The following is a 56311-nucleotide window of genomic DNA, read 5'->3' as shown; positions in this document are numbered from 1 at the left end:
GACATTGCGCTCGGCGTTGGCGGCTTGCCGCGCGGCCGGGTGGTTGAAATTTACGGCCCTGAGTCGTCGGGCAAGACCACGCTGACGCTGCAAGTGATTGCCGAGATGCAGAAAATCGGCGGCACCTGTGCCTTTGTCGATGCCGAGCATGCGCTGGACATCCAGTACGCGCAAAAGCTCGGCGTCAATCTGCAGGAACTGCTGATCTCGCAACCCGACACCGGCGAGCAGGCGCTTGAAATCGTCGATTCGCTGACCCGCTCCGGTGCAGTTGACCTGATCGTCATCGACTCGGTGGCGGCGCTCACGCCCAAGGCCGAGCTGGAAGGCGAAATGGGCGACTCGCTGCCCGGCCTGCAGGCGCGACTGATGAGCCAGGCGCTGCGCAAGCTGACCGCCACCATCAAGAAGGCCAACTGCATGGTGATTTTCATCAACCAGATCCGCATGAAAATCGGCGTGATGTTTGGCAGCCCCGAAACCACCACCGGCGGCAATGCGCTGAAGTTCTACGCTTCGGTGCGGCTGGACATTCGCCGCATCGGCTCGATCAAGAAGGGCGACGAGGTCATCGGCAACGAAACCCGCGTCAAGGTGGTGAAAAACAAGGTGGCTTCGCCGTTCAAGATGGCCGAGTTCGATATTTTGTATGGCGAGGGCATCAGCCGGCTGGGTGAAGTGCTTGACCTGGGCGTGGCCAACCATGTGGTTGAAAAAGCCGGTGCCTGGTACGCCTACAACGGCGAAAAAATCGGTCAGGGCCGCGACAACTCGCGTGAATTTCTGCGTGAAAACCCGACGCTGGCCATCGAGATCGAAAACAAGGTGCGCGAAGCGCTGGGCATTCCGCTGATTCAGCCCGCGCAAGGCAGCGCCGAGCCTGAAAAGGCTGCCAAGCCCGAGAAAGCCGAAAAGGCAGAAAAGCCTGCGAAGGTGGCTGCCGACAAAGCGCCGTTGGCGCCTTTGCCACCGGCCGCGCCGATCGAGTCTTGAGCCGTATTTTTATGCCAAATCAGGCTTTTGCGCAGTCTGAACGGTCGCAAGCAGCTATTGAAAGCATAGCTGCTCTGCGCGGCGCACTACCGGCCTGCGCGGGAGCCGCCCCATGAGCCAAGCCAAACCCGCCGCCCGTGCGGGCTTTGGCCTGTCGCTCAAGGGCCGCGCCCTGCGTTACCTGGCCGGCCGCGAGCATTCGCGCGCCGAGCTGGAACGCAAGCTGAAAGACCACGAGGAAACGCCCGGCCAGCTGGCGCAGGTGCTTGATGACCTTCAAGCGAAAGATTTCATCAGCGAGGCGCGGGTTGTTGAATCGGTGATCAACCGCCGCGCCAGCCGCTTTGGCGCGGCGCGTATCAAGTACGAGCTGCTGAACAAAGGGTTGGGCGCCGAAGCGGTGGCCGCAGCTGTGGCGCAGCTCAAGGAGGGCGAGCCGGAGCGGGTGCAGCAGGTCTGGCAGCGCAAGTTTGGCGTGCCTGCCCTTGACGCTGCCGGCCAGGCCCGCCAGATGCGGTTTTTGCTGACACGCGGATTCTCGGCCGATGCAGTGCGCCGCGTGCTTCGCAACGCGGCCAGCGCTGCCGGGGAAGACGGCGCGGAGTCACCCATTGATTGAGCAGCAGTCCTGGCAGCGCTGGCTGAAACAGCCTGCTGACATCACCAGTCTCGACAAGCCGACAACTTGACAAGCCTCTTTCTGACAATTCAGTCTGGCGCTTCAGGGCACATTGGAGTGCCGGGAAGACGCAGCAGTGATTAATAAAAACACTGTGCCGACCGGCGCTGTATCCAGCAAAGTCTGGCTGCAGCTTACTAATAACAGTCCAGCCTAAGGAGCTACCCATGAGCGATAGCAATCCCCGCAACGAAGACATCATCACCGGCGCACCCGGCTCTCACCCCCTCGGCACAGGTGTCGGCGCATCTGGCGGCGCTGTGACGGGCGCTGCTATTGGCACCATGGTCGCAGGCCCGGTGGGTACTGTGATTGGCGGTGCCATTGGTGCCATTGCCGGAGGCTTGGCTGGCAAGAGTGTTGCTGAAAACGCAAATCCTACCGAAGGCGGCGCGCCTGAAGAGCATGCCGTCGGCACCACCGTGGGTGCTTCGGGCGGCGCCCTTGCAGGCGCTTCGGTGGGTGCCATTGGCGGCCCTATCGGCATGGCCGCTGGCGCAGCCATTGGCGCGGCAGCTGGCGGCATGGCGGGTCGCGGTGCCGCTGAAGTGGTCAACCCTGACCCAACCGACCGACTGACCGATCACAACCTGGCCTCTGGCGTTGGAGCTGGCGGCGGCGCACTGGCCGGTGCTGCTGCAGGTGCTGTTGCCGGGCCGGTTGGAATGGTCGCCGGTGCCGCAATTGGTGCCGTTGCGGGTCACAAGGCTGGCGAGGGCGTGGGCGAAGTTGCCAATCCAAAGAGGGGCGATGACCTGCAGGAGCACCACCTTGCTTCAGGTGCAGGCACTGGCGGCGGCGCACTGGCAGGTGCGGCTGTAGGCTCAATTGCAGGGCCGGTAGGTGCCATCGTAGGTGCGGCAGTGGGTGCCGGTGCAGGTCACATGGCCGGCAAGGGCACAGGAGAAGCCGTTAATTCCAAGCGCCACGATGAAGTGGGCGATCACAACCTGGGCACCGGCGTGGGTGCCGGAACCGGCGCAGCCACGGATGCCATGGTGGGCGCTGTCGGCGGCCCGGTCGGCATGGCCGTAGGCGCTGCTGTAGGCGGCCTGGCTGGTGCTGCTGCTGGCAAAGGCGTTGCCAGCGCCGTCAATCCGGTTGCTGAAGATGATTACTGGCGTACGGCTTACAGCACGCGCCCCGGCTACGTGCAAGGCTACGGCTACGACGAAGATTATTCGCCCGCTTACCGCCTGGGCTACGAAAGCCGCGCTCGTCATGCAGGCAAGAGCTACGAAGAGGCTCAAACCATGCTGCAAAGCGACTGGGAACAGCATCGCGGTGCCTCCCGCCTGACGTGGGATCAGGCCAGCCAGGCTACGCGCGATGCATGGCAGCGTGTGTGATTGCACTTGACACCCAAGAAGCAAGCGCAAGACACAACGCCTGACGACAAGCGCTGGCACAGTCCAGCGTAAGCCGGCAGGGGTTTTGTAGTCACCTCAAAGAAGAAACCGCCTCATGGGCGGTTTCTTCGTTTGGGGCATTACTCCTTCAGTGGCTGGATGAAAAAGTGTTCGCTAGCCAGGATTTGCTACTGAATCAATAGCTGCCTGCGCAGGTGGGGTCTGCGCAAGGTGCCTTTTTGACAATGAAAGCTCGTTTGGCTGGCTGCAAAGCCAATGCGCTCGGGCAGACGCGGCTTAAAGCTCCAGCATGAGCTTGAGGTTTTGCACTGCTGCACCCGATGCGCCCTTGCCCAAATTGTCCAGCCGCGCCACCAGCACGGCATGGCGGTAGCTGTCGTTGCCAAACACGCGCAATTCCATTTTGTTGGTGTCCTTGAGCGCCAGCGCATCGAGCTTGCCCGATTCGGGCGCGGCTTCCACGGTGACCCATTCGCTGCCCGCATAGTGGCTGGCCAGCACGTCATGCAGGCACGCAGCGCTTGGCTGGTCGGGCAACAAGTCCAGGTGCAGCGGCAACTGCACCAGCATGCCCTGGATGAAATTGCCCACTGACGGAATGAACACTGGCCGGCGGCGCATGCCGGTGTACTGCATGATTTCGGGCAGGTGCTTGTGTTCCAGGCTCAGCCCGTACAGCTCAAACGCCGGCGCGGTGCCGGCTTCATAGGCCTCGATCATCTGGCGACCGCCGCCTGAATAACCGCTGATGGACGGCAGGCTCAGAGGAAAGTCGGCTGGCATCAGGCCTGCATCAACCAGTGGACGAATCAGCGCAATCGCGCCGGTGGCGTAACAACCGGGGTTGGCCACGCGGTCAGCTGCGATGACGGCTTCGCGCTGGCCGGCCCTCAGTTCGGGAAACCCGAACACCCAGCCCGGCGCCGTGCGGTGCGCGGTCGAAGCGTCGATGATCTTGGGCTTTTTGCCGGGCAGCGAGTCGATCATGGCGACCGATTCGCGCGCCGCGTCGTCGTGCAGGCACAAGATCACTAGGTCAACCTGCGCCATCAGGTCGCGCTTGGCGGCGGGGTCTTTGCGCAACTCGGGCGCAATACTGACCAGCTCAATGTGCGGCATGGCTTGCAGCCGTTCACGAATTTGCAGTCCGGTGGTGCCGGCTTCGCCGTCGATAAAAATTTTTGGCATAAATACTTTCAGCTAAAAACCACTGTTTTGCAGGGTCATTATTTCGGGTTCGGGTTCAGTTTCGCGCGCTTGTGTGTGTAAGAACCACATAAGTTTGGTGCGTCGCAGCATGATACAGTTCTGCCTTGCTGCCTGCAGTAAACGCTAACATGCTGGTTTTGCGCCGATATGGCCTGTTTTTTACTTTCCAACAGCCTTGTCCAGCTTCTGTTGCACCCCTCTTCTTACTGAATCCTGAAGGTTTTTCATGAAAATTCACGAGTACCAAGGCAAGGAAATCTTGCGCAATTTTGGTGTACCAGTGCCGCGCGGCATTCCTGCGTTCACGGTGCAAGAGGCGGTGGAAGCCGCACAAAAGCTCGGCGGCCCGGTGTGGGTGGTCAAGGCGCAAATCCACGCTGGTGGACGCGGCAAGGGCGGCGGCGTGAAAGTCGCCAAGACGATTGAAGACGTCAAGCGCATCGCTGGCGAAATTCTGGGCATGCAACTGGTTACGCACCAGACCGGCCCCGAAGGCCAGAAGGTTCGCCGCCTGTACATCGAAGACGGCGCTGACATCCAGAAGGAATACTACGTTTCCCTGGTGACTGACCGCGCCACGCAAAAAATCGCCTTCATCGCATCGAGCGAAGGCGGCATGGACATCGAGGAAGTGGCGCATTCCACCCCCGAGAAAATCATCACCGAGTTCATCGATCCGCTGACCGGTCTGGACGCCGAGCAAGCCACGAAGATCGCCAACGGCATTGGCCTGCCTGCAGAATGCACCGCCCAGGCCGTGGACATCTTCCAGAAGCTCTACAAGTGCTACATGGACACCGACGCATCGCTGGTCGAGATCAACCCGCTGAACCGCAACAGCAAGAACGAGTTGATGGCGCTGGACGCCAAGTTCAACTTTGACCCGAACGCATTGTTCCGCCACGCGGACATCGTGGCTTATCGCGATCTGGACGAAGAAGACCCGGCTGAAGTCGAAGCCAGCAAATTTGACCTGGCCTATATCAGCCTGGACGGCAACATCGGCTGCCTGGTCAACGGCGCCGGCCTGGCCATGGCGACCATGGACACCATCAAGCTGTTCGGCGGCGAGCCGGCCAACTTTTTGGACGTGGGCGGCGGCGCGACGGCTGAAAAAGTCACCGAAGCCTTCAAGATCATGCTGAAAAACCCTGAAGTCAAGGGCATTCTGGTCAACATCTTCGGCGGCATCATGAAGTGCGACACGATTGCCGACGGCATCATTGCCGCCTGCAAGGCCGTGAACCTGAACGTGCCGCTGGTTGTGCGCATGAAGGGCACCAACGAAGACCTGGGCAAGAAAATGCTGGCCGACTCCGGTTTGCCGATCATTGCCGCAGACACCATGGCCGACGCCGCCACCAAAATCGTCGAAGCTGTATCGAAATAATTTTGCGGGACAGACCGCAGACTGCGCAGCAGGCCAGCACTGTCCCCCACTGAACAGGTAACCCCATGTCGATCTACATCAACAAAAACACCAAAGTCATCACGCAGGGCATTACCGGCAAGACCGGTCAATTCCACACCCGCATGTGCCGCGACTACGCCAATGGCCGCGAAGCCTTTGTGGCGGGCGTGAACCCCAAGCGGGCAGGCGAAGACTTCGAAGGCATCCCGATTTTTGCCAACGTGAGCGAAGCGGCCAATGCCACTGGCGCGACCGTGTCGGTGATCTACGTGCCGCCTGCCGGCGCTGCGGCTGCCATCTGGGAAGCCGTTGAAGCCAACCTCGACCTGGCCATCTGCATCACCGAAGGCATCCCGGTCAAGGACATGCTCGAAGTGCGCAACCGCATGAAGGCCAAGGAAGCCGCTGGCGGCAAGCGCACGCTGCTGCTCGGCCCCAACTGCCCCGGCCTGATCACGCCTGACGAGATCAAGATCGGCATCATGCCCGGCCACATCCACCGCGCCGGCCGCATCGGCGTCGTGAGCCGCTCCGGCACGCTGACCTACGAAGCCGTGGCGCAACTGACCGAAATCGGTCTGGGCCAGTCCACCGCCGTCGGCATTGGCGGCGACCCGATCAATGGCCTGAAGCACATCGACGTGATGCGCGCCTTCAATGAAGACCCGGACACCGACGCCGTCATCATGATTGGCGAAATCGGCGGCCCGGACGAAGCCGAAGCCGCTGAATGGTGCAAGCTCAACATGAAAAAACCCATCGTCGGCTTCATCGCCGGCGTGACGGCTCCGGCCGGCAAGCGCATGGGCCATGCGGGTGCCTTGATTTCTGGCGGCGCCGACACGGCTGATGCCAAGCTGGCCATCATGGAAGCCTGCGGCTTCACCATCACGCGCAATCCGTCAGAAATGGCAAAACTGCTCAAAGCCCTGCTGTAAACGGGCGCGTACAACCGCATGGCGCGCCGAAAACTGGCGCTTACTGCGGTTAGCCACAATAGAAAGACCGGTTGTCATCGTTGACAATCGGTTTTTTCATTTCTGAAGAGGTTTCCATGGAAGAGTTCATGACGGCGAGCTTCTGGCTGGCGGTCGGCCAGATCATCATGATTGACATCCTGCTGGGTGGCGACAACGCAGTGGTGATTGCATTGGCCTGCCGAAACCTGCCGGACAAGCTGCGCACCCGAGGCATTATTTATGGCACTGCAGGCGCCATCATCCTGCGCGTGATCCTGATTGCCTTTGCGCTGGCCTTGCTCGCCATTCCCTACCTCAAGATTGTCGGGGCCGTTTTGCTGCTCTGGATTGGCGTGAAGCTGTTGCAGCCTGAAGCGGAAGACGATCACAACGTCAGCTCAAGCGACAAGCTCTGGGCGGCCGTCAAGACCGTGATCATTGCCGACCTGGTCATGAGTGTCGATAACGTCCTGGCGATCGCCGGCGCTGCGCAGGGCGCGCACCAGGATCACCAGTTGGCGCTGGTTATTTTTGGCCTGCTGGTGAGTATTCCCATCATCGTCGCCGGCAGTCAGCTGGTGCTCAAGCTGATGGCGCGGTTTCCGGTCGTTATTACGTTGGGCGCCATGCTGCTGGGCTGGATTGCCGGCCAGATGGCTTACTCCGATCCGGCCATCAAGCCTTACCTGCCAGAGGCCGATTTTTGGGGTTATGTGGTGGCCGCCGCTGGTGCGCTGCTGGTGCTGGCCATTGGCAAATTCATGCAGTCGCGTCAAAAGCCCGCCGCTGCAGCCTGAGGTATGCCTTTCGGCCTGATCCGTGCAGTGCTTGCGCTGCCGGGTCAGGCCGTATTTATTCGCATCAGCGCACTCTGAAAGTCGTGCAATAGTTGCTTGTTCCGTATGACGGGGGCTGATAATCTCCACCTTCAATCCGGCTTGATGCAGTTGACTTTCAAGCCGGAGAGTTCGGAAAAACCAGAGCTGTCCCGGCGCAAATTTTGCCCCGGCAGCCAGATGTCAGACCCCCAGCACGACCATGATGATGTACGAAATTTGCGCTCAAACAGACCGGGGGCGCGTACGCCGGAACAATGAAGACGCCTTGGTGTTTGATGCGCAAACCGGCGTGTGCTTGCTGGCCGACGGCATGGGTGGCTACAAGGCGGGCGAGGTTGCCAGCACGATGGCCGTCACCTTCATCAACCTTGAACTGGGGCGCTGGCTGTTGCAAAGTCCCCAAGCCCAGTTCGGCGAAATCCGCCGGATGCTGGAAATCTGTGTCGAAAACGCCAACCATTCAATTTTCAGCGCCGCTTGGGCCAACCCCGACTATGAAGGCATGGGCACCACGCTGGTGGTCGGTATTTTTCAGGAAGATCGGCTGATACTTGGCCACATTGGCGACTCGCGCTGCTACCGTTTGCGCGACCAGTCGCTCGTCCAGATCACCAAAGACCATTCGCTGCTGCAAGAGCAGGTGGACGCCGGCTTGTTGACGCCCGAGCAGGCCTTGATATCCCCCAACAAGAACCTGATCACGCGCGCCCTGGGGATTGAAGATGTGGTGCAGCCTGAAATCAACGAGCATCCGGTGAAACCGGGCGATCTGTATCTGATGTGTTCAGACGGGCTGTCGGACATGATCAAGCATGGAGCCATCGCCGCGATTCTGGCCGGCACGCACACCCTCCCGCAAAAAGCCGCTCAACTGGTGGCTGCTGCAAACCAGGCCGGCGGGCACGATAATATTTCAGTCCTGCTGGTACAAGCGCTGGATGACACAGACAAGCGCGGGCTGCTGTCCAGAATGCCTGGAAACTAGCACACCCACCCCATCAAGATTCACAACAGGATTCAGCCATGCCGAAAATGATCATCTCCCTGGACGGCGTCGTCCTCCGGGAAGTCCAGTTGACAAAAGACCGTGTCACCCTGGGCCGCAGGCCCTACAACGACATCGTCATTGACCATCTGGGCGTGAGTGGTGAGCACGCCCTTGTGCAGGTATTGGGCAGCGAAACCTTTATTGAAGACTTGAACAGCACCAACGGCACCTATATCAATGGCAAGACCGTCAAAAAGCAGCTGCTGAAAAACAGCGACGTGATCGAAATTGGCAAATACCGCATCCAGTACGTCGATGAAGCTGGCGCGGTGGGCTCTTTACTCTCCGTGACGCCGGGCGCGAGCGCCCTCAATGCCGCCATCAAGGTCATCTCAGGGCCGGCTGCCGGTCGGGAAATGGCCCTGGTCAAACCCGTGACGACCATTGGCAAGCCCGGCGTAGCCATTGCCACCATCACCAGAAACCCGGAAGGCTTTGTCGTTGCGCATCTCGACGGTGCCAGCCGGCCTGTCCTTAACGGTGTCTTGCTGGGCATTGTGCCCATGACGCTGACAAACGGCGACATCATCGAGCTGGCGGGCACGCAGATGCAGTTCGTCCAGCACTGAGAAGCGCTGCGGTGCATCCAGCGTTCTTTTTCCTGTCCACAAGGGGCACCGGAGCCACCCCGTGAAGATACGTGTCCTTGGATGCTCCGGGTCGATTGCCAGGAGCTGCCGCACCACGTCTTTTTTGCTCGACCATGACTTGCTGGTCGACGCCGGAACTGGCGTGGGCGACCTCACGCTGGATGAAATGGCTGCGGTTGACCATGTGCTTCTTACCCATTCGCATCTGGATCATATTGCCGCGCTGCCGCTGATGGTGGACGCTGCTGCGTCATCGCGTCATGGCAAGCCGCTGCAGGTTCATGCCCTGCAAGCCACAATTGACGCCCTGAAAACGCATATCTTCAACAACGTCATCTGGCCCGATTTTTCACAAATTCCAACGCCCTCAGCGCCATTCATCAATTTTCACCCGCTGGAGATTGGCCAGACCCTCTTGCTGGCCGGCAAGCGCGTAGAGGTGCTGCCCGCCGTGCATACCGTGCCGGCGGTCGGCTACGCCGTGACAACCGGTCAGGGCTACTGGGTTTTTACCGGCGACACCGAGCGCAACCCCGCCTTGTGGGCGCGGCTGAACCAGATGGACGTTGCCATGCTGGTGATTGAAACCACTTTCAGCAACTGCCAGGAAAAGCTTGCAAAACGCAGCCTGCATCTATGCCCCGAATCGCTGGTGGCTGAACTGGGCTGCATTGAGCCTGGCAAGAACTACCCTGTCTACATCACCCATACCAAGCCTGCCGAGACGCAGCGCATCATGGACGAAATACAGCGACAGCTACCCGTCAGCCCGGCTGCGATGCGGGCAGTGAACGCCATTGAATGGCTGAGTGCCGGGCAGGAGTTTGAGTTTTGACGGCAGCCAACCCCAGCGACACCCTTGCCTACGACCGGCAGATCGAAGTTTTTGAAGAACTCAAGCTGGCGCCGCAAGACCGTAGCCCTGAATTCGAGGCGCTTTATTTCCGCCAACTCCCACACCCGACGCGCAGGAAATCAAGGCGTTCGTGCGCAAATACGCCGAAGAACTGCGCCACACCGACGCCTGGAAAGCCGACCCCGGCGGCGAGGCGCAAAGGCTGCTCGACGACTGGCGCAGGCAATTCGGCCAGCAAAGCCAGTTCACGCTGTACCGGGCGGTCGGTTGCGACAAAATGTGGCCAGTCGGGCTACAAAGGCCGCATCGGCCTGCACGCGCTGATGGTGGCTGACGACGAACTCAAAAAACTGATTCAGCAACGCGCCCGCGTGGCCGAATTGTTTTCAAGCGCCGTGAACAGCGGCATGCGCACGCTGAAGAGGGACGGTAGGGGAAAAGTGCTGATGGGCCTGACCGATCTGAAAATGGTGCGGTCGGTTTGCATCAAGTGACAAAAATGTCGGTGCTGCTTTTGGGTTGTGACAAGGAAGGTAACTTGGTTGCTTCAGATGTGACGAAAAACACTTTTTTCAGCCCTGAAAACAACTTTGAAAAGTTGGCACACAACCTGCAATAATTCATGGCAAGTTTTTTCCAACCAAGGAGTTTTCTCATGAAGCGTTCTATGCAAATGGCTCAAAAGGGTTTCACCCTGATCGAATTGATGATCGTTGTGGCGATTATCGGTATTTTGGCTGCTGTGGCTTTGCCGGCTTACCAGGATTACACTGTCCGCGCACGCGTGACGGAAGGTCTTTCTCTTTCAAGTTCGGCCAAAACAGCAGTTTCTGAAAATGCTGCTAACGGCAATGGTTTGTATGCCGGTTGGACGGCTCCTACCGCTACTCCTAACGTTGCCAGCATTGCAATAGCTCCAACAACTGGTGTTATTTCTATTGCGTATACAAGTCGTGCTGGTGGAACTACTAGTGCAGATACCGTAACCTTAGTTCCTAAGTCAGGTGGAACTGCACTTGCAGGGGTCGCTGGTACTGCACCTACGACTACTACGCCAGGTTCAGGCGGTACGTCTACAGTTCCATTGGGTGGCTCTATTGAGTGGACATGCGGCGGTGCAGGTACTAACTTATTGCAGAAATTCTTGCCAGCTAGCTGCCGGGGCAATACTACAGGTACCTAATTACACCAGTAGATTTTAAATTCTTGAAAAAGCAGGCATAAGCCTGCTTTTTTTTGGCTTAGACATTTTAGTGTCATTTTGTCTAAATTCGCTTGAGCTAAAACAGTCGCATTGTTGTGCAGCAAAAAAACTTTATTCACTATTTTTCTCAAACACCACTGGTAGTTCTTTTCGTGGGTTTAGTTATTGCAGCAACCCCATTGTTGCCATTACAAAATCTAACAGGTACTGGATACTACGACGGGCAACGAATTCTCTTAACTATATGTCTATGCGTAAGCGTTATAACCATGTCGCTTCGAATGTGGAAGGCTAAAATATATTTTTCACGTTTAATGCTGGTACTACCAGTTACTAAACTGGTTCTTTGGATACTTGCCATCTTTATAGGCTTGGGGTTTTTGTCCAGTCTGAGAGCTTATTCAGTGAAATTTGCTCTGTATGAGTGGTCAACTACGATACTGCTGGTGGTATTGACATCAACAATTGCAGCTGAAGTGGCACAAAATCGCGCGGTTGCCTTGAAGACTCTGGTTGTGCTTGGCACAATCGGTTGCAGCCTCTATGTTTTCAATACGTTGGTCGCTTATATCTCAATGCTTTCTTTAGGTATACAAGCTCATCCCAACGACTTGATTATCGGTTTCGATAACTATCGGTTTTTTAATCATATTCAAACGGTGAGCCTGCCCTTGTTGGCACTACTGGCATTGCGTTCTGGCTCGATTTCATCTGATCTTTATCGATATAGATATGGCCTGCGGATACTGATAAGCTGTTGGTGGATGCTTCTATTTGTTACGGGTGGACGTGGAACTTTTTTAGGGCTATTTGTTGGAATTTTTATAGCTTTATTTTTATTCCGTCACCATGCAATTAAATGGTGCTGCCACATGTTGATTGGAGCTATGGTTGGCTTAGCGGCCAGTTGGGTACTGTATACGTGCGTGCCATTATTTTTAGGCTTGCAGCCATTTGGTCTTTTGGGAAACGTAGCTACGCGCACGGTAGAAAATGTTGACAGCTCGCGCATGCCGCTATGGCGTTTAGCAATAGAAATGACAATGGCTCAGCCTTGGTTGGGTGCCGGACCTCTGCACTTTGCGCATGTAGGCCGCTTTCAACAAATTGCAGCACATCCACACAACTGGATACTTCAGATTGCTAGTGAATGGGGCATTCCAGCACTGATTTGTTTCAGTGGATTGATTTTTTTGGGCTTACGGCACTTGATTAGGGTGTCCCGCTTGCCCAACGCAAACAGAGCTGATTGCCTAACTATTCTGGTTGCGTTGCTAGCTACTGGCATAGCAATTGTTGTTGATGGATTGGTTTCAGGATTGCTTGTAACGCCCTCTAGTCAACTATGGATTGCGCTTTATGTTGGTTTTTCCTGGGGATGGACAGAGGGTTTTAATAGATCTATTACTGCTAGTGTGAAACCTAAAATTATTAGTAGTTTGACATTCGGATTTGTTACAGGTTTTTTAGTTTTGCTTTTGGCTTTAGTGGCATATGGACTGTGGCCCGCAGTTCTTAATTTGCCGAACTACGAGAAAGGTAATGATCAATATCAGACCAATCGGTCGGATGGACATTTAAGTCCCCGAATTTGGCGTCACGGGTTCTTTTGAATAGAAGTAGTTTTGTGTTTGTATTGAGAAAAAATTGATACATTTACGTATCTTTGCTGCATCAAAGGTAGCAGTGCTCCATCTAGCAAGTAGCATTGCGATAGCGGTACTGGTTGCTGCGATTATTTTTTTGCTTTGGTATCCCTACCCATTTTATGGCCTTACCGATGGCCGTGATATTTTTCTCATCGTTTTAGCCGTTGCTGTAATTTTTGGTCCTTTGCTAATAATCGTAATTTTTAATCCTGTAAAGTCGCGTATTGAGATTTTACTTGACCTTGCTCTTATAGTCGCAATTCAGCTTTTTATTTTAGGATATGGACTTCATATCCTTTCAAAAGTACGCCCCTTATTTTTGGTGCAAGAAATTGACCGTTTTAAAGTTGTACTGGCATCAGATTTGGCGAGTGGATCGCTTACATTATTACCATCAATATTAAAGCCGAGCTGGTACTTGGGGCCCATAACCGTGGCTATTCGCGAACCCAAGAATACACAGGAACGCCAGAAAGTGATGTTTGAATCGGTGCAAGGAGGACGTGATTACGCAGAGCGTCCCGAGTTTTACTTGCCTTATGAAGGTAAAGCAGCTTTAAAGTCTCTACAACGCGCCAAACCCTTGGCAGTATTTCTGCAAAAGCAGCCGAGCCAAGAAGACGCCGCTCGCAAGCTGGCAGCTGAAAAGGGTGCGGATATGGCGCAGTGGTTATATCTACCCATAGTTGCCCGGCAAGACTGGGTAGCCGTGTTAGATCACAAGGGGCAGATTCAGGGCTTTTTGAAGGGCGAAGGTTTTTAAGGGGACTCGCTTGCTCAAGGGTTCAAGCTGCTCGTAGATGCCAAGTGCGCAGCACAGACTTTTCAACAAGAACGTAGAAAGTTATATCAAGCATGGTGAATACTTTTTACTTTATCGAGTGACGCTGTAGTCTCCAGCCTTTACTCAATGCCAATCCTGTTCCTAATTTGCTGGCAATTTTGAACCATCAGTATCTGCGGAATTGCATCTTGGCCGTATTCCTCGTTTTGCCTTGGCTCACCCCGTACACCGCCGGGCCCACGTCCAATGTCTGGCCGTGGCTGCTGTCGGCGCTTTGTGCAGTTTTTCTGTGGCTATTCCGGCGGCGGCTCAATCCCGAATGGGTGGCGGTGGGCTGGGTGTTGGCGGCTGCCATCAGCGCGCTGATCGGGCTTATCCAGTATTTCGGCCTGGCACCCGACCTGAGCCCCTGGATCAACCAGCCGCAGGCCGGCGAGGCGTATGCCAACCTGCGCCAGCGCAACCAGTTCGCCACGCTGACCAGCATCGGCCTGGTCGCGCTGCTGGCCTGGCTGGCGCTGCGGGAAAATTTTGAAGAATCCTCACAACCCTCGGGCTGGCTGCTGCCGTGGTGGGCTTATGGGTTCGCCGTGCTGCTGGCGCTGGGCAATGCCGCCAGCAGCTCGCGCACCGGCTTGCTGCAATGGGGGTTGATTGCCTTGCTGGCTGCGGGGTGGTTTCTGCCGGGTCGGCGGCGCTTGGGGGTGTTTGCCTTGCAGGCCTTGCTGGTTTATGGCCTGGCGGTGGTCGCGCTGCCCTGGCTGCTGGCGCTGACCAGCGGACAGCAAAGTGGTGGCCTGTTGGGCCGGCTGGCTGAAGAGACGGGCTGCGGCAGCCGCAAAATATTGTGGGCCAACGTGCTGACGTTGATCGCCCAAAAGCCGTGGACGGGTTGGGGCTGGGGCGAGCTGGACTATGCGCACTTCATCACCCTGTACCAAGGGCCGCGCTTTTGCGAAATTTTGGACAACGCGCACAACCTGCCGCTGCATTTGGCGGTGGAACTGGGTATTCCGGCGGCCTTGGCGATTTGCGGGGGCTTGGTCTGGCTCGTGTGGCGCGGCCAGCCGTGGCGTGAAACCGATCCGGTGCGGCAAATGGCCTGGGGGGTGCTGGCGGTTATCGGGCTGCACAGCCTGCTCGAATATCCGCTGTGGTACGGGCCATTCCAGATTGCGGCCGGGCTGGCGGTCGCGCTGCTGTGTTCCGGGTTGGGCAGCGAGGCGGTCAGCAAAGGATTTCAGACAAATATCAAGCAAAAAAAGCCACTGGCGCAATATGGACGTGCGCTGGTAGCTATCACTATGATAGTGATTTTGGCGAGTGTGGCGGTCAGCTACCACCGCGTCAGCCAGATTTACCTGTCGCCCGCAGAGCGCAGCGCGGCCATGCGCGACGACACGCTAGAAAAAACACGCGGCAGCTGGTTTTTTCACGCCCAGGCGCTTTTTGCCGAGCTGGTCATGACCCCGCTCTCGCCTGAAAATGCCGCCAGTGTGCATGCAATGGCGCTCGAACTGTTGCACTATTCGCCCGAGCCGCGCGTGATTGAACAGCTGATCGAAAGCGCCGTCATGCTGGGCCAGGATGATGAGGCTTTGTTCTATCTGGTGCGCTACCGGGCGGCCTTTCCGGCAGAGCATGCGCGCTGGGTCACCAGCAACGCCAGCTGAACAATTGGGCTTTTCAGGCCTGCCTGTATCGGACTTAACAAGGCAGCAAACTCCAGGCAAGAATGAGCGCTTTACTGCCAGAAGTATATAATTTTTATTATATAAAGGAGTTGATATGCTGACATTCAAGGTGACCACGGTGGGCGCGTCCGAAGGGTTCATCCTCAACAAAGAGGCCAAGGCCAGGCTGGGGGTTCAAAAGGGCGACACGCTTTATCTGACTGAAGCGCCTGACGGTGCCTTGCGTATCACGCCTTACAACCCCGACTTTCAGCGCCAGATGGCACTGGCGGAAAAGATCATGCATGACGACCGCGAAATTCTGAAGGTGTTGGCGCAATGACGCGCTGGCGCTGGGTCAGGCGCGATCTGGTTTACGCGGTTCATGATATGCAGCTGGCGCGCCATGGCGGGCTGGCCGGCTTGCGTGACCAAAACTTGGTTGAGTCAGCCTTGTCGCGGCCTGAGCAGTTGCACACCTATGGCCAGCCACCGCCCGATGCTGCGCAGCTTGCCGCTGCCTATGCTTACGGTCTGGCGCGCCATCATGGGTTCAGCGATGGCAACAAACGCACGGCTTGGGTGGTCGCCCGCGTATTTTTGGCAGACAACGATATTCAGCTGTCATTTTCCGAAATCGACGCCATCCACACCATGCAAGCCGTTGCAAGCGGAACGCTGGATGAGCAGCAGCTGGCCGTCTGGTTTAGGCAGCGGATGGTTTGAGTCGGTGAAACCTTTTCAAGACGCTCCAGCCACGAAGCTGCCCGACTTGCCGCCATGCTTTTCCAGCAGTTTCACGTCGGTGATCGTCATGCCCCGGTCGGCGGCCTTGCACATGTCGTAAATCGTCAGCAGGGCGATGTTGACCGCTAGCAGCGCTTCCATCTCGACGCCGGTCGGGCCGACGGTTTCGACTGTGGCGGTGCAGCTGATATTGCCGGTTTCATCATCATTCAGGGCTGTAGTGCCCGCCTCATCTGCGGGAGAAGCTATAAATTCAATAGCGACGCGGGTCAGCGCCAGCGGGTGGCACAGCGGAATCAGGTCGCTGGTCTTTTTGGCCGCCATGATGCCGGCGATGCGGGCAATGCCCAGCACGTCGCCTTTTTTGGCGTTGCCGGCCAGAATCAAGGCCAGCGTGGCGGGTTTCATGGCGATTCGGCCTTGCGCAATGGCGATGCGGTGCGTGGCCGGCTTGGCCGCGACATCGACCATGTGGGCCTGGCCCTGGCTGTCAAAATGCGTGAGGGGTGAAGAAGAAGACGTCATGGTGATACAGAACCTTTACAGCGATGCGTCATCATAAGAGCTTGTTTGTGCGCCCACCCACACCCTGAAAGAGATTGCTTTTGTCTCCCTTGCTCCGAATTAAAACCGCCTCGTCCGCAGCGCGCCAGGCTGCGCGCCCGCTGGCGCTGGCGGCGGCGCTTTGCATGGCGGCGTCTCCTTTTGCGCTGGCGCAAACCACGGCGGCTGCTGCCAGCCGGGGCTCGGGTGCGCTGCCTTCGCTGGGCGACAATTCCGAGCTTTCGGCGGCGGCGGAACGTCGCATTGGCGACCGCATCGCCGTCAGCCTTTACCGCGACCCGGACTATGTCGATGACCCGGTGCTGGTGGATTACTTGCAAAGCATCTGGCAGCCGCTGATGGCCGCTGCCCGCGCGCGGGGCGAGTTGTCGGCGGAGCTGGACGAGCGGTTTGCCTGGGACGTGTTTTTGATCCGCGACCGCAGCATCAATGCCTTTGCCTTGCCGGGCGGCTATTTTGGTGTGCATCTGGGGCTGATCAGTGCGGTCACCAGCCCTGATCAAATGGCCGCTGTGCTGGCGCACGAGCTGAGCCATGTCACGCAGCGCCATATTTCCCGCCTGCTCACGCAGCAGACGAAACAGGCGCCGTGGATGCTGGCCGCGATGGTGTTGGGCGCGCTGGTCGCCAGCAAGAATTCAAACGCGGGCATGGCCGCCATCGTCGGCGGGCAGGCGGTGGCGGCGCAAGGGCAGCTCGACTTTTCGCGCGACATGGAGCGTGAAGCCGACCGCATCGGCTTTGGCGTGATGAACGATGCCGGTTATGCCAGCCGTGGCGTGTCAGACATGTTTGAAAAACTGCAGCAGGCCAACCGGCTTAACGACAACGGCTCTTTTCCCTATTTGCGCTCGCACCCGCTGACGACCCAGCGGATTGCCGAGGCGCAGGCCCGGGTGCAGCTGGTGTCGTCAACCGCATCCAAGCCGTCAGCGCAAAAACAGGTTCTGGAGGGCCAGGCGCAACTGCTGCACGCCATGATGGCAGAGCGTGCCCGCATTCTGGCCGTGCCCGGCGTGGACGTGCTGCGCACCCAGTTGGCCCAAGCCCAGCGCAAGACGGTGCCCGTGTCCGCGCTGGAGTCACCGCCTTCTGCCGCCAATATCGATGATGCCGGTGTGCTGTATGGCGGCGCTTTTGCAGCCGCCCAATTGCGTGATTTTCCGGCGGCGCGACTTCTGCTGGGCCGGCTCAAGCCGCTGACTGCCGGCATGGCGCGCGCCAGCAAAGTGGTCGAGTTACTAAGCATTGAAGTTGATTTGCTGGACAGCAAGATTCCGGCTTCTGCGGCCACCACCGGCATCAGCAAGTCGGCATCGCGCGCCGAATTGTTGATGAATGCGAAGTCGTTGATGACGGCGAACCGGGCGTCAGATGTGGCGCAGGCGCTGCAGACCTGGGTGGCCGAGCATCCCCGCGATGCGATGGCCTGGCAACTGCTGGCCACGGCTTACGGCCAGCAAAACCAGCAGGTCAGGGCGATTCGGGCGGATGCTGAAAGCCGCTTTGCGCAGCTGGACTATGGCGCGGCGCTGGACCGGCTGAAGGCGGCGCAGGGGCTGATGCGCAGCAGTCCGGGCAGTGCTGATTATGTGGAAGCGTCGATCATCGACACCCGCACCCGGCAGGTCGAGTCAATCGTTAAGGAACAGGCGCTCCAGGACAAAATCGATCGCTAGCTGCAGCACCGAGTAGATCAGCGAACCCAGCAAGGCCGCGCCGAAGCCGCTGACGTTCAGCCCGCTGACCAGCCCGGCGGCGGCCCAGAACATCAGCGCGTTGACGACAAACAGGAACAGCCCCAGCGTCACCAGCGTGACCGGCAGCGTCAGCATCACCAGAATCGGCCGCACCACCATGTTCAGCGCACCCAGCACCGCCGCCGCAATCAGCGCGCCGGTAAAGCTGGTCACCGTGACGCCTGAATAAAGGTAAGCCACCGCCAGCAGGGCGGTGGCGCTGAGCAGCCATTTGAGGAGGAGTTTCATGGCGCGAGAATACCACCGCGCCCTTCAAAACCGGGGTTGAACGGCTGCGTCAAACGGCGTTCAATGTGCAGCAGGTGCCGTGCGTGCCGCCTGGGCGCGCCGGTTGGCCCACCAGCCCGCACCCAGCACGCCGGCAATCGCCAGCGCGTAAGTTGCCCAGGCGGCGGCACTGTGCAGGGTCTGCGCCGACGGCAGGCTGTCCGGGCCGCCATAAATCGGGTCGAGCCAACGCTCGCCCACAATCATTTTTGCGGCGGTAAAGGCCAGCACGGCAGCGCCGAGCTTGATGATGGCGGGGAAGCGCTCCACCAGTTTGAGCACCATGGTGCTGCCATACACAACGATTGGAATGCTCACCAGCAGGCCGATGATGACCAGGGCAAATGAGCCGTTCGCCGCACCGGCCACGCCCAGCACGTTGTCAATGCCCATCAGCGCATCGGCAATCACGATGGTTTTCATGGCGCCCCAGAAAGTGCTGGCCACCGGGCCGTCGTGCTCCTTGCCCTCCTGCGACGAAAGCAGCTGGTAAGCCACCCACAGCAGGCCCAGTCCGCCCACCAGCATCAGGCCGGGGATTTGCAGCAGCCAGACGACGCCCACCGTCATGACGGAGCGAACGGCAATCGCACCGGCAGCGCCCCAGACAATGGCTTTTTTCTGCAGATGGGGCGGCAGGTTGCGCGCCGCCAGCGCAATCACGATGGCGTTGTCGCCGGCCAGCACCAGGTCAATCAGGATGATGGCCATCAGAGCCGACCACCAGGGGGTTGAAAATAATTCCATTGCGCAAGCTTCCATCAATCAGGTATCAAAGGGGTGGACATCCGCCGGGACGGATTTCCGCAGGGCTGAAACCAGTCGGACAAAACGGATTGCGCAGGAATTTTTCAAATGCCGCGAACGCTCCGACTGAACCTATTGCTCCGGCCCATTAAAGTCATAAGTTTTTCGGCCTTGGTCTCAAGCGAATTAGTCAATTTTTGTTCAGACTTCAGAGGGCCGGATCAATAGGCTGGTTTCAATCGAAGGTCTGGCTCGACAGGCAGCGGGGCTGCCGGTCCAGCAAGCCGGAGGCGTGAGCCTCGTATTGACGACTTACTGAAGCGAATCGACCGCATTTTTCATTCCAGAAAAACTGCAGCAAATTCAGGGAGTTACTCCCCTTCGGAACGGGTATTGGACATGACAAGGCCATTTCCTGAAAATTTTGAGGTCTTTGGGCGGGTTTTGAGCAGGTCTTGAACACGCTTTAAGCAGGCTTTGTCACAGGAGCTTTGTCCGCCCATGCCTTCGGTCATTTTTGTGGCGTCGGGGGTTTGCGAGGGTCGGGCTGATAATCAGCAGCCCTGTCCTGCAGTTCCGCTTTCACCGAGCTGTGACGTTTTTTGCATTCCTGTATTTTTCCTTTTCATGCCCGGCATCCACCTGATCGACATTGAAGCCGCCATCAACTACTGGCGCGGCAAAGCCGCTGTGTCCGACGGCATCACCCTGACGGGCGAAGTGCGCGCATTGGCCGAGGTCTATGCGCTGATGGTTTTCCACCATGAAGATACAGCTGACGAAACGACTTTTTCGGCGCAGGCGCTGGCCGCCTGGCTGGCCTGGTACGACACCACCGCCGACACGCCCTGCATTGCCATCTGCTCGACCAGCCAGGGCGACGAACTGTGCAAGGGCTGCGGACGAACCTTCAGCGAAGTGCAGCACTGGCTGGCGATGAGCCCGGTCGAAAAACGCCACACCTGGCACCGCATCACCCAGCAAGCCACGGCCTGGCGCTTTGGCCGCTATTCGGACCGGGCGCTGGAGAAAAAAGGCTAGCCGGCCCGGCTTGGCAAGCATTTTTTAAGCCAAACAAGGCTTGTGTGCATAGCCATAGGTCGCAAGCAGCTATCAATTTTGTAGTGATTTTTCGCCAGTCGGGCTACACTGCCCGCATGCTTCGCCTGACCCATGCCCCCAATATTGCCATTGCCGCGCTGTGGCTGGACGCCTTGCAGCAAGCCGGCTATTCCGCCAGCATGCAGCGCTATTTTCTGAGCGGTATCGCCGGCGAACTGCCGCCTGACCAATGCCTGCCCGAAATCTGGCTCACCAACAACGAAGAAGAAACCGGCGCACGCGCCTTGCTGGATGCGTTGCAGAACATGCCGCAGCGGCGCTGGCTGTGCGCCTGCGGTGAAACGGTGGAAGGCGGCTTTGAGCAATGCTGGCGCTGTGGCGCGCCCATGCCGGTAGCGCCGGCCTAGGCGCAGCGCCGGGTCAGTCCAAGCGAAGTTCAGCCCCTGCACAGCGCATTATCCAAAGCAGCGAACGTTAAATAGGCAGGTTTGCCAGTCAGGGCCGCGGGACTGGCTTTGCCAGACCGCAGGCGCAGCGCCCCCTCGGGGGGCAGCGCAGTACGCGAAGCGACAAGCGTGGGGGCATATCTCCACCAGTCAGGGCCGCGGGACTGGCTTTGCCAGACCGCAGGCGCAGCGGCCCCCTCGGGGGGCAGCGCAGTACGCGAAGCGACAAGCGTGGGGGCTTTGTTTTCAGACCCGCCGCGCCAGCTCAGCCGCCATGCCGACATAGCTGCCGGGCGTCAGCAGCAGCAAGCGCTCTTTTTCAGCGTCCGGAATGTCCAGCGAGCGGATCAGGCCGTGCAGGTCTTCGGGTTTGACGGTCTTGCCGCGCGTGACTTCCTTGAGCTTTTCATAGGCGCCCTGCACGCCGTAACGGCGCATCACGGTCTGGATCGGCTCGGCCAGCACTTCCCAGGCGCCATTCAAGTCGTCGGCCAGGTTTTCTTCGTTGAGTTCGAGCTTGTTCAGGCCGATGCACAGCGAGTTGTAGGCCAGCACGGCGTAACCCAGCGCCACGCCCATGTTGCGCAGCACGGTCGAGTCGGTCAGGTCGCGCTGCCAGCGGCTGATGGGCAGCTTGTCGCTCATGTGGCGCAGCATGGCGTTGGCCAGGCCCAGGTTGCCCTCGGCGTTTTCAAAGTCAATCGGGTTGACCTTGTGCGGCATGGTTGACGAGCCGATTTCGCCTTCTTTCAGGCGCTGCTTGAAGTAGCCGACGCTGACATAACCCCAGATGTCGCGTGCCAGGTCGATCAAAATCGTGTTGGTGCGCGCCACCGCGTCAAACAGCTCGGCCATGTAGTCGTGCGGCTCGATCTGGATGCTGTAGGGCTGAAACGTCAGGCCCAAGCCCAGCGGTTCGGGCGTTTCAATGACGTGGCGGCTGAAGGCTTCCCAGTCAAAATCGGGCCAGGCAGCCAGGTGGGCGTTGTAGTTGCCCACTGCGCCGTTCATCTTGGCCATCAGCTTGATGCCCGCGATGGTCTCGCGCGTCTTGACCAGTCGCACGACGACATTGGCCAGTTCCTTGCCGACGGTGGTCGGGCTGGCGGTCTGGCCGTGGGTGCGGCTGAGCATCGGCACGTCGGCATGCGCATGGGCCATCTGGCGCAGCTTGTCGATGATTTTGTCGAGCGCCGGAAGCAACACCAGTTCGCGGCTGCTTTTGAGTTGCAGCGCCTGGCTGGTGTTGTTGATGTCCTCGCTGGTGCAGGCAAAGTGCACGAACTCGCTGGCGACCTGCAACTCGGGCCGGGCCTCGAACCTGGACTTGATCCAGTATTCGACGGCTTTCACGTCATGGTTGGTGGTTTTTTCAATCGCCTTGATGGCCAGTGCGTCGGCTTCGCTGAAGTTCTTCACCAGGCCGAGCAAATAGGTGCGCGCACCGGGGCTCAAGGGTTTGAATTCGGCAAATTTGGCGTCTGACAGCGCAATGAACCAGGCAATTTCCACCTGAACCCGGCGGTGCATATAGCCTTGCTCGGACATCAGGGGGCGTAAGGTAGCAAGTTTGGCGACGTATCGGCCGTCCAGCGGCGACAGTGCGTTAATGGGTGAAAAGCTCATGGCGGCGATTGTAGGGGGCACGCGTGAAACGACCGGCCAGTCTGCGTCGCCGCAGGATCTGACGGCCCCGCGCTGCTGTGATTGAGCGCGCGCCCTGACTCGATAGAATGCTGTTTTCCCCACGGCACGACAAGAACACAGCACATGATGAAACTCATCGGCTCCGCCACCAGCCCCTATGTCCGCAAGGTGCGCATCGTCATGGCCGAGAAAAAGCTCGATTACCGCTTTGTGCTGGAAGATGTCTGGGCGGCAACCACCGCCATCAGCCTGTCCAACCCGCTGGGCAAGGTGCCGTGCCTGATCATGGAAGCGGGCGAGGCGATTTTTGATTCGCGCGTGATTGTGGAATACCTGGACACGCTGTCGCCGGTGGGCAAGCTGATTCCCCAGCAAGGCCGCGAGCGCGCCGAAGTCAAGACCTGGGAAGCGCTGGCCGATGGCGTGCTGGACGCTGCGCTGCTGGCCCGGATGGAAGCCACCTGGTCAGGCCGCAGCGCCGAGCAGCGCTGCGACGCCTGGATGGCGCGGCAAATGAGCAAGATTGACAACGCCCTGCAGGCCATGAACAAGGGCCTGGGCGACAAGGCGCATTGCAGCGGCGTGCATTTCAGCCTGTCCGACGTGGCAGTCGGCTGCGCGCTGGACTATCTGGATTTCCGTTTCCCCGAAATTGACTGGCACAACCACTACCCCAAGCTGGCCAAGTTGCAGGAAAAGCTGAAATTGCGCCCCAGCTTTATCGACACCCGGGCGCCCTGAGCCGCACAGCCCCCGCGCTTACTGGCGCGCGTGCTGCTTGAGCCAGCGCATCAGGCCGCCCACCACGGGCAGCTTTTCATACAACTCTTCTGCCGCATCCCAGTAGTCGCGGTGAAATTCCACCCGCCCCTGAGCGTTGAACTTCAGGTGCGAGCCGCCGCGCACGGTTTGGTCGGTCTGCCGGGCGTAACTTTTGAAGCGGAATTTGAATTCCCAAGTCAAAAAACACTGCGCGCCATCAACGATGCAGCCGGTCACGACAAAATGCGGCTGCTCCAGCGTTTCATACATGTGGCTGAAAATTTGCCGGATCTCGGCCAGCGTGCTGACTTCATTGAACGGGTCTTTGAAATACGCTTGCGGCGTGTACAGCGCGCCCAGTTGCGCCAGGCTGGCGGGACTGAGAGTTTCAAAAAATTCAACCACCCGCGCCGCCGCTTCGCGCAGGGGCGGCACGGGCGCTGTGGTTTCATAAGAAGGCATGCCAGTCGCTTTCAAAGGGACGTGATTTTGCGCACCGCCGCAAAACGTGCGCCATAGGGCAGCAGGCGCAAGATTTTCATCCAGCGGGTAAAGCGCTTGGGGAAATGGATTTCAAACGCGCCCTTGCGCCAGCCCTGCAAAATTTTATCCGCCGCCTGCGCGGGCGTGATCAGCGCCGGCATGCTGAACTCGTTTTGCGCCGTCAGCGGTGTTTCGACAAATCCCGGACAGACCAGGCTCACGCCAATGCTGCTGTCTTTCAAGTCCAGGTACAGCGTCTCAGTCAGGTTGATGAGCGCCGCCTTGGTCGGCCCGTAGGCCAGGCTCTGGGGCAGGCCGGTGTAGCCCGCTACGCTGCTGATAAAACTGAGGTGGCCGGATTTTTGGGCCAGCAGGGCGGGCAGCACGGCATCGAGCAGATACAGCGCGCCGCAGTAGTTGACCTGGTTGTGCCGCAGCATCTCGTCCAGATCAAACCCGGTGGCGCGCTGGGCTTTGTAATAGCCCGCGCAGTACATTGCCAGCGCCAGCGGCCCGCTGGCCAAGACGGTTTGCGCTGCTGCATGAACCGCCGCGCGGTCTGTCGCGTCCAGCGCCAGCGCCACCGCGCCCGGATGGCTTTGCACAAACGCAGCCAGGGTTTCGGCATTGCGCGCTGACACAAACACCCGCGCGCCCTGCGCATGCAGCGCATGGGCGGTGGCCTGGCCAATGCCGCTGGACGCGCCAATCAGCCAGACGGTTTTGCCGTGCCAGCCGGCCAGCGGGGGATTAAATGCCATGGTGCGGGTTTTCTGGTTGTTATGAATTTGATAGCTGCTTGCGCACGTCCTGCCTGCACAAGCGGCCTGTTTGATGCATTTTTAACGTTTAACGAACGACAGCGTGACCTCGCCCAGCCCAAAACCGAACTTGCTCATCTTCGCCTTGTTCAGCATCACCTTGTCGTTCATCAAATACATCCAGTCGTCAAACTGCACCTCAATGATGCGTCCATCGACCGGCAGTTTCAGGGTGTAGCCCCAGCGAAACGCATTGCCTTTTTCCTGGCCAGCGGCTTCGCCCACCACATCGCCGGCGGTGCCGGTGTAGCGCCCGTCAAGCTGGCGCTTGAGCGTCCAGACGCGGCGGTCTTGGGTACCGTCGGAATAGGTGAAATTTTCATCGAGCACGCCGGTTTCCGCGCCGGGTGGGCCGCTCCAGCTGCAATTCATCACCACGGTGAAGCGCTTGACGACCTTGCCCGATCGGTCGGTGAACAGGCCGTAGGCGTCAAGCGTGCCGTTGAAATACTGGCGCATGTCCAGCACCGGCTGCCCGGCGGCGTAGTCGGTGACTTGCGGGCCGGCGCAACCCGTGACCAGCGCCGCCGACAGCATCAGCGCCGGCAGGGTAGCAAAAGCAAATCTGAAAAGCCGGCGGTGCGAAGAAAGTGCGGTCATGGCGTGGCCTTTTGAGACGGTTGAACAAGAAAAAACCAGGCGCTGGCAGCTGCCAGCAGTTTGAGCAGGCAAGGCAGCACGCAGTACGCCACCACCAGTGCATTAAGCGCTTGTGCGTCGCGGCTGCCCGGCGCATAGCCAAACAGGCCGAGCAGCGGCAGCGCCAGCCCGGCGGCCAGCGCCAGATTGAGCTTGGTGGCGAAATTCCACCAGCCAAAATAAGCGCCTTCGGATTGGCCGGAGTGGCCGTTGGCCTGAATCAAGCCGGCCAGCAGCGCGCCCGGCAACGCCAAGTCGGTGCCCAGCGCCACGCCCGACAGCGCGCAGACCACGGCAAAGGCCAGCATTTGCCCGGCATCAACCTGCGCCGCCCAGGCAAACACCGCAACTGCCAGCGCCATGCCGACCAGCCAGGTGCGCGCCAGCCCAAGCCGCTTGACCAGCGCCAGCCAGAGCGGAATCGACAGCGCCGCCGCCAGAAAATAGCTGCCCAGAAACAGCGGCTCCATACTTTGCGGCGCTTGCAGCCGGTCCTGAATGAAAAACAGCACCAGCGTAGCCGGCACCGCGCTGGCAATGCCGTTGAGCATGAACACCGCCAGCAGGCGGCGAAAAGCGCGGGACTGAAGCGGCAGCCAGAGTGCGCCGCGAACGGCAGGCGCATCGGTGCGCCGCACCGGCGGCTCAGGCGCGCGGCACCAAGCCAGCCAGCCGGTCAAAAGCGCTATGAAAAAAAGAGCTGTCGTCGCAGGCAGGCCAAGCGCTACCGGCGTAATTGATGCCAAGACCACACCAATCAGGCCAAGTCCTTCGCGCCAGGCGACGATGCGGCTGCGCTGCGCCTCATTGCCACCCAGCATCGCGCCCCACGACTGGTGCGACACGCTGAGCGCGCTGTAGGCGGCGTAGGTCAGCATCAGGCACGCGCCGGCCCAGAATGCCAGCGCGCCGGGCGCATCCTGTACGCTTTGCGGCGGAAAAAACAGCAGCGCAAACCCCAGCGCCAGCGCCAGCGCGGCAACTGCGCCCAGTCGCAGCACGGAACGGGTGGATTGCGCAAACAACCGGTCGCTCAGCCGGCCCAGCAGCGGGTCGATCAGCGCATCAAACAGCCGGGCACCGAGCAAAATCGCGCCCAGCAGGGCCAGCGGCATGCCGAATGCGCGCGCGTAGTGGTTTGGCAAGATGACGTACAGCGGCAGCGCCACAAACGCCAGCGGCAGCCCGAGCAAGCCGTAAGCCAGCCCGTTGCGGGGTGAAAACACGTCCGCATCGGCAGCCGGCGGTGCGGCTGGTGTCATTCACCGGCCCCTGCCAGCAAGGCGGCGCGCATTTGCGGCTCGGACGTGTTGGGCGACAGCCAGATGCCGAAAAACAGCCGAGCAAATTCGGCATCGCGGATTTCGCCGCTGGCCTTGCCGTTGACCCAGAAGTCCGCGCCGCGTCCGGGCCGATAGATGCCCAGAATGCGTGCGCCCTTGGCCACATCGGGAATCACCCGCAGCATGTCGGCCTTCCACAAGGCGGCCTGGGCGTTGCTGATGGGCTGGCTGCGGCGCATTTCCTGCAGCGAGCGCTCGGCAATGTCCAGCGCCTTGAAGTCGCGCAGGTAGCGCAGTTCCAGCGCCAGCGGTGACGTGGCGTAGCGGCCTGCGGCAAAGCTGGCCGGTGCCCACAGGCGCGCGTCATAGACCTGAAAGCCCCAGACCGTCAGCCCTGACGTGCCGATAAGCCTGGCCTGCGGCAGGGCTTGCAGAATTTCGGCTTGGGCGTCTGGCGTCGCGGTGGCTTCAGCCGCCGGGGCTGCCGTTTGCGCCAGCGCGGTGCCGGCGGCGCACAGGAAGCCCGCCAGACAGACCCATTGCCGCAGTCGGGGGGTCATGGCGGAAATCAGCGCTTGCGCAGCGTGAACTGCATGACGCTGGTGTTGGCCTGCGAGAAAGCGGCTTCGCAGTAGCACAGGTAAAACTCCCAGATGCGGATGAAGCGCTTGTCAAAACCCAGCTCCAGCACGCGCGCCTCTTGCGCCAGAAACGCATCGCGCCAGAGGCGCAGCGTGCGCGCATAGTCCAGGCCGAATGAAAATTCATCGACCACCTCGAAGCCTGCGGCCTCGGCTTGCGCCCGAAATTCACGCGGACACGGCAGGCAACCGCCCGGAAAGACGTATTGCTGGATGAAGTCGGTCGAGCCGATGTAGCGCTCAAACAGTTCGTCGGCAATTACGATGCTCTGGATGCAGGCATGGCCGCCGGGCTTGAGCAGGCGGGCGACGGTCTGGAAATATTCTGGCCAGTATTCGCGGCCCACCGCTTCAACCATTTCAATCGAGCAAATCGCATCAAACGGCGCGTCGGGCGTGGTTTTGCCGATGTCGCGGTAGTCTTGTAAACGCAAGTCGGCTTTGTCGGACACGCTAAGCCGCGCCATTCGCTGCTTGGCCCATTCGAGCTGCTCGGTGCTGAGCGTTACGCCGACCACGGAAGCACCAAATTCGCAGGTCGTCATTTCGGCCAGTGCGCCCCAGCCGCAGCCGATTTCGAGCACGCGGTCGCCCGGCTTGACCTGCGCCTGGGTCAGGGCGCGGCGCACCTTGGCGTGCTGGCCTTCGCGCATGGTGCCCTCGGGCGACTCGAACAGGGCCGACGAGTAGTTCATCGTTCCGTCCAGCCACAGCGCGTAAAACGCATTGCCCAGGTCGTAATGGGCGTGGATGTTTTTCTGGCTGTTGGCCTTGGTGTTGCGGTTGAGCAGGTGCTTGACGCGGTACGCCAGACGCCCCAGCCAGCTGCCGTAAATCGCGCTTTCGACTTCCTTGCGGTTGATGATGAGCAGTTCCAGCAAATCGGTCAGGTGCGGCGTAGTCCAGTCGCCGGCAATGTAGCTTTCGGCAAAACCGATGTCGCCCGAACGCAGTGCGGCGCTGCACGGTTTCCAGTTGTGCAGGTGCAGACTGGCCATCGGCGCGTGGCCCGAGCCGAAACGCTGCAGCGAGCCGTCGGGCAATTGCAGCGTCAGCGTGCCGTGTTTCAGCCGCCGCAGCATTTTCAGCGCGGTGCGCGCAGCGCCGGGGGCGTCGCGGGGAATGGGCGGGGCGGTGGAAAGGGAAGGGGGGCTGAAGGTGGTCATCGCGTCACAGTGTTTTTGGGAAGCTCGGGTTTGCGGATGAAAGGCACGTGTTTGCGCCAAATCTTGAAGGCTTGCCAGTGAATGCGCGCCATCACGCCCAGCGTCATGGCCGGGTAGCGCCACAAGGCGCGGCGCAGGCTGGCCGCTGTGACCGGCTCCAGCGTGCCGCTGACGCTGGTTTGCAGCAGCGCGCTGGTTTGCTCGTCCGGGCTGTCGTGGTAGTCGATGCGGGCGACGGTTTTTTGAACGCCGCCCTGATCGCTGCGCAGGAACCGAAAGCGGTAGCCGCCGGCCAGCGTGCAAAACGGCGAGACATGAAACACCTTGTCGGCGCGCAGTTCGCGGCCATAGTCCGGCTCGTCCAGCAAGTAGCAGTGGCGCTCGCCAAAGGTGTTGTTCACCTCGACCACGATGGCGCGCAGGCTGCCGTCCAGCCGGTGGCAATACCAGAAGCTGACCGGCTTGAAGGTGTAGCCCAGCACGCGCGGATAGGTGTGCAGCCACAGTTCGCCGCCCGCGTCTTCCACGCCTTCGCGCCGCAGCAGGGCGTCCAGCCACGTCACGGCGTTGTCGCCGCCGTCGCCGTGGTCGCGGTCAAAAAAACTCAAGGCGCTGCGCCGGTTGTGCGCCAGTGCGCCGCTGCCGTCCCGGTGCAGGCTGCGCATCGGCAACATGAGGAAATAGGTCGGATAGTTGAAGGCGTTGGCGGTCGGGCGCAGGCGCTTGTGCATGACCTGGCCGAAGCCGATCAGCGGCTGAACCGGCGAAAGAGAGACTTTCATGGCGTCTCCTGAGCGTGTTGCGCCAGCAGCAGCCGGGCCGCCTGCAGCCCTGACTTCAGGCCGTCTTCATGAAAGCCATAGCCGGCCCAGGCACCGCAAAAGTAGCTGTGCTGCTGGCCCTGCAAATCAGGCAGTGCCTGTTGCGCCGCAATCGCTGGCAGGTCAAACACCGGATGCATGTAGTCGTATTCACCCATGATGTGACTACGCGCAATCGCCCGCACCGGATTCAGCGACACCACCACGGGCTGCGAAAAGGGCAGCGGCTGCAGCTTGTTGAGCAAGTAATGCAGGCAGACGCTGGACGTTTCGCGGCGGCTTTGCGCGGCGCGTTCGTAGTTCCAGGCGGCCCAGGCGAGCTTTTTTTGCGGCAGCACCGACGCATCGGTGTGCAGCACGGCGCGATTGGCCTGGTAGCGAATGGCGCCCAGCACCGCGCGCTCGGCCGGGCTGGCCGCAGGCAGCAGCGCCAGCGACTGGTCGGAATGCGTCGCCAACACGACCTTGTCGAACTGCTCAATGGCGTTGTGCGTCATGATGCGAACACCGCCGCGTACCGCCCCGGCATCGCGCTCAATGTGCCGCACCGGCGTGTTCAGGCGCTTGTCGGCAATGCCGGCCACGATCTTGTCGACATAGTGGCGCGCGCCGCCCTTGACCGTCCACCACTGCGGCCGGTCGGTCACCTGAATCAAGCCGTGGTTGTGGCAAAACCGGATCATGGTAGCGACCGGAAACTGCAGCATCTGGTCAGTCGGGCACGACCAGATGCAGCCCATCATCGGCAAGAAATACCAGTCACGAAATTCATCTGAAAACTGGTGGCTGCGCAAAAAATCATCCAGCGGCTGCAGCATCACCAGCGCTTCGCCCGACTCGGCCAGCGCGGTGGCAATGCGGTTGAAGCGGGTGATGTCGCGCAGCATGCGCAAAAATTTCCAGTTGACCAGATTGCCGCGCTGGGCAAACACAGTGTTCAGGCTGGAGCCGCTCCACTCCAGCGCCCGGCTGCCGGACGCCGCAGGCACCTTGACGGAAAACGACATGTCCGACTTGGCGGTTTCAACGCCCAGTTCGGCAAACAGCGCAATCAGTTGCGGATAAGTGCGTTCGTTGAACACCAAAAAACCCGTGTCCACGCCATGCGTCAGCGGGCCTTTCGGGCCGGGCAGCGTGATGTCTACGGTGTGGGTGTGGCCGCCGAAATAGTCGCCCGCTTCAAAAAGCGTGATGTCGGCCTGGCCTTGCAAGGCGTGCGCCGCTGCCAGGCCGGAAATGCCCGAGCCGACGATGGCCACCTTGAGCGGTGCGGCCTTCATGCCGGCACCTGCCCGGCCGGCTGGCGAATAAAAAGGCTGCGAAGCGTCCCGGAACGAACAAGGAAGAGAGGGAGGAGTAGAACCGCCCCGGGTTGGCAATCTGGCCGTGAGGGCCAGAAAGGCTTCGCAACCATGAAACTGTCTTTACTGCGTGTCGGGCCGGCTTTTAACGGCCTGCGGTTGACGCGCGGTGGTGATGAATCAGAGCCCGACCCGCTCGGCTGAGTTCCCTGCTTGGAGAGCGTGGGCCGGTAAAGTTTTGTCAAGCAGCGCTGGACTTGTGAGGCGTTGTTCATGGCTTGGCCAGCTGCTTCTCAAGCTCTGCCACAAACTTGCTGCTGCCGGGGTCGGTCATTGAATTGAAGGCGGTGACTGCCTTGCCATCGCGCCCGATGATGTATTTGTAGAAATTCCAGCGCGGCGGCGTGTCGGTTTTGGCGGCCAGTTGCTGGAACAGCGGGCTGGCGTCCTTGCCGCTCACGCGGGTCTTGGTGAACATCGGAAATTTCACGCCAAACGTGCTTTCGCAAAAGTCGGCGATTTCCTTGTTGCTGCCACTTTCCTGTGAAAAATCATTGGACGGAAAGCCCAGCACCACCAGACCCCGGCCCTGGTATTTGGTGTAGAGCGCTTCGAGGCTCTTGTACTGCGGCGTAAAGCCGCAAAAGCTGGCGGTATTGACAACAACGACCACCTTGCCGCTGTACTGGCACAGCGACTGCGGTTTTTCGTCTTGCAGGCGCAGCACGTCTTGCTGCAGCAGCGCGGGGCAAGCCTGCGGCGCTGCAGCCGCCGGCAAGGTGCCAGCTGGCGCGCCGGCAGCGTAGGCGGGAGAGCCCACAAAAGCAGCGCCTGCCAGCAGCGCTGCGGACAAAGAGGTCAGGGAAAACGCATTCATGGCGGACTCGCAATAAAAAGTGGCAGGTGGGGCATCTTGCTCTGTGCGGTTTTCTGCCCGGTATCGGCATCCGCCAAGGCGGATGCGCAAGCGGGTATTGATTGAATACGCAGCATGACCGAGAGTGGATTCAGACGCCAGCCTATTTTTTTAAACGCAGTGCGTGGGCGGCGTCTGCATAATCTTGAGTCTTTGCTGGTTTTGGGGTGTGATGCGTGGCGATCCATCGTCGAATAAAGCGCTGCGCTCGCCATGACACCTCAAGCACCCAGCCAGTGGGCTGGTTTTGCACTGGCATCAAAAATGATCTCCTCCTTCCATCTCACCGTTTTGTCCGGCCCCCTCAGGGCTGCGCCCCCCATCGCATGAACCCACCTGCTTTCCTCGAAAAAATCGTTGCCCGACAAGACGCCCGCGAGCGCCTGGCTGCCTTGCCGCGCCCCGTGGTGTTCACCAACGGCGTGTTTGACGTGCTGCACTGCGGTCACGCCACGTATCTGGCGCAGGCGCGTCAGCTCGGCGGCAGTCTGGTGGTGGCGCTGAACACCGATGCATCGGCGCGGCGGCTGGGCAAAGGCCCGGAGCGGCCCCTGAACCGCGAGGAAGACCGCGCGGTGCTGATCGCGGCGCTGGAGTCGGTCAGTCTTGTCACCTGGTTTGACGAGGACACGCCGCTGGAGTTGATTGCCGAACTCAAGCCCGACGTGCTGGTCAAGGGCGGCGATTACGATATGGATGCGCTGGCCGAAACGGCGGTGGTGAAGGCGTATGGCGGTCGGGCGCTGGCGATTCCGTTTGTTGAGGGCTATTCGACGACGGCGCTGGTGAAGAAGATTCGTGCGGGGTCTTCTGGCGGCTGAGTTTGGCTATTTAATTAATAGCTGCTTGCGCCCGTCCTGATTGTGCATGAGACTGATTTGATTGAATTTTTTAATGGCGCGAGGTCAGCCACGCTAACGGACATGACTTGCAAGATTTCAGCTGTTGTTTGTACAAACTTGCCTGGGGTGTCGGCAAGCCTGAGCCGTTGAAGCATGCCTTGTCAGGATTCTGGTCGCGCCGCATCACTGATGCACATCGCATGATTTACAAGGTGGAAGGCGACGCGCTATGCCTTGCGCAGCTTCGATATCGCTATTGAGCCGGACTCACACGCTGCAATAGTGCAGGATGACTGGCTTACAAGTCGGTTGCAACCAGATCAGCCGGCAGCCGTCTTGACGTTAGCCGGTGCCGCATGCAGCTGAAGCCCCAGCGCACCCACGACGCGCAAAATGGTGGCGAACTCAGGATTCCCGTCTTGTAGCTGATAAGGTTGGAATTCAATCTCAGTCGAAGGCAGTGCACTACGGGTTAGGCATCTTTTTTGAACACCCGCAGATCGAGAATATCGTAGAACTCAGGCAACCACTTCTTGAGAAGCTCATGCTCTGCCTCATTGACACTGACCCATGACGGGGTCATCCGGTAGAGAATTTCTCGTTCTCGAACGACCAATAAAGTGGTTATTTGACCTTTGGAGAAACTGCACGACTCAAGAAAGTATTTTTTCAGGAAGCCGGTCACAGCCTTAGACACCTTTACCCCAACCTGCTTTCCCCATAATCGGTTATCTAACGGAATATCGAGAGTTTTTGTGGCACCGTAGTCAACATACTCCTGCTCAGTTTTTCCGGCAAGCATCCCCGGCTTTGGTTTGGGGTGAACTATGTGATCACGCAATTTCAAAACATCTGTGGCCAGCTCCGTCTCTCTGCTTCCTCGGTCAATGTGTTGCCCACAAACAGCGAACAGGTGGTAGTCGAGTTTGGATATGGGAGGCAGTTTATCCAACTCCTGAAGTAGCTTTGCTGGCAGGCGCAGAGCCAATAGACAACTGTTGGCGATGCATTCAAGCAGTAGTGCCGCGTTTGCTATTGACGACCGGGCATTCGCAAATCCAAGCTGTGTCTCACCCGCAATTTCGCTTTGTTCCAGAAAAATGACGATATCAAATATTAGCGTCAGTGCACGTTGATCTACAAACTGAATATCGGGGAGGCTCATTACTTAAGACTCCTATCTTTGATGTATCGCGATGGGCTTCTGTCTATCACGGCCCCACATCCCCAGCCCGCACCGCAACCACCTCCCCAGGCTTGCCTCGCACCCGCCCCACCATCCGCTTGATGAAATGCTCCAGATCATCCATATAGGTAAACACCGCCGGCACCACCAGCAGACTCAGCACGGTGGACGTAATCAGTCCGCCAATCACCGCCACCGCCATCGGTGAGCGAAAGCTTGAATCCGCCGCGCCAAAGCCGAGCGCAATCGGCATCATCCCGGCGCCCATTGCCAGCGTGGTCATGATGATCGGCCGGGCGCGCTTGTGGCAGGCGTCGAGCAGCGCGTCCCAGCGGCTCATGCCTGCCACCACCGGCCGGCCGTCGCTGCCGTCATGGCCGCGCCGGGCCACGATGGCGTACTCGACCAGCAAAATCGAATTTTTGGTGGCAATGCCCATCAGCATGATCAGGCCGATCAGCGACGGCATGGAAAAGCTTTTTTGCGCAATCAACAAGCCGACAAACGCGCCGCCCAGCGACAAGGGCAGCGCCGCCAGAATCGTCACCGGGTGCAAAAAGTCCTTGAACAGCAGCACCAGCACGATGTAGATGCACAGCACGCCGGTCAGCATCGCCAGGCCAAAGCTGGCAAACAGCTCTCCCATGACTTCGGCGTCGCCAATTTCCACCACCTTCACGCCGGGTGGCAGGTTTTTCACGGCGGGCAGCGCTTGCACGGCCTTGGTCACGTCGCCCAGCGGCAGGCCGGACAGCTCGATCTCGAAGTTGACGTTGCGCGAGCGGTCGTAGCGGTCAATGATGGCCGGGCCGCTGGCCATGCTCAGCGTGGCGACCTGGCCCAGCATCACCGGGCCTTTGGCACCGGGCACCGACAGGCGCTCCAGCACGCTCAAATCCTGGCGCGCGGCGTCGGCCAACCGTACCACGATGGGCACCTGGCGCTCGGACAAGTTGAGCTTGGGCAGGGACACGTCGTAGTCGCCCAGCGTGGCAATGCGCAGCGTGTCGCCGATGGCGGCGCTGGTCACGCCCAGGTCGGCAGCGCGGGCAAAGTCGGGCCGCACGGCAATTTCAGGACGAATCAAGCTGGCGCTGGATGCGACGCTGCCCAGGCCGGGCACGGTGCGCAGGTCTTTTTCGACCGCGCGGGCGGCAGCGCTCAGCGCCAGTGGGTCTTCACCGGTCAGCACAAGAATGTACTTTTCGCCCGAACCGCCCAGGCCGACTTTGCTGCGCACACCGGGCAATGTTTCCAGCGCGGTACGCATCTTGTTCTCAATTCCCTGCTTGCGTGGCCGATCGCCGCGTTCTGCGAGCAGCACGGTCAGCGTGGCCTTGCGGGTTTCCGCTGCACCTGAACCGGCAAACGGGTCGCTGCCTGCCGTGCCGCCGCCAATCGTGGTGTAGATGCTGCGCACATGTTCGACCTTGGCAATCAAGAGCCGCGCCTGCTCGGCAGCCGCTTCGGTCTGCGCCAGGCTGGAGCCCGGTTGCAGCTCCAGATAAACCTGCGTCTGCGAGTTGTCGTCGGGCGGAATGAAACCGGTGGGCAGCAAGGGAATCAGTGCAATCGAGCCGATAAAAAACAGCGTGGCCGCCACCATGGTGACCACCCGGTGCTTCAGGCACCAAGCGGCCGCGCGCATGTACACCTTCAGCCAGCCCGGCTCCTTGTGCTCGCCGACGAGGGGCTTGAGCATGTAGGCCGCCATCATCGGCGTCAGCACCCGCGCCACCACCAGCGAAGCCACCACGGCCAGCGCCGCCGTCCAGCCGAACTGTTTGAAGAACTTGCCGGCCACGCCGCTCATGAAGGCGGTTGGCAAAAACACCGCCACCAGCGTGAAGGTGGTGGCGACTACCGCCAGGCCAATCTCGTCAGCCGCTTCCATTGCCGCCTGGTAGGGCGTCTTGCCCATGCGCAAGTGGCGCACGATGTTCTCGACCTCGACAATCGCGTCATCGACCAAAATGCCGATGACCAGCGACAGCGCCAGCAGGCTGATGATGTTGATTGAAAAGCCCAGCAAATGCATGCCGATGAAAGCCGGAATCACCGACAGCGGCAGCGCCACCGCCGACACAAAAGTCGCCCGCCAGTCGCGCAAAAACAGCCACACCACCAGCACCGCCAGAATGCCGCCTTCGTACAGCAGGTGCATCGAGCCGTCGTATTCCTCCTCGACCGGCTTGACGAAATTGAAGGCTTCGGTCAGCACCAGGTCGGGGTGTTGCACCTGTAATTCTTTCAGCGCCGCCTGCACCGCCGCGCCGACAGTGACTTCGCTTTCGCCCCGGCTGCGGGCGACTTCAAAACCGACCACCGGCTTGCCGTCGAGCAGCGCGGCTGAACGCGGCTCAGACACGGTGTCGCTGACGGTGGCCACGTCGCTCAGGCGAATCTTGCGGCCATCGGGCAAGGCCAGTTCGAGCGCGGCCAGTTCCTGCGCCGACTTGACCGTGGCCAGCGTGCGTACCGGCTGCTCGCTGCCGCCCAGGTCGGTGCGGCCACCGGCGCTTTCAGTTTGCACTTGCTTGAGCTGGCGCGAAATATCGGCCGCGCTGGCACCCAGCGCCTGCAACTTGGACGCATCCAGCGCCACCCGCACTTCACGCGTCACGCCGCCGACACGGCTGACCGCGCCCACGCCGCGCACCGCCAGCAGCTTGCGGGCAATGGTGTTGTCGACAAACCACGACAGCGCTTCGGCGTCCATGCGGCCAGATGAAATCGTGAAAGCCAGAATCGGCTGGCCCGACAAGTCCACCTTGGTGACGACCGGGTCGCGCACGTCGGCAGGCAAATCAGAGCGCACCCGCGCCACGGCAGAGCGCACGTCGTCCACCGCTTCCTGCACCGGCTTTTCGAGGCGAAATTCAGCGATGACGCTGACGCCGCCGTCCTGCACCTTGGTCATGATGTGCTTCAGGCCCTGCACCGTGGCGATGGAATTTTCCAGCTTTCGGGCAACCTCGGTTTCCAGCTGCGCGGGCGCTGCGCCCGGCAGCGACGCCGAGACGCTGACGGTGGGCAAATCGATGTCGGGAAAGTTCTGCACCTTCATGGCGTTGAAGGACAAGATGCCGCCAAAGGTGAGCAGCACAAACAGCATCACCGCCGGAATCGGGTTCTTGATTGACCAGGAGGAAACGTTCACGGTTTTGCTCCTGCTTTGATAGCTGCTTGCGCAGGTGCAGCCTGCACAGGAGCCGTATTTGACTCATTTTCCTGCCCAAGGCGCACCAAATCGCCGTCATTCAGGAAACCTGCGCCGTTGACGACGATGCGCGCGTCCGCTGGCAAGCCCGAAACGACCTCGATACGTTCGCCCGACAGCCGGCCGGTTTGCACCTTGAGCTGGCTGACGCGGTTGCCATCGCCCAGCTGGAACAGGTAATTGAAGCCGTCGCGCACCACCAGCGCGCGCTGTGGCACCGTCAGCGCTTCGGTTGCGCCCAGCTCGAACTCGCCACGGGCGAACATGCCGGCTTTCGCTGCCCCCACGCTCCCCACTGCGTAGGGTTCGCTGCCCCCCAAGGGGGCTGTGCTGGCTTGGGGCGGCCCGGCGCGGCGCACGGCAGTTAACGTTTTGCTGGAGGCCGGCAGATCAACATACACCAGCGCCGCGCGCGTTTGCGGGTCAACGCTGGGCGCGACCATGCGCACCCGGCCGCGCAAGGTGCCGCCGCTGGCCGGCACCACGCTGACCGGCGTGCCGACGGCAATGCGGCCCAGTTCGCTTGACGTGACTTCGGCGCGCCACTCCAGCCGGCCCTGGCGGATCATGCGGAACAATTCCGCGCCGCTGCCGACCACCGAGCCGACGGTGGCGGTGCGGACTGAAATCACGCCGCTGTCGGGGGCCAGCACCTGCGTTTGCCGGCTGCGCAACTGCTGCGCACTCAGCACCGCTTGCGCCGCTTCGGCGCGGGCCTTGGCGGTTTTCTCTGTGGTCTGGTACTGGTTGATCTGCTGCGTGCTCAGCGCACCCGAGCTTTGCAGGCTGCGCGCGCGTTGGGCGTTGCCAGCGGCGTCAGCGGCATTGGCCTGCGCTTCGAGCAAGCTGGCGCGTGCCTGCGCCACATCGGCCTGCACGCTGTCCGTGGCAAACGTCGCCAGCACTTGGCCGGCTTTGACCACATCGCCGACGTTGACGCGCACGTCGGTTAGCCGCAGGCCACTGGATTCAGCCCCGATGGCGGCTTCTTGCCAGGCCGCAATGTTGCCGTTGGCGGCCAGCTTGATCGGCAGACGCACCGACTCGGGCAGGGCGACCGTCACGGTTAGCGCCGGCTTGGGCGCGGCCTGGGCGCTGGCGGGTGTTGCTGCGGGCTTGCGGGCAGAGACGTAAAAGAACGCACCCGCCGCCACGGCGAGCCCCACCAAAATGACAACAACAATGGGTTTGAGTTTGAATTTTTGCATGGCGTGAAAGAAGAATCAGGACGATGAACGGGTTCAGCGCAGGGCGGGCAAGGCCGGCGGCTGGCTGGATTGGGCGGGCGGCACCAACTTGGCGGCAGTGGCATTTGGCGCGGCGTTGGCGTGCTGGCTGGTGTCCGCCAGCGCGGGCGTCCAGCCGCCGCCCATGGCGCGGTACAGCGCGACCCAGGCGGACAGGCGCTCGCGTTGCAGCGAGATTTGCGTGGTCTGCGCGGCCAGCTGGCTGCGGCGTGCGTCTTCGAGTTCGACCAGACTGGCCAAGCCGCTCTGAAAGCGCGCTTCGGTGCCGGTGAACGCGGCGCGGTAGCCGGCCACGGCGGTTTGCGCATCGCCTTCGCGCGCGGCAGTGCTTTGCAGGTTGACCAGCGCTTCTTCCACCTCGCGCACGGCTTGGCGCACTTTGGCGCGGTAAAGGGCGGCGGCTTCGTCGTAGCGCGCCTGCGCGGCCTGTACGTCGGCGGCGCGGCGTCCGCCGTCAAACAGCGGCACGCTGAGCGCCAGCGGGCCGATCGACCAGGTCGTCAGGTTGGCCGATGCGCCGCTGCTGCGAAAGTTCGACGCGCCAATCGAGCCGCCCAGACTCAGGCGCGGGTAGCGCTGGGCGTCGGCGCTGCCCACGTCGGCGCTGGCCGCCGCCACATCGCGCGCGGCGCTGAACACATCGGGCCGCTGCGCCAGTGCGTCCGCCGGTACGCTTGCTATTGAAAAAATAGCTGCTTGTGCCCGTGGAGATTGCGCCAGCGCCACTTTTTGCTTTATTTCAAGCTCTGGCAGGCCGCTCAGGGCGACCAGCGCCTTGATGTCGAGTTCGCATTGGGCGTTTTGCTGTGTCGCTCGGCCCCTGGCTTCGGCCGCACTGGCGCGGGCCAGCGCATCGGTGGCCGGTGCGGTGAAACCGGCGCGGGTGCTCAGGCCGGACAGGCGCGCGGTTTCCTGGCGCGACGTGGCGTCGGTGCGCGTGACCTGCGCCAGCTGGTTGCAGCTGCGCAGGCTGTAATACTGGTTGGCCACTTCCGCCGCCACCGACACCCGCGCATCGTGCCATTGCGCTTCGGCACCGGCCAGACGCTCGTCGGCGGCATTGCGGCTGGCGCGGTTAGCGCCGAACACGTCGATTTCCCAGCTGGCCTGCAAGCCGCCCTGCGTGGTGGTGACGATGGGCGCCGGATCAGACCCGACGCCGCTTTGCAGCGAACGGCCCCGATTGACGCTGGCCGACGCATCGAGCGACGGCCCCAACGCTGCGCCGGCCGCAACCTGCGTGGCGCGCGACTGCTCGATGCGCGAGCGCGCCGTTGCCACGGTCGGGCTGACGGCTTGTGCTGCGGCGATCAGTTCGACCAGCAACGGGTCGCCTTGTTGCTGCCACCACTGCGTCAGGTCGGTCAGCTTGCCGTGGTGCGGCTTTTCCGGCAGTCCGGCATCTGCTGCCGGGCTGACTTGCGGCGGCAAAGGCGCAGACCACTGCGCGGGCACCGGCGCTGACACCGTGCCGGGAACGTTGGCCGTGGCGCAAGCGCCCAGCCCCAGCGGCAGCAGGACGCAAAAAAGAAGGGTAGGGGTTTTCATGCGGCGCTCTGGCTGGCGTTGCTGTGGAGAGAAGGAGTGAGCAGGGAAGCCTGCGCGGGGTCGGTGCTGCGCTGCGCTGCTTCGATGTTGACCATGGCTTCGGCGTAGTTCACCATCTGCTCGCACCAGGCGTCGATGCCTTCGGTATCGAGCAGCCGGGGCCGGATGGCCTGCACGATGTCGCGCGTGATGAACAGCTGCACCGCCAGCCCGGTGATGCTGAAGGCCAGCCGGTGCAGGCCGTCATCGGCTTGCATCAAGGCCAAGTGGCGGCAGAGCAGGCCCACCAGCGCCGCATGCGCCGGTTTGATGCCGTTGTCAATTTCTTCGGCCCAGACGCCGGTCGGTTCGAGCATTTCCCGAAAATGCAGGCGAGTGCATTGCTGCACCAGTTCGCCTTGCTTCATCGGGGCCAAAAAACTGGCCATAAAGCCGTGCAGCGACTGGCGCAGGCTCAAGTCGGGTGGGTCCAGCGTCGCCAGGTGGTCTTGGGCGCAGCCCATCGGCTCGGTGAACGCCGCGCGGTACAGCCCGGCCTTGTCGCCGAAGTAGTAGCTGATGGCGGCCAGATTCGCGCCGGCGGCCAGCGCAATCTCGCGCGTCGAGGTCTTGGCAAAGCCTTTTTCGGCAAACAGCCGCAGCGCAGCATGCAGCAGCAGCTGTCGGGCTTCGACGCCGTCGGAGCGCTGCTTGCGCGGCTCGGCAGCGCTGGGTGGGAGGTCGCTTGAAATCATGCGCTGGATTACAGCACACAAGTTAATCAAACGATTGATTTAATTAAATCAATCGTTTGATTTGAAGCAGGCGGTCCACAGCGCCTGAATGGCGTCGCGTTCGGCCTGCAACGCGGGCGGCACGACTTGCGTGGGTTCTTCATTCAGCCGCGCCTTGTGCTGCACGCGCCGCAGTTCGCGGTAGGCGCTGGCGGCGTGCTGGCCTATGCCATCGGGCAGCAGGCCGGCGGTTTCGGCGCGCAGCAGCAGGGCGATGTTGCCGACGTTGGCGACCAGCTCCGGATGCTGCGCCGACTGCGACAGCACCAAATATTGCACGGCAAATTCGGCATCGACCATGCCGCCGGTGCTGTGTTTGACATCGAATTTTTCGCCCCGCACCGGATGCGCGCTGCGTATTTTTTCGCGCATGTCCATGATTTCGTGGCGCAGCCCCGCCGGGTCGCGCGGCGAGGTGATGACCGCCCGGCGCACCTCGTCAAAGCGCTCGCGCAAAGACATCTCGCCGAGTACAAAGCGGGCGCGCGTCATGGCCTGATGTTCCCAAGTCCAGGCGGTGTTGCTGCCGCGCCGCTGCTGGTAGTTGGCGTAGGCCGCAAACGGCGTGACCAGCAGGCCCGAGCTGCCGTTGGGGCGCAGCGCGGTGTCGATTTCGTACAGGTCGCCTTCGCCGGTCTTGACGGTCAGCCAGTTGATGAGCTTGCGCACAAAAGCGCCATACACTTCGGGCGCGCGCTCGTCGTCATCTTCATAGACAAACACGATGTCCAGGTCGCTGCCATAGCCGAGCTCTTTGCCGCCGAGCTTGCCGTAGGCAATGATGGCGAACTGGGGCGTGTCGCGGTGCCGGTTTTTCAGGTGCTGCCAACACCAGTCGGCGGTGATGTTGAGAATGGCTTCAGCCAGCGCGCTCAGGTCGTCGGCGACCTGCTCGACCGTCAGCACGGCCTCCACGTCGCGGGCCAGGGTGCGAAACACCTCGACATGGTGGGCGCGCCGCAGCAGGTTCAGGCAGGTTTCCTCGTCGTCTTCGCCGGTGCGCCGCAGCGCTGCGAGCCGCTGCTGCAGCTCCCTGGAAAAGGCGGCGTCGTCAAACCGCTCGTGCAGCAGCTCGTCGCTGGCCAGCTCGTCAATCACGCCGGGGTGCTGCAGCAGGTAGCGCGCCGGCCATCGGGCCGCGCCCAGCAGCCGGAGCAGCCGTTCATGCACCGCCGGGCGTTCGAGCAGCAGCGCCAGATAACTTTCGCGTCGCAGCAGCGGCTCGACCCAGTCAATCAGCCGCAGTGCCGCTTCTTCAGTCACGGTGCCTTCCAGCAGCCACTGGGCGGTGCGCTGCACCAGCCGGCTCAGGCGAACGCGCGAATCCTCTCGCAGCGCAAGAACGCGCGGATTCTGGCGCCACAAGGCCAGGCGGCTGCGAAACTGCGCCGGCCATTCGGTGGGCAGCTGGTCAAGCAGGTCGTCAAGCTGCGGAGGGGGGGCGTTGCCGGGTTTGCCGCAGCCCTTGCACTCCGGTTTGCCGCCGAGCAGGATGTCGAACTCGCCGGCGACCAGTTCGCGGTGGGCGTCCAGGTCATGCAAAAAGTTGCAGCACGACGCATAACCCATGGTGGCGGCAATCCACGCCAGGTCGTTGTCGTCGGTGGGCAGGACATGGGTCTGCTGGTCGTCCAGATACTGGATGCGGTGCTCGACGCGGCGCAAAAAATCGTAGGCCCGCGCCATGGCGTCGGCGGTGTCTTGCGGCATCAGGCCGGCATGGGCCAGGCGCTGCAGCGCGTCCAGCGTGGGCCGGGTGCGCAGTTCGGGAAACTGGCCGCCGCGCACCACCTGCAGCACCTGCACGGTAAATTCAATTTCGCGAATGCCGCCGCGCGACATCTTCACATCGTTGGCGCGCTCGGGGTGGCCGGCGCAGCGCTTGGCTGCATGTTCGCGGATTTGCCGGTGCAGCACGCGCAGCGCATCAAACACGTTGTAGTCCAGGTAGCGCCGAAAGACAAACGGCAGCACCGAGCCGCGCAAGGCCTGCGCCGAGCCGTTCTGGATGCATTCCAGCGGCGCCACGACCCGGCTCTTGAGCCAGGCAAAACGCTCCCATTCGCGACCTTGCGCCTGAAAATATTCTTCCAGCGCATTCAGCGAGGTGGCCGCCGGGCCTGAATTGCCGTTGGGCCGCAGCGCCAGATCGACACGAAACACAAAGCCGTGCTCGGTGGCGTCGCCGATCAGGCCGAACACCGCCCGCACCTGACGGGCGAAATATTCGTGGTTTGAAATCTGGCCCCGGCCATCGGGCCGGCCTGCGGTTTCGCCGTCGTGGTCATAGACATAAATCAGGTCGATGTCGCTGGACACATTGAGTTCACGCGCGCCCAGCTTGCCCATGCCGACCACCCACATGTGGGCGAGTTCGCCGCCTTCGGCCTGCGGCGCGCCATGCTGCGCATCCAGCGCCTCGCGGGAGTGGCGCATGGCTACATCGAGTGCCAGTTCGGCCAGCTCGGTCATGGCGCGGGTCACGACGTGCAGTGAAGCGCCAGATATAGAAACCCCTGCGACGGCGGGAGATTCCACCCCAGCAGGGGCCACGGAACCGGCTTCGCCGGGCCGTAGGCGCAGCACCCCCTCGGGGGGCAGCGAAGCACACGCAGTGGCGAGCGTGGGGGTCACATCCAGGAGCGTGGGGGTCACATCCAGCACCACCAGCCGCTCCAGCACCAGCTGGCGCAGCACGCGCAGCGCAGCGCCGGTTTCCAGGCCGCTGGCCAGCAGCGCATCGAGCGTGGTCTGCATCGTGGCGCGCACCGGCTCGCCGGCGGGCAGCAGGGGCATTTGCCCGGCATAGCGGCGGCGAATACGCTGGACATAGCGGGAATAGGCCGAGAGGGCCAACCCCGCAGCAAAGGGGGTTTCATCGCAGGCAGTTGAGGGGAGGGTCATCACACTACTTCACAAACTTCGTGGTTCTGCGCCAGTCGGCTGTTGCCGTCGGCGGTCATAATTCCCAAGTCAATGGAGCCTACCCCTACCCGTCCGTCCGCTTTGCCTGTCCTGCCGTCGCGTCGTCTTCGATGGGTTGCCCGGACTGTGCGCGGCCTGTTGTGGCTGGTCGCATCGGCCTGGCTGGTCTTTGGACTGAGCTGGTGGGTGCTCCACGGCTGGATTGTGCCGCGAATTGCCGAGTTTCGTCCGTATCTGGAGCAGCAAGCCAGCAAGGCGTTAGGGGTACCGGTTCGCATCGGCCAGATCACCGGCCGTTCGCTGGGGGCGATGCCCTCGTTCGAGCTGCATGACGTCACGTTGCTCGACAGCCAGGGGCGCGAAGCCGTACGCCTGCCGCGCGTGGTGGGCGCGCTGTCGCCCGCTTCGCTGTGGGGACTGGGCTTTGAGCAACTGGTGATCGAGCGGCCCGAGCTCGATATCCGGCGCGCCGCCGACGGAAAAATATTTGTCGGCGGGCTCGAAGTGTCCAAAGACAGCACGACCGGCCACAGCGCCGTGGCGGACTGGTTTTTCTCGCAGATGGAATTTGTCGTGCGTGATGGCACCGTGCGCTGGACTGACGAGATGCGCCAGGCGCCGCCGCTGGCCTTGAGCCAGGTCGATGCCGTCGTGCGAAATGGCCGGCACCGCCACCGGATGCGGCTGGATGCGACGCCGCCGCCGGAATGGGGAGATCGCTTCAGTCTCAGGGGAATTTTCAGGCAGCCGCTGCTGACCGGGCGCACCGGCGATGTCATGACCTGGACCGGGCAGGTGTACGGAGATTTTTCGCGTGTTGATGTGGCCCGTTTCCAGCACTATGCGCGCCTGGCTTCGCTGGACGTGGCACTGAACCGGGGCCAGGGCGCGCTGCGCGCCTGGCTTGACGTCAGCAAGGGAAAAATCACCCATGCACTGGCCGATGTGGCGCTGCGGGACGTAGACGTGAGGCTGGGCGCAAAGCTGGAGCCGCTGGGGTTTGAATCCCTGGCCGGGCGTGTTGGGGCCAGCCAGCATGCGCAGGGATTTGATTTCAGCACCGAAGGCCTGCAGTTTCGTGCCCGCGATGGCCTGCAGTGGCCGGGCGGCAACCTGGCGCTGGTTTACACCCACCAGACACGCAGCGCAAGCGAAACCACCACGCTCAAGGCCGACCGGCTGGACTTGGCGACGCTGACCCGAATTGCCAGCCGCCTGCCGCTGGACAGCGGGATGCAGGCAATGCTGGCTTCTTTTGCGCCCCAGGGGCTGGTGGAAGCGCTCGATGCCCGGTGGCAGGGGCCGCTGGACGCACCTACCGGCTATACGGCCAAAGGCCGGGTGGCGGGCCTGCGTGTTGCAGCGTTGCCCGCGCCCGTTCCTGCGCCAGGCGGGCGCGCTGCGGCTGCCGTGGAGGCTGTTCCGGGCCGTCCGGGTGTGAGCGGCGCCACGGTGGACTTCAACCTCACGCAGGAAGGCGGCCAGGCCAGCGTGAAAATCGCCAAGGGTGCGCTGGACTTGCCGGGTATTTTTGAAGACGCCAAACTGCAGCTCGACCAGTTTTCCACCGAAGCGAAATGGAAGGTGGCAGGCCAGAAAATCGAGGTGCAGCTGCGCGATGTGAAGTTTGCCAACGCCGACGCCCAGGGGCAGGCGCAGGTGCGCTGGCAGACCGATGACCGCGTCAGTGGTGCGCCCGCTGCCGGCAGTTCTTCAGACCGCCGTTTCCCCGGAATTCTTGATTTGCAAGGCAGCCTGAGCCGGGGCGATGGCAGCCGGGTGCATCGCTATTTGCCGCTGGTGCTGGGGGCTGACGTGCGCCACTATGTGCGCGATGCCGTGGTGAAGGGCCAGGTCAGCGACGTGAAGTTCAATGTCAAGGGCGCGGTCGAGGACTTGCCTTTCACCAGCGCAGCGCAGGGGGACTTCCAGGTGTCGGCCAAAGTGCGCAACGGCCAATTTGTCTATGTTCCCAAGTCGCTGCAGCCGCCGGGCGCAGCCCCCTGGCCGGCGCTGACGGAACTCAATGGAGAACTGGTTTTTGACCGCGCCTCGCTGGAGGTGAAGGGTGCGAGCGGCAAGGTTGCCGGCCTGCCGGGGCTGCATCTCATCAAGGGCGACGCCCGCATTGCCGACCTGATGCACAACGCGACCGTGGAAGTGACGACCGACATCAAGGGGCCGCTGTCTGAAGCGCTTGGTTTTGTCAACACCTCACCGCTCAGCGATATGACGGAGAAAGTGCTGGCGCAGGCCACGGCGAGCGGCATGGCCGACTACCGTTTTCGCCTGCGCCTTCCTATCGATGACATCGACAAATCGACGGTTGAAGGCACGGTAACGCTGCCCGGCAATGATGTGAAGTTTGCTGCGCAAGCGCCACTGATGGCCCGGCTCAAAGGCGCGGTGAACATCACGGAAAAAGGGTTTTCCGTGGCCGGCGCGCAGGCCAGCCTGCTGGGCGGCGACATTCGCATTGACGGCGGCACGCGCCCTGCGGCGGCTGCGCCGGGCAGCAAGACCAGCGTAGCCTTCAAGGCGCAAGGCAGCCTGACGGCAGAAGGACTGCGCCAGGCCAGAGAGCTCGGGCTGGTGTCGCGCCTGGCAGCGCATGCCAGCGGCAGTGCGGCGTACACGGCTTCGGTTCTTTTCCGGCGCGGCGTGCCCGAAGTGCTGGTCTCCAGCAGCCTGCAGGGCATGGCGCTGAGCTTGCCCGCGCCTCTGGCCAAGAGTGCTGAAGCCGCGTTGCCCGTCCGCTTTGAGAGTGCCCTGGTGCCGGGCACGCTGGAGGCCGGGCAAACGCTGCAAGACCAGTTGTCGCTGAGCATCGGGCGCATCGCGGTGGTCAACTATGTGCGCGATGTCAGCGGCCCAGAACCGCGCGTGATCCGGGGCGGCATTGGCGTCGGGCTGGAGGCCGGAGAGTCGGTTCCTTCGCCAGAGAAGGGCGTGGGTGCCAATATCAATCTGGCGCGGGTAGACCTCGATGCCTGGGAAAAAATGCTGGACGATACAACCGGCGGCGGTATCTCAAAGGCCGGTGCTGCGACGCCTTCTGCAGCCAGTTCGGGCGCATCGGCGGCGGCCATGAGTTACCTGCCCACGCTGATGGCGATACGCGCCAAGGAACTCAAGCTGCAGGGGCGCAACCTGAACAACGTGGTGGTGGGCGCCAGCCGCGACGGCCTGAACTGGCGCGCCAATATCGACGCCGCCGAGCTGGACGGTTATCTGGAGTTTCGCCAGCCCGGCGCGCAGGGCGCTGGCCGCCTGTATGCCCGGCTTTCCCGCCTGAGTCTGGCCGCCAGCGAAGCCAGCGAGGTCGAGGCGATTCTGGATGAGCAGCCGGCCAGCATTCCGGCGCTCGACATCGTGGTTGAAAACATGGCGCTGCGCGGCAAGCAGCTGGGCCGGGTTGAAATTGACGCCGTCAATCGCAACGCCTCGGCAGCCGAAGGCGGTGTGCGTGAATGGCGGCTGAACAAGTTCAACATCATCTTGCCGGAAGCCGTGCTGACCGCCAGCGGCAACTGGACCGCCATCGTTCCGGCCGGGCCGCGTGCAGCCGCGCCGCCGGGCGAACGCCGCCGCTCTGCGATGGACTTCAGGCTCGACATTGCCGACTCGGGCGAGTTGCTCAAGCGCTTTGGCATGGACGGCGTGATCCGGCGCGGCAAAGGCCGGCTTGAAGGCCAGGTGGCTTGGGTCGGCTCGCCCCTGAGCCTGGACTATCCGAGCCTGAGCGGGCAGGTCAATGTGAACGTCGAATCCGGTCAGTTCATGAAGGCCGACCCGGGCATTGCCAAGCTGCTGGGTGTGCTCAGCCTGCAATCCCTGCCGCGCCGGCTGACGCTCGATTTCCGTGACGTTTTTTCGCAGGGCTTTGCCTTTGACTTCGTTCGCGGCGATGTGGGCATTCAGCAGGGCGTGGCAAAAACCAATAATTTGCAGATGAGCGGCGTCAATGCGGCCGTGCTGATGGACGGCAGCGCCAATGTTGAAGAAGAAACGCAAGACCTCAGGGTCGTGGTGGTGCCTGACATCAACGCCGGAACGGCTTCGCTGATTGCGACCGCCATCAACCCGGTCGTCGGTTTGGGAACCTTTTTGGCGCAGATGTTCCTGCGCCGCCCGCTGATGGAAGCGGCCACCCAGGAATTCCACATTGACGGCACTTGGTCAGACCCCAAAATTACCAAAATTGATCGCAAGGCCAGGGCGCAGAGCTTGGTGCGCGAACTCACTCCGGAGACAAAACAGCCATGAAAACAGCCGCTATCCAGATGGTTTCAGGAACCAGTGTGCAGGCCAACCTGGCCGCCGCCCGCGCGCTGCTGCAGCAGGCCGCCGACCAGGACGCTGAACTGGCCGTGCTGCCGGAGTATTTTTGCGTCATGGGCATGCAGGACACCGACAAGCTGTCGGTTCAGGAAAAAGCCGGTAGCGGGCTGATCCAGGACTTTTTGAGCCAGTCGGCCCGTGAACTGAGGCTGTGGATTGTCGGCGGCACGCTGCCAACCGCCACCAGCGACGCGAATCGGGCCTGCAACAGCTCGCTGGCGTACGCGCCTTCGGGTGCCTGCGTCGCGCACTACGACAAGATTCATCTGTTCCGGTTTGCACAAGGACTGGAAGACTATGACGAAACTCGGGTGCTTGATGCCGGCACGCAGCCGGTGCGGTTTGAGCTGCCTTCACGCGACGGCCAGATCTATACCGTCGGCATGAGTGTCTGCTATGACCTGCGGTTTCCCGAGTTGTACCGCGCCCTGAAAGCCGACCTGTTGCTGGTGCCCAGCGCCTTTACCTACACCACCGGCCAGGCCCACTGGGAATTGCTGCTGCGCGCCCGCGCCATCGAAAACCTGGCCTATGTGGTGGCGGCCGCGCAGGGCGGCACGCATGAAAACGGCCGACGCACCTGGGGCCACAGCATGGTGGTCGGGCCTTGGGGCGAGATTCTGGCGCAGCAGGCCGAGGGCGCAGGCGTGGTCATGGGTGACGTGCTGTGCAGCCGGCTGAAAGAGGTTCGCCTGCGCCTGCCGGCCTTGAGCCACAGGGTGTTGTGAGCGCATGACGCTGAAGTCCCCCCGGCTTGCCGGCTGGGCCAGCCAGCGCACTTCCTTGTGGCTGCTGCTGCTGGTGCTGGTGCTGGCGCTGCTGGGCTTGCTGATCTGGCTGGCCGGGCGTTATGAGGCGAGCCTGGTGCAAAGCCGGCTTGACCACAATGTGGCTGAGGCGGTCGTCGACATCCGCTCTGGCCTGAACCGCGATATCCAGGAGCTGCAAGCTTTCAAGGCGCCGTACGCCCACGAACCCGGCATGGCCAGCTGGACTTTGTCAGCCGGCCGCATGCTGCACGAAAGCCGTGAAATCCTGCGGCTTGAATGGCGCAATCAAACGCTGGATGTGCTCGGTGTGGTCGAAACCTCTTTTCGGTCTCCGGTGTTCGAGCGGCTCAAGCGCAACAGCCTGCAGGCCGATGTCAACCTGACCTGCAACACTGCCCGCCGCATGAGCGGCGCGGCGTATTCGGCCAGCTACTTTTTGCCGCAAGCCGATGGGCTGGGGCTGGAGGTGCTGGATATGTGCCTGCCGGTGGTGGCCGGAAGCTTGAGCGGGTACACCGTGGCCACTTATTCGTTGCAAAGCATCCTCGGCGAGCTGGTGGGCCAAACCTTTTCACGCGGCGTCGCCCTGTCGTTCACCGAGGCCGACGGCACGCGCCTGGCATTGCAGGGCACGCCTTTGCGCGGCAGCCGGATTTTTGTGGCCCAGCATCTGCTTGATTTGCCCGGAACCACGCTGGTCGTCCGAATGGAAAGCCGGCTCGGCACCCCGGCCCTTTTCCCTAACGTATTGACGGCGCTGGTGGCTGCCATGTCGCTGGCTTTGCTGGTCGTGCTGTTCCTGCTGGGTCGCGACATGCGCAGGCGGCTACAGGCCGAGCATGATCTGGGCGAGGCGCTGGCCTTTCGCAAAGCCATGGAAAACTCCCTGCTGACCGGCTTGCGCGCGCGCGACCTGCACGGGCGCATCACTTACGTCAATCCGGCTTTTTGCAAAATGGTCGGCGTGGACTCGCAGGACTTGCTCAACCAGAGCATGCCTTCGCCGTATTGGCCGCCGGAGCTTGCCGGCGTTTACCAGAGCCGCCAGGAAATACGGCTGGCGGGCAATCACCTGCCGCGCGAGGGCCATGAATCGGTGTTCATGCGAAAAGACGGCACGCGGTTTCCGGTGCTGATCATGGAAGCGCCGCTGATCAACGCGGTGGGCAAGCACACCGGCTGGATGAGCGCCATTCTCGATGTCAGCGAGCAGCGCCGCACCGAAGAAGTCTCGCGTGCCAGCCAGGATCGTTTGCAGGCCAGCGCCCGGCTGGCGATGGTCGGCGAAATGGCGTCATTGCTCAGCCACGAGCTGAACCAGCCGCTGGCGGCGATTTCAAGCTACGCCACCGGCTCGCTCAATTTGTTGCAGGACGCAGCCGGTCACGCACCGGCAGCATCTCCTTTGCTGGACGATCTGCAGCTTGCCCTGCGCCGCATTGCAGAGCAGGCCGAACGTGCCGGCAAGGTCATCAAGAGCGTGCATGACTTTGTGCGCCGCAGCGAAAGGGTACGCGAAGTGGTGCAGCCGCGCGCGCTGCTCGACGCCATCATGCCGCTGGTGATTTTGCAGGCGCGCAAACTCGGTGTGCGGGTGGACACGCGGGTCGGTGACGCCTGCCTGGCCGTCCTGTGCGACCGCACGATGGTTGAGCAAGTGCTGCTGAACCTGGCGCGCAACGGCATGCAGGCCATGCAAGGCGTCGATGGCACGTCGCCCTTGACAGCCGCATCGGGACAAGCGCTTGAAAAAGTGCTGACATTGCGCATTCGCCCGGCGGCGTCCAATGCGCAAAGCCAATGGGTTGAGTTTGCCGTGATCGACCACGGGGAAGGCATTTCAGAAAAAGTCGCCCAGCAGCTTTTCACGCCCTTCTTCACCACCAAGCCCGAGGGCATGGGGCTGGGGCTGAGCCTGTGCCGCACCGTCATCGAGCAGCATGGTGGTTTTCTCGGCTATGAAAGCGTCCAGCCGCAAGGTACGATTTTCAGTTTCACCCTGCCCGTTGCAGCCGCCGGCCAAGCCGGGGCGGCAACGCAAGGCGCTTTTGAGGAAAGCTGATATGGAACCGATTCATAACGCCATGGTCTACATCGTCGATGACGACAGCAGTGTGCGCGACGCACTGGCCTGGCTGTTGCGCTCGCGGCGTCTGCTCAGCGAAACCTTTGCCAGTGCCGAGGCGTTTGATGCCCGCGTGTCGCAGCGCTTTGAAGTCCAGTCGCCTTCCTGTGTGCTGCTTGATGTGCGCATGGGTGCTTTGAGCGGGCTGGCGATGTTTGAAAAGCTGATTGACTACGGCCTGCTGCCGACCCTGCCGGTCATCTTTTTGACCGGCCATGCCGATGTGCCAACTGCCGTTGGCTCCGTCAAGCGCGGCGCTTTTGATTTTTTTGAGAAACCTTTTTCGGACAATGCCCTGGTCGACCGGATCGAGCAGGCGATTGCACAATCTGCTGCTGCGCTGGCCGAACACAGCCAGACCAACGGCTTGCGAACGCAGCTTGATGGCCTGACCGAGCGCGAGCGCGATGTGATGCGGCTGGTGGTCGGCGGCTTGCCCAATAAACTCGTCGCCGACCAGCTCGACATCAGCGTGCGCACGGTGGAAGTTCATCGTGCGCGGGTTTTTGAGAAAATGGGCGTCAAGTCGGCGGTTGAGCTGGCTAATTTGCTACGAAAATTGTAGCGAATGGCGGTTACTTTTTTTCTTCTTCCGTATCCGGCGCCTGGTGTGCCGATCCGTCCTTGAGCTCGCCTTTTTTACGACCCGAAAACATCGTCCACCACACAATGAATACCAGCAGCAGCAGCGCGCCCAGCGCTTCGAGTAAAAGCAAGACCATGGTATTTTCCTGGAAAACCGTTGAAAGCCTGACGCAGCCCCTGCTGTCCTGGCGCAAAGCTTCAATTATCGTCATTGCCACCTGGCTGGCCGCCTGCGTCAGCACGCCCATGCCGCCCGCCACCCCTGCCGTCGGCACGTCGCCTTTCGCAGGCGTGCGCCCTGGCGACACGGATCCGTTGCCGCCGCCCCGGTTGCACGGCAAAAGCCGCTGGGTGGCTGTGCGTTGGGCCGAGTTGCCGGGTTTTGAAGAAGACACGCTGTTTGAAGCCTGGAACGCCTGGATCAAGAGCTGCGAGCGGCCCGGCCCGGTGTTTGCTCCCCTGTGCAGTGAAGTACGTCGCTTCAGCATTGCTTCGCCAGAGGAGCAGCGCGCCTGGATGTTCGCCCGGCTGCAGCCCTACCGCGTCGAATCCCTGCAAGGCAGCCCGGAAGGACTGCTGACCAGCTACTACGAGCCGGTGCTCAATGCCAGCCGTCAGCCCGGCAACGGATACAGCGTTCCCTTGTACCGCGTACCCGCCACGCTGGGCAGCCGCAGACCGTGGTTTTCGCGCCAGGAAATCGACACCCTGCCCGAGGCGCGCGCTGCGCTCAATGGCCGCGAAATTGCCTGGGCCAGCGACCCGGTGGAGGTGATGTCGCTGCACATCCAGGGCTCGGGCCGGCTCAGCATCATTGAGCGCGACGGCAGCCAGCGTGTGGTTCGCGTGGCGTATGCCGGCTCCAACGAGCAGCCTTTTCGCAGCATTACCCAGTGGTTGTTCAATCAGGGTGAAGGCAAGATGGTCGCGCCCTGGGTCGATTCGACCAAGGCCTGGGCGCTGAAAAATTCACCGCAGCGCGTGCAGCAAATGCTCTGGAGCAACCCGCGCTACACGTTTTTCCAGGAGCAGCCGCTGAGTGATTTCGAGGCCGCTTTTGGCCCCAAGGGCGCGCAAGGCGTGCCGCTGACGCCGGGCCGCTCGATTGCCGTCGATCCGGGCAGCATTCCCTACGGCACGCCGGTCTGGCTGGCCTCGCGCGGCGGTGCGGCCAACCTGCAAAAGCTGGTGCTGGCGCAAGACACCGGCAGCGCCATCGTCGGCGCGGTGCGGGCCGATTATTTTGCCGGCACCGGCGTTGATGCGGGCCTGCTGGCATCGCGCATCAGCCAGCCTTTGCGACTCTGGGCGCTGTGGCCCAAATAAACCCTGAAAGACATGCCCATGAACCCTCACGCACGCCAACAAATAACCGCCCTGATCGCCGTGGCAGGCGCACTGGCGCTGACGGGCTGCGCCGGCATGAACAGCGGCGCGGTGCCCGACATGCAGGCTTACCGCTGTGACCAGGGCCTAAATTTCAGCGTCAGTTTTGTCAACGACACCGCTGTGCTGAAAGGCGCGCGCGGTGACGATGTGCTGCTGCGCGACGCCGGTGGCCAGGGTGCGCAGACGGTCTACAGCAACCCGCGCCTGCGCGCCGAATTCGGCATGGGCGCGGGCGGGCGCGGGGCGGCGCTGCAGTATCTGAAGCCGCCCTTGAGCGCGCGCTGCCAGCGCAACTGACTGCGCGCCGGACACGCCGCAGTGTCATCAAGTTGAAACATGGGCAGGCCACAGTACGCGGGTAATTAATCCCGCTGACGCCGGCCTTCTTCGCCGCGCGCAGCTTATTTGCCCGGAGCGAAATCCCCATGAAACCTGTTGCTACCCTGTCCCGCCGCCGTGCCCTGCAATTTTTTGCAGGCGCGCCGATGCTGCCGCTGTCATCCACCTTTGCCGGAAGCCTTCTGCTGGCCGGCTGTGGCGGTGGCGATGATGTGATTACCCCGCCGGTGGTCACGCCAGCGGCCAGCTACAGCGGCGTCAGTTTTTCTTCCATGCCTGCGCCTACGCTGGCGAATCCGGCCGCAATGGCCACGACCAGCGTCGGCTCTGTGATGACGGTCAACTACAGCGACAGCAGCACGGTCGATTTCAAGCTGGCTTACCAGCCTTTCTTTGTCACCGGCGACATGGTGTCCGACGGCAAAGGCGGTCAGGTGCTGGCCGGCGGCTACTTTGACATCGACAACAACAAGATCATCGACAAGACCGTGGCCGGCAAAGAGCGCCAGTACTTCTCCGACTCGCCGGACGGTACGTCGCTCTTGAGCGTGCCCGGTGCCAAAGTCGACGGCGTCAAGGGCAACCCCGTTTTTGCGGTGGTGCAGTTTGAATACACCAGTTGTGCGCAGGACGGAAAAACCGATATGTACGGCAAGCTGCCATCGCCCATCGCCGTGCTCACGCTTGACCAGGATGTCAAAACCGGCAAGCTGTCGCTGGTCAAATACCACAACGTGGACACCTCCAAAGTGCATGGCCTGTGGATCACCTGCGGCGCCAGCCTGTCGCCGTGGGGCACGCACCTGTCCAGCGAAGAATACGAGCCCGACGCTTTTGCCATTGCCGGCAGCGCCCAGTTCAAGGCCTACAGCCAGAACCTCTATGGCGATGAAACCAAAGCCAACCCGTACCACTACGGCCATATGCCCGAAGTCACCGTGAATCCCGACGGCACTGCGGCCATCAAAAAGCATTTCTGCCTGGGCCGCATCTCGCACGAACTGGTGCAGGTCATGCCCGACAACCGTACCGTGTTCATGGGCGACGACGCCACCAACAGCGGCTACTTCGTGTTCGTCGCTGACAACGAAAAAGACCTGTCCTCAGGCACGCTGTACGTTGCCAAAGTGGGCGCGGGATTTTCCATCGTTCCCGGCGATGCGCCTGCTGCGCTGACCTGGATCAAGCTCGGCTCGGCCACCAGCGCCGAGATCGAAAACCTGGCCACCACGCTGAAACCCACTGACATCATGACGGTGTCCAAGACCGATTTAGGCGCTGGCTACACCAAGATCGTGGCCAATGGCAAGACCGAGTGGATCAAGCTCAATTCGGGCATGGAAAAAGCCGCCGCCTTCCTGGAAACCCACCGCTATGCCGCCTACAAAGGCGCGAGTCTTGGCTTTACCAAAATGGAAGGCACGACGGTCAACATCAAGGACAAGATCGCCTACTCCGCGCTGCAAAATATCCAGGCCTCCATGGTGGCCGGCGACAAAGCCAACGTACCGGGCAACGGTGTTTCGGTGCCCAAGGCGCTGGTGGCCGGCGCTGTCATGGCGCTCAATCTCAAGGGCGGCCAAAAGGACGACAAGGGCACGGCCATCAACAGCGAATGGATGCCCGTGGACACGAAGGCTCTGCTGGCTGGCGAAGACATCATGGCCGACGCGCTGGGCAACACCGCCAACCCCAACAAAATCGCCAACCCCGACAACCTGAAATTCTCGGAAAAAATGCGCACGCTGTTCATCGGCGAAGACAGCAGCCAGCACGTCAACAACTTCCTGTGGGCCTACAACATCGACACCAAGGCGCTGTCGCGCATCATGTCGATTCCGGCCGGCGGCGAATCGACCGGCCTGCACGCGGTGGACGAGCTGAACGGCTGGACCTACATCATGAGCAACTTCCAGCACGCCGGCGACTGGGGCGGTATTCACAGTGTTGTCAAAACCACGCTCGATCCGCTGATCAACGCCAACTACAAGGACAAGTTTGGTGCTGCCGTGGGCTACCTGACTGGCGAGCCGACGCAGATGAAGCTGAACAAAGCGTGATGACTTGAACGGCTGGCGCTGAAACCAAATAACAGCGCCATTTCTGGCCCAGCCAGTTGCCTGGCCCCTTTTGGAGGCCGGGCTTTTTCATTTTAATGCTACTTTATTAATAGCTGCCAGCGCCCGTCCAGAATGCGCAAGCGCCACTATTTGCTTGAAATCGTAGCTGCGGGCGGCATCAAATGCACCGACGGCAGCGCGCCGCTGGTGCAGTGAGTTAAAAAATTCACCGCAAATAAAGCGGTGAATGAACTACATAATCACCGCATGTTCTCTGACAAACCCGAACGCCGCCGCACCTACCTCTGGCAGCGCCCCGACTGGCCGCAGTGGCGGTTTGACGCGGCTGCGTTGGCCGCGCCACTGGCGCAAGTCCACCGTGCGCAGGGGCATTTGGCGGGCCGCATGGCCGGGCTGGGGCTGGCAGAACGCGACCAGGCCACATTGCAAACGCTGACGCAAGAAGTCATTACCACCAGCGCCATCGAAGGCGAGACGCTCAATCTGGAGGCCGTGCGATCTTCCGTCGCCCGCAGGCTGGGGGTGGATATTGGCGCTTTGGCTCCGGCAGACCGCAACATTGACGGCGTGGTCGACATGGTGCTCAACGCGACCCAACACCACGCCCAGCCTCTCACCGCCGAGCGCCTGTTTGGCTGGCACGCGGCGCTGTTCCCCACCGGTTACAGCGGCCACGTGCGTATTCAAATCGGCGCATGGCGTAACGACGCTGCCGGCCCCATGCAAGTCGTGTCCGGGCCGGTCGGGCGAGAAAAAGTGCACTTCGAAGCGCCACCCGCCACGGCATTGCCGCTGGAAGTTGCCGCCTTCCTGCAATGGTTTAACGCCGCCCCGGCGGGCGATGCCCTGATCCACGCGGCGCTGGCCCACCTGTGGCTCGTCACCCTGCACCCGTTCGACGACGGCAACGGTCGCATCAGCCGCGCCGTGGGCGACATGGCTTTGGCCCGCGCCGAAGGCACCGCCCAGAGGTTTTACAGCCTGAGCGCCCAGATACAGCGTGAGCGCAAAGACTATTACAACCAGCTGGAAGCCACCCAGCGCGGCACGCTGGACGTCACGCCGTGGCTGGGCTGGTTTCTGGGCTGCCTGCTGCGCGCCGTGCAAGGCGCCGATGGCATGCTGGCGGGCGTACTGGATAAAGCCCGGTTCTGGCATCGCTGGGCGGGCACGCCCATGAACTTGCGGCAAACGCTGGTGCTGAACCGCGTGCTGGACGGCATGGAAGGCAAGCTGACGAATGCCCGGTGGGCGGCCATCGGCAAATGCTCGGCGGATACGGCGCTGCGGGACATCAACGATTTGCTGGCGCGCGGCGTGCTGCGCAAGCTGGAGGGCGGGGGGCGCAGTACGGGGTATTTGTTGATTAAATAGGGCCGATTTCCTTGTGAATTATGCGTAAGAAGCTATCAATAGAAGAGCAGATTCATGCGCCAAGCGACTTGCAAATACGTAAACCATAGATTACATTTTAAGCATGCTCCAAATCCTCCGCACAGCCGATTTCGGTAACCGTCCGACGAACACCATTCTTGCGCCGGGTTGATGAGCCGGGCAGTATCCGGGGAGTTGCCCACCACGATGGTGTGCACTTAACCCGGAC

Annotated in this window: 51 protein-coding genes (1 of these 51 cut by a window edge); 30 read left to right on the top strand and 21 right to left on the bottom strand. The window is 61.4% G+C overall.

Annotated elements, in window-relative coordinates:
* The 3 genes from recA to RCH06_RS04290 all read left to right on the top strand — a co-directional run.
* A protein-coding gene (recA, locus tag RCH06_RS04300) for a recombinase RecA (RefSeq protein ID WP_327080201.1) crosses the window boundary here: on the top strand, positions 1 to 993 show its 3' portion. It extends 171 nt beyond the left edge of the window; the window shows 993 of its 1164 coding nt (coding positions 172-1164); its start codon lies off the left edge, out of view; the stop codon is at positions 991 to 993.
* A 112-nt stretch (positions 994 to 1105) separates the two neighbouring features.
* Entirely contained in the window at positions 1106 to 1612 is a 507-nt protein-coding gene (gene recX / locus RCH06_RS04295) for a recombination regulator RecX (RefSeq protein ID WP_327080200.1), read from the top strand.
* Positions 1613 to 1839: 227 nt separating this feature from the next.
* Positions 1840 to 3021 (top strand): hypothetical protein, encoded by a 1182-nt coding sequence (locus RCH06_RS04290; protein WP_327080199.1) that lies wholly within the window; start codon positions 1840 to 1842, stop codon positions 3019 to 3021.
* Between the two features lie 297 nt (positions 3022 to 3318).
* Here RCH06_RS04290 and argC read toward each other — a convergent pair whose 3' ends face one another.
* Positions 3319 to 4230 carry an N-acetyl-gamma-glutamyl-phosphate reductase gene (gene argC, locus RCH06_RS04285; protein WP_327080198.1) on the bottom strand — a complete coding sequence of 304 codons (912 nt, stop codon included), beginning with the start codon at positions 4228 to 4230 and terminating at the stop codon, positions 3319 to 3321.
* 247 nt (positions 4231 to 4477) lie between these two features.
* On the opposite strand from argC, the gene sucC reads away from it, so the two are divergent.
* From sucC to RCH06_RS04220, 13 genes are all read left to right on the top strand, one after another.
* Positions 4478 to 5641 (top strand): ADP-forming succinate--CoA ligase subunit beta, encoded by a 1164-nt coding sequence (gene sucC / locus RCH06_RS04280; RefSeq protein ID WP_327080197.1) that lies wholly within the window; start codon positions 4478 to 4480, stop codon positions 5639 to 5641.
* 65 nt (positions 5642 to 5706) lie between these two features.
* The gene (sucD, locus tag RCH06_RS04275) at positions 5707 to 6600 is read left to right on the top strand and encodes a succinate--CoA ligase subunit alpha (RefSeq protein WP_327080196.1); all 894 of its coding nucleotides are present in this window, start codon (positions 5707 to 5709) and stop codon (positions 6598 to 6600) included.
* A 116-nt stretch (positions 6601 to 6716) separates the two neighbouring features.
* Complete coding sequence (locus RCH06_RS04270) at positions 6717 to 7418, top strand: TerC family protein (protein ID WP_327080195.1); 702 nt, start codon at positions 6717 to 6719, stop codon at positions 7416 to 7418.
* A gap of 244 nt (positions 7419 to 7662) precedes the next feature.
* Positions 7663 to 8445, top strand: a complete 783-nt coding sequence (locus RCH06_RS04265) for a Stp1/IreP family PP2C-type Ser/Thr phosphatase (RefSeq protein ID WP_327080349.1) — start codon at positions 7663 to 7665, stop codon at positions 8443 to 8445.
* Positions 8446 to 8483: 38 nt separating this feature from the next.
* Complete coding sequence (locus tag RCH06_RS04260; RefSeq protein WP_327080194.1) at positions 8484 to 9077, top strand: FHA domain-containing protein; 594 nt, start codon at positions 8484 to 8486, stop codon at positions 9075 to 9077.
* A gap of 61 nt (positions 9078 to 9138) precedes the next feature.
* Positions 9139 to 9933 (top strand): 3',5'-cyclic-nucleotide phosphodiesterase, encoded by a 795-nt coding sequence (locus RCH06_RS04255; RefSeq protein WP_327080193.1) that lies wholly within the window; start codon positions 9139 to 9141, stop codon positions 9931 to 9933.
* Positions 9930 to 10448, top strand: coding sequence for an ATPase, T2SS/T4P/T4SS family (locus tag RCH06_RS04250; protein WP_327080192.1), 519 nt, complete (start codon positions 9930 to 9932; stop codon positions 10446 to 10448). The genes RCH06_RS04255 and RCH06_RS04250 overlap by 4 nt, the downstream gene beginning before the upstream one ends.
* A gap of 161 nt (positions 10449 to 10609) precedes the next feature.
* Positions 10610 to 11137, top strand: coding sequence for a pilin (locus tag RCH06_RS04245; RefSeq protein ID WP_327080191.1), 528 nt, complete (start codon positions 10610 to 10612; stop codon positions 11135 to 11137).
* Positions 11138 to 11562: 425 nt separating this feature from the next.
* Positions 11563 to 12771 carry an O-antigen ligase family protein gene (locus tag RCH06_RS04240; RefSeq protein WP_327080190.1) on the top strand — a complete coding sequence of 403 codons (1209 nt, stop codon included), beginning with the start codon at positions 11563 to 11565 and terminating at the stop codon, positions 12769 to 12771.
* Positions 12772 to 12805: 34 nt separating this feature from the next.
* The gene (locus tag RCH06_RS04235) at positions 12806 to 13570 is read left to right on the top strand and encodes a pilus assembly protein (RefSeq protein WP_327080189.1); all 765 of its coding nucleotides are present in this window, start codon (positions 12806 to 12808) and stop codon (positions 13568 to 13570) included.
* A gap of 209 nt (positions 13571 to 13779) precedes the next feature.
* Entirely contained in the window at positions 13780 to 15264 is a 1485-nt protein-coding gene (locus RCH06_RS04230) for a PglL family O-oligosaccharyltransferase (protein WP_327080188.1), read from the top strand.
* A gap of 115 nt (positions 15265 to 15379) precedes the next feature.
* On the top strand, positions 15380 to 15607 hold the full coding sequence (locus RCH06_RS04225; RefSeq protein ID WP_327080187.1) for a transcriptional regulator: 228 nt from the start codon (positions 15380 to 15382) through the stop codon (positions 15605 to 15607).
* Positions 15604 to 15990 carry a type II toxin-antitoxin system death-on-curing family toxin gene (locus RCH06_RS04220; RefSeq protein ID WP_327080186.1) on the top strand — a complete coding sequence of 129 codons (387 nt, stop codon included), beginning with the start codon at positions 15604 to 15606 and terminating at the stop codon, positions 15988 to 15990. Before RCH06_RS04225 ends, RCH06_RS04220 begins: the two co-directional genes overlap by 4 nt.
* Before the next feature lie 15 nt (positions 15991 to 16005).
* On the opposite strand, the gene moaC is transcribed toward RCH06_RS04220, so the two are convergent.
* Positions 16006 to 16536, bottom strand: a complete 531-nt coding sequence (moaC, locus tag RCH06_RS04215; RefSeq protein WP_327080185.1) for a cyclic pyranopterin monophosphate synthase MoaC — start codon at positions 16534 to 16536, stop codon at positions 16006 to 16008.
* Between the two features lie 164 nt (positions 16537 to 16700).
* On the opposite strand from moaC, the gene RCH06_RS04210 reads away from it, so the two are divergent.
* The gene (locus RCH06_RS04210) at positions 16701 to 18254 is read left to right on the top strand and encodes a M48 family metalloprotease (protein WP_442799598.1); all 1554 of its coding nucleotides are present in this window, start codon (positions 16701 to 16703) and stop codon (positions 18252 to 18254) included.
* Here the strand turns inward: RCH06_RS04210 and RCH06_RS04205 are convergent.
* Entirely contained in the window at positions 18210 to 18563 is a 354-nt protein-coding gene (locus RCH06_RS04205) for a phage holin family protein (protein ID WP_327080183.1), read from the bottom strand. The two genes, RCH06_RS04210 and RCH06_RS04205, sit on opposite strands and share 45 nt — an antisense overlap.
* Positions 18564 to 18623: 60 nt before the next feature.
* A complete protein-coding gene (locus RCH06_RS04200) occupies positions 18624 to 19349 on the bottom strand; it encodes a TerC family protein (protein WP_327080182.1) in 726 nt (241 codons plus the stop codon).
* A 627-nt stretch (positions 19350 to 19976) separates the two neighbouring features.
* Between RCH06_RS04200 and RCH06_RS04195 the strand changes: the two genes are divergently transcribed.
* Positions 19977 to 20390 (top strand): DUF3717 domain-containing protein, encoded by a 414-nt coding sequence (locus RCH06_RS04195; RefSeq protein WP_327080181.1) that lies wholly within the window; start codon positions 19977 to 19979, stop codon positions 20388 to 20390.
* A 116-nt stretch (positions 20391 to 20506) separates the two neighbouring features.
* Positions 20507 to 20818 (top strand): DUF2007 domain-containing protein, encoded by a 312-nt coding sequence (locus RCH06_RS04190; protein ID WP_327080180.1) that lies wholly within the window; start codon positions 20507 to 20509, stop codon positions 20816 to 20818.
* A gap of 285 nt (positions 20819 to 21103) precedes the next feature.
* Here the strand turns inward: RCH06_RS04190 and purB are convergent, their stop codons facing one another.
* Positions 21104 to 22483, bottom strand: coding sequence for an adenylosuccinate lyase (purB, locus tag RCH06_RS04185; protein WP_327080179.1), 1380 nt, complete (start codon positions 22481 to 22483; stop codon positions 21104 to 21106).
* A gap of 147 nt (positions 22484 to 22630) precedes the next feature.
* On the opposite strand from purB, the gene RCH06_RS04180 reads away from it, so the two are divergent.
* Positions 22631 to 23245, top strand: coding sequence for a glutathione S-transferase N-terminal domain-containing protein (locus RCH06_RS04180; RefSeq protein ID WP_327080348.1), 615 nt, complete (start codon positions 22631 to 22633; stop codon positions 23243 to 23245).
* Positions 23246 to 23263: 18 nt separating this feature from the next.
* Here RCH06_RS04180 and RCH06_RS04175 read toward each other — a convergent pair whose 3' ends face one another.
* The 9 genes from RCH06_RS04175 to RCH06_RS04135 form a co-directional block, all read right to left on the bottom strand.
* Positions 23264 to 23728, bottom strand: coding sequence for a nuclear transport factor 2 family protein (locus tag RCH06_RS04175; RefSeq protein ID WP_327080178.1), 465 nt, complete (start codon positions 23726 to 23728; stop codon positions 23264 to 23266).
* Positions 23729 to 23739: 11 nt separating this feature from the next.
* Positions 23740 to 24510 (bottom strand): SDR family NAD(P)-dependent oxidoreductase, encoded by a 771-nt coding sequence (locus tag RCH06_RS04170; protein WP_327080177.1) that lies wholly within the window; start codon positions 24508 to 24510, stop codon positions 23740 to 23742.
* A gap of 81 nt (positions 24511 to 24591) precedes the next feature.
* Positions 24592 to 25170, bottom strand: a complete 579-nt coding sequence (locus RCH06_RS04165) for a DUF3833 domain-containing protein (protein WP_442799591.1) — start codon at positions 25168 to 25170, stop codon at positions 24592 to 24594.
* Positions 25167 to 26471 carry an MFS transporter gene (locus tag RCH06_RS04160; RefSeq protein ID WP_327080176.1) on the bottom strand — a complete coding sequence of 435 codons (1305 nt, stop codon included), beginning with the start codon at positions 26469 to 26471 and terminating at the stop codon, positions 25167 to 25169. Before RCH06_RS04160 ends, RCH06_RS04165 begins: the two co-directional genes overlap by 4 nt.
* Positions 26468 to 27052 carry a chalcone isomerase family protein gene (locus RCH06_RS04155; protein WP_327080175.1) on the bottom strand — a complete coding sequence of 195 codons (585 nt, stop codon included), beginning with the start codon at positions 27050 to 27052 and terminating at the stop codon, positions 26468 to 26470. The genes RCH06_RS04160 and RCH06_RS04155 overlap by 4 nt, the downstream gene beginning before the upstream one ends.
* Positions 27053 to 27060: 8 nt before the next feature.
* Positions 27061 to 28299 carry a cyclopropane-fatty-acyl-phospholipid synthase family protein gene (locus RCH06_RS04150; protein ID WP_327080174.1) on the bottom strand — a complete coding sequence of 413 codons (1239 nt, stop codon included), beginning with the start codon at positions 28297 to 28299 and terminating at the stop codon, positions 27061 to 27063.
* Positions 28296 to 29081, bottom strand: coding sequence for a DUF1365 domain-containing protein (locus RCH06_RS04145; RefSeq protein WP_327080173.1), 786 nt, complete (start codon positions 29079 to 29081; stop codon positions 28296 to 28298). Before RCH06_RS04145 ends, RCH06_RS04150 begins: the two co-directional genes overlap by 4 nt.
* Positions 29078 to 30400, bottom strand: coding sequence for an NAD(P)/FAD-dependent oxidoreductase (locus RCH06_RS04140; RefSeq protein WP_327080172.1), 1323 nt, complete (start codon positions 30398 to 30400; stop codon positions 29078 to 29080). Before RCH06_RS04140 ends, RCH06_RS04145 begins: the two co-directional genes overlap by 4 nt.
* A gap of 292 nt (positions 30401 to 30692) precedes the next feature.
* The gene (locus tag RCH06_RS04135) at positions 30693 to 31298 is read right to left on the bottom strand and encodes a glutathione peroxidase (protein ID WP_327080171.1); all 606 of its coding nucleotides are present in this window, start codon (positions 31296 to 31298) and stop codon (positions 30693 to 30695) included.
* A gap of 365 nt (positions 31299 to 31663) precedes the next feature.
* Between RCH06_RS04135 and rfaE2 the strand changes: the two genes are divergently transcribed.
* Both rfaE2 and RCH06_RS04125 read left to right on the top strand, forming a co-directional pair.
* Positions 31664 to 32158 (top strand): D-glycero-beta-D-manno-heptose 1-phosphate adenylyltransferase, encoded by a 495-nt coding sequence (gene rfaE2 / locus RCH06_RS04130; protein ID WP_327080170.1) that lies wholly within the window; start codon positions 31664 to 31666, stop codon positions 32156 to 32158.
* 107 nt (positions 32159 to 32265) lie between these two features.
* Entirely contained in the window at positions 32266 to 32439 is a 174-nt protein-coding gene (locus RCH06_RS04125; RefSeq protein ID WP_327080169.1) for a Txe/YoeB family addiction module toxin, read from the top strand.
* 212 nt (positions 32440 to 32651) lie between these two features.
* Here RCH06_RS04125 and RCH06_RS04120 read toward each other — a convergent pair whose 3' ends face one another.
* From RCH06_RS04120 to glnE, 6 genes are read right to left on the bottom strand one after another with little or no spacing between them, the layout of a single operon-like run.
* Complete coding sequence (locus RCH06_RS04120) at positions 32652 to 33344, bottom strand: hypothetical protein (protein ID WP_327080168.1); 693 nt, start codon at positions 33342 to 33344, stop codon at positions 32652 to 32654.
* Positions 33345 to 33390: 46 nt separating this feature from the next.
* Entirely contained in the window at positions 33391 to 36525 is a 3135-nt protein-coding gene (locus tag RCH06_RS04115; protein ID WP_327080167.1) for an efflux RND transporter permease subunit, read from the bottom strand.
* Positions 36522 to 37793: an efflux RND transporter periplasmic adaptor subunit gene (locus tag RCH06_RS04110; protein ID WP_327080166.1), complete on the bottom strand. Its 1272-nt coding sequence runs from the start codon at positions 37791 to 37793 to the stop codon at positions 36522 to 36524. Before RCH06_RS04110 ends, RCH06_RS04115 begins: the two co-directional genes overlap by 4 nt.
* Positions 37794 to 37826: 33 nt before the next feature.
* Positions 37827 to 39380: an efflux transporter outer membrane subunit gene (locus RCH06_RS04105; RefSeq protein ID WP_327080165.1), complete on the bottom strand. Its 1554-nt coding sequence runs from the start codon at positions 39378 to 39380 to the stop codon at positions 37827 to 37829.
* Positions 39377 to 40114, bottom strand: a complete 738-nt coding sequence (locus tag RCH06_RS04100) for a CerR family C-terminal domain-containing protein (protein WP_327080164.1) — start codon at positions 40112 to 40114, stop codon at positions 39377 to 39379. The genes RCH06_RS04105 and RCH06_RS04100 overlap by 4 nt, the downstream gene beginning before the upstream one ends.
* A gap of 48 nt (positions 40115 to 40162) precedes the next feature.
* Positions 40163 to 43057, bottom strand: coding sequence for a bifunctional [glutamate--ammonia ligase]-adenylyl-L-tyrosine phosphorylase/[glutamate--ammonia-ligase] adenylyltransferase (glnE, locus tag RCH06_RS04095; protein WP_327080163.1), 2895 nt, complete (start codon positions 43055 to 43057; stop codon positions 40163 to 40165).
* 72 nt (positions 43058 to 43129) lie between these two features.
* On the opposite strand from glnE, the gene RCH06_RS04090 reads away from it, so the two are divergent.
* The 4 genes from RCH06_RS04090 to RCH06_RS04075 are packed head-to-tail and all read left to right on the top strand — an operon-like array spanning position 43130 to position 50879.
* A complete protein-coding gene (locus tag RCH06_RS04090; protein ID WP_327080162.1) occupies positions 43130 to 47344 on the top strand; it encodes a YhdP family protein in 4215 nt (1404 codons plus the stop codon).
* A complete protein-coding gene (locus RCH06_RS04085; protein WP_327080161.1) occupies positions 47341 to 48147 on the top strand; it encodes a carbon-nitrogen hydrolase family protein in 807 nt (268 codons plus the stop codon). The genes RCH06_RS04090 and RCH06_RS04085 overlap by 4 nt, the downstream gene beginning before the upstream one ends.
* 4 nt (positions 48148 to 48151) lie before the next feature.
* Positions 48152 to 50251 (top strand): sensor histidine kinase, encoded by a 2100-nt coding sequence (locus RCH06_RS04080; protein WP_327080160.1) that lies wholly within the window; start codon positions 48152 to 48154, stop codon positions 50249 to 50251.
* Position 50252: 1 nt separating this feature from the next.
* On the top strand, positions 50253 to 50879 hold the full coding sequence (locus tag RCH06_RS04075) for a response regulator transcription factor (protein ID WP_327080159.1): 627 nt from the start codon (positions 50253 to 50255) through the stop codon (positions 50877 to 50879).
* A 10-nt stretch (positions 50880 to 50889) separates the two neighbouring features.
* On the opposite strand, the gene RCH06_RS04070 is transcribed toward RCH06_RS04075, so the two are convergent.
* Complete coding sequence (locus tag RCH06_RS04070; RefSeq protein ID WP_327080158.1) at positions 50890 to 51036, bottom strand: hypothetical protein; 147 nt, start codon at positions 51034 to 51036, stop codon at positions 50890 to 50892.
* Here RCH06_RS04070 and mltA point away from each other — a divergent pair.
* From mltA to RCH06_RS04050, 4 genes are all read left to right on the top strand, one after another.
* Positions 50984 to 52225, top strand: a complete 1242-nt coding sequence (mltA, locus tag RCH06_RS04065) for a murein transglycosylase A (protein ID WP_327080157.1) — start codon at positions 50984 to 50986, stop codon at positions 52223 to 52225. The two genes, RCH06_RS04070 and mltA, sit on opposite strands and share 53 nt — an antisense overlap.
* An 18-nt stretch (positions 52226 to 52243) precedes the next feature.
* A complete protein-coding gene (locus RCH06_RS04060; protein WP_327080156.1) occupies positions 52244 to 52585 on the top strand; it encodes a hypothetical protein in 342 nt (113 codons plus the stop codon).
* A gap of 128 nt (positions 52586 to 52713) precedes the next feature.
* The gene (locus RCH06_RS04055; protein ID WP_327080155.1) at positions 52714 to 54687 is read left to right on the top strand and encodes a PhoX family protein; all 1974 of its coding nucleotides are present in this window, start codon (positions 52714 to 52716) and stop codon (positions 54685 to 54687) included.
* Positions 54688 to 54954: 267 nt separating this feature from the next.
* Entirely contained in the window at positions 54955 to 56082 is a 1128-nt protein-coding gene (locus RCH06_RS04050) for a Fic family protein (RefSeq protein ID WP_327080154.1), read from the top strand.
* Positions 56083 to 56311 lie beyond the last annotated feature (229 nt).

Origin of the sequence: Polaromonas sp. CG_9.5 (assembly GCF_035984465.1) — a bacterium.
In the GTDB taxonomy this organism is placed as follows: domain Bacteria; phylum Pseudomonadota; class Gammaproteobacteria; order Burkholderiales; family Burkholderiaceae_C; genus Polaromonas.
This window is presented reverse-complemented; position numbering and strand designations above follow the sequence as displayed.

Bases quoted from the DNA above. Each gene is read 5' to 3' on its own strand.
- RCH06_RS04265 (WP_327080349.1), top strand. From the start codon at position 7,663: ATGATGTACGAAATTTGCGCTCAAACAGACCGGGGGCGCGTACGCCGG.
- moaC (WP_327080185.1), bottom strand. From the start codon at position 16,536: ATGACGTCTTCTTCTTCACCCCTCACGCATTTTGACAGCCAGGGCCAG.
- RCH06_RS04060 (WP_327080156.1), top strand. From the start codon at position 52,244: ATGAACCCTCACGCACGCCAACAAATAACCGCCCTGATCGCCGTGGCA.
- RCH06_RS04055 (WP_327080155.1), top strand. From the start codon at position 52,714: ATGAAACCTGTTGCTACCCTGTCCCGCCGCCGTGCCCTGCAATTTTTT.
- RCH06_RS04145 (WP_327080173.1), bottom strand. From the start codon at position 29,081: ATGAAAGTCTCTCTTTCGCCGGTTCAGCCGCTGATCGGCTTCGGCCAG.
- RCH06_RS04110 (WP_327080166.1), bottom strand. From the start codon at position 37,793: ATGCAAAAATTCAAACTCAAACCCATTGTTGTTGTCATTTTGGTGGGG.
- RCH06_RS04085 (WP_327080161.1), top strand. From the start codon at position 47,341: ATGAAAACAGCCGCTATCCAGATGGTTTCAGGAACCAGTGTGCAGGCC.
- RCH06_RS04165 (WP_442799591.1), bottom strand. From the start codon at position 25,170: ATGACCGCACTTTCTTCGCACCGCCGGCTTTTCAGATTTGCTTTTGCT.
- RCH06_RS04205 (WP_327080183.1), bottom strand. From the start codon at position 18,563: ATGAAACTCCTCCTCAAATGGCTGCTCAGCGCCACCGCCCTGCTGGCG.
- sucC (WP_327080197.1), top strand. From the start codon at position 4,478: ATGAAAATTCACGAGTACCAAGGCAAGGAAATCTTGCGCAATTTTGGT.
- RCH06_RS04190 (WP_327080180.1), top strand. From the start codon at position 20,507: ATGCTTCGCCTGACCCATGCCCCCAATATTGCCATTGCCGCGCTGTGG.
- RCH06_RS04175 (WP_327080178.1), bottom strand. From the start codon at position 23,728: ATGCCTTCTTATGAAACCACAGCGCCCGTGCCGCCCCTGCGCGAAGCG.
- RCH06_RS04075 (WP_327080159.1), top strand. From the start codon at position 50,253: ATGGAACCGATTCATAACGCCATGGTCTACATCGTCGATGACGACAGC.
- RCH06_RS04260 (WP_327080194.1), top strand. From the start codon at position 8,484: ATGCCGAAAATGATCATCTCCCTGGACGGCGTCGTCCTCCGGGAAGTC.
- RCH06_RS04170 (WP_327080177.1), bottom strand. From the start codon at position 24,510: ATGGCATTTAATCCCCCGCTGGCCGGCTGGCACGGCAAAACCGTCTGG.
- purB (WP_327080179.1), bottom strand. From the start codon at position 22,483: ATGAGCTTTTCACCCATTAACGCACTGTCGCCGCTGGACGGCCGATAC.
- RCH06_RS04070 (WP_327080158.1), bottom strand. From the start codon at position 51,036: ATGGTCTTGCTTTTACTCGAAGCGCTGGGCGCGCTGCTGCTGCTGGTA.
- RCH06_RS04050 (WP_327080154.1), top strand. From the start codon at position 54,955: ATGTTCTCTGACAAACCCGAACGCCGCCGCACCTACCTCTGGCAGCGC.
- RCH06_RS04080 (WP_327080160.1), top strand. From the start codon at position 48,152: ATGACGCTGAAGTCCCCCCGGCTTGCCGGCTGGGCCAGCCAGCGCACT.
- RCH06_RS04290 (WP_327080199.1), top strand. From the start codon at position 1,840: ATGAGCGATAGCAATCCCCGCAACGAAGACATCATCACCGGCGCACCC.
- mltA (WP_327080157.1), top strand. From the start codon at position 50,984: ATGAATACCAGCAGCAGCAGCGCGCCCAGCGCTTCGAGTAAAAGCAAG.
- RCH06_RS04120 (WP_327080168.1), bottom strand. From the start codon at position 33,344: ATGAGCCTCCCCGATATTCAGTTTGTAGATCAACGTGCACTGACGCTA.
- RCH06_RS04105 (WP_327080165.1), bottom strand. From the start codon at position 39,380: ATGAAAACCCCTACCCTTCTTTTTTGCGTCCTGCTGCCGCTGGGGCTG.
- RCH06_RS04195 (WP_327080181.1), top strand. From the start codon at position 19,977: ATGCCCGGCATCCACCTGATCGACATTGAAGCCGCCATCAACTACTGG.
- RCH06_RS04135 (WP_327080171.1), bottom strand. From the start codon at position 31,298: ATGAATGCGTTTTCCCTGACCTCTTTGTCCGCAGCGCTGCTGGCAGGC.
- RCH06_RS04160 (WP_327080176.1), bottom strand. From the start codon at position 26,471: ATGACACCAGCCGCACCGCCGGCTGCCGATGCGGACGTGTTTTCACCC.
- RCH06_RS04100 (WP_327080164.1), bottom strand. From the start codon at position 40,114: ATGATTTCAAGCGACCTCCCACCCAGCGCTGCCGAGCCGCGCAAGCAG.
- argC (WP_327080198.1), bottom strand. From the start codon at position 4,230: ATGCCAAAAATTTTTATCGACGGCGAAGCCGGCACCACCGGACTGCAA.
- RCH06_RS04225 (WP_327080187.1), top strand. From the start codon at position 15,380: ATGCTGACATTCAAGGTGACCACGGTGGGCGCGTCCGAAGGGTTCATC.
- RCH06_RS04245 (WP_327080191.1), top strand. From the start codon at position 10,610: ATGAAGCGTTCTATGCAAATGGCTCAAAAGGGTTTCACCCTGATCGAA.
- RCH06_RS04090 (WP_327080162.1), top strand. From the start codon at position 43,130: ATGGAGCCTACCCCTACCCGTCCGTCCGCTTTGCCTGTCCTGCCGTCG.
- sucD (WP_327080196.1), top strand. From the start codon at position 5,707: ATGTCGATCTACATCAACAAAAACACCAAAGTCATCACGCAGGGCATT.
- glnE (WP_327080163.1), bottom strand. From the start codon at position 43,057: ATGACCCTCCCCTCAACTGCCTGCGATGAAACCCCCTTTGCTGCGGGG.
- RCH06_RS04210 (WP_442799598.1), top strand. From the start codon at position 16,701: ATGGCGGCGTCTCCTTTTGCGCTGGCGCAAACCACGGCGGCTGCTGCC.
- RCH06_RS04270 (WP_327080195.1), top strand. From the start codon at position 6,717: ATGGAAGAGTTCATGACGGCGAGCTTCTGGCTGGCGGTCGGCCAGATC.
- RCH06_RS04155 (WP_327080175.1), bottom strand. From the start codon at position 27,052: ATGACCCCCCGACTGCGGCAATGGGTCTGTCTGGCGGGCTTCCTGTGC.
- RCH06_RS04180 (WP_327080348.1), top strand. From the start codon at position 22,631: ATGAAACTCATCGGCTCCGCCACCAGCCCCTATGTCCGCAAGGTGCGC.
- RCH06_RS04220 (WP_327080186.1), top strand. From the start codon at position 15,604: ATGACGCGCTGGCGCTGGGTCAGGCGCGATCTGGTTTACGCGGTTCAT.
- RCH06_RS04150 (WP_327080174.1), bottom strand. From the start codon at position 28,299: ATGACCACCTTCAGCCCCCCTTCCCTTTCCACCGCCCCGCCCATTCCC.
- recX (WP_327080200.1), top strand. From the start codon at position 1,106: ATGAGCCAAGCCAAACCCGCCGCCCGTGCGGGCTTTGGCCTGTCGCTC.
- RCH06_RS04200 (WP_327080182.1), bottom strand. From the start codon at position 19,349: ATGGAATTATTTTCAACCCCCTGGTGGTCGGCTCTGATGGCCATCATC.
- rfaE2 (WP_327080170.1), top strand. From the start codon at position 31,664: ATGAACCCACCTGCTTTCCTCGAAAAAATCGTTGCCCGACAAGACGCC.
- RCH06_RS04140 (WP_327080172.1), bottom strand. From the start codon at position 30,400: ATGAAGGCCGCACCGCTCAAGGTGGCCATCGTCGGCTCGGGCATTTCC.